At 66.2% G+C, this 56684-nt stretch carries 50 protein-coding genes and 4 pseudogenes (1 of these 54 cut by a window edge); 23 read left to right on the top strand and 31 right to left on the bottom strand.

Features of this window, described 5'->3' with window-relative positions; genetic code table 11:
• Nucleotides 1-462: the 3' portion of an amino acid ABC transporter permease gene (locus ACK41U_RS03280; protein WP_409675872.1), read on the top strand. 213 nt of this gene lie to the left of the window's left edge; the window shows 462 of its 675 coding nt (coding positions 214-675); its start codon lies off the left edge, out of view; its stop codon occupies nucleotides 460-462.
• The gene (locus ACK41U_RS03275) at nucleotides 459-1193 is read left to right on the top strand and encodes an amino acid ABC transporter ATP-binding protein (RefSeq protein ID WP_409675869.1); all 735 of its coding nucleotides are present in this window, start codon (nucleotides 459-461) and stop codon (nucleotides 1191-1193) included. Before ACK41U_RS03280 ends, ACK41U_RS03275 begins: the two co-directional genes overlap by 4 nt.
• 91 nt (nucleotides 1194-1284) lie before the next feature.
• Here ACK41U_RS03275 and ACK41U_RS03270 read toward each other — a convergent pair whose 3' ends face one another.
• Entirely contained in the window at nucleotides 1285-2451 is a 1167-nt protein-coding gene (locus tag ACK41U_RS03270) for an ATP-binding protein (protein WP_409675866.1), read from the bottom strand.
• Nucleotides 2448-3140, bottom strand: a complete 693-nt coding sequence (locus ACK41U_RS03265; protein WP_409675863.1) for a response regulator — start codon at nucleotides 3138-3140, stop codon at nucleotides 2448-2450. The genes ACK41U_RS03270 and ACK41U_RS03265 overlap by 4 nt, the downstream gene beginning before the upstream one ends.
• A gap of 316 nt (nucleotides 3141-3456) precedes the next feature.
• Here ACK41U_RS03265 and ACK41U_RS03260 point away from each other — a divergent pair, with 316 nt between their 5' ends.
• On the top strand, nucleotides 3457-4086 hold the full coding sequence (locus ACK41U_RS03260; protein WP_409675860.1) for a phosphatase PAP2 family protein: 630 nt from the start codon (nucleotides 3457-3459) through the stop codon (nucleotides 4084-4086).
• A 198-nt stretch (nucleotides 4087-4284) separates the two neighbouring features.
• On the opposite strand, the gene ACK41U_RS03255 is transcribed toward ACK41U_RS03260, so the two are convergent.
• From ACK41U_RS03255 to ACK41U_RS03230, 6 genes are all read right to left on the bottom strand, one after another.
• The gene (locus tag ACK41U_RS03255; RefSeq protein WP_409675857.1) at nucleotides 4285-4599 is read right to left on the bottom strand and encodes a transposase; all 315 of its coding nucleotides are present in this window, start codon (nucleotides 4597-4599) and stop codon (nucleotides 4285-4287) included.
• Nucleotides 4600-4866: 267 nt separating this feature from the next.
• A complete protein-coding gene (locus ACK41U_RS03250; protein WP_409675854.1) occupies nucleotides 4867-5226 on the bottom strand; it encodes a type II toxin-antitoxin system death-on-curing family toxin in 360 nt (119 codons plus the stop codon).
• A gap of 37 nt (nucleotides 5227-5263) precedes the next feature.
• Entirely contained in the window at nucleotides 5264-5905 is a 642-nt protein-coding gene (locus tag ACK41U_RS03245; protein WP_409675851.1) for an NrsF family protein, read from the bottom strand.
• The gene (locus tag ACK41U_RS03240; RefSeq protein WP_409675848.1) at nucleotides 5902-6537 is read right to left on the bottom strand and encodes a sigma factor; all 636 of its coding nucleotides are present in this window, start codon (nucleotides 6535-6537) and stop codon (nucleotides 5902-5904) included. Before ACK41U_RS03240 ends, ACK41U_RS03245 begins: the two co-directional genes overlap by 4 nt.
• Nucleotides 6534-7004: a thioredoxin family protein gene (locus ACK41U_RS03235; RefSeq protein ID WP_409675846.1), complete on the bottom strand. Its 471-nt coding sequence runs from the start codon at nucleotides 7002-7004 to the stop codon at nucleotides 6534-6536. Before ACK41U_RS03235 ends, ACK41U_RS03240 begins: the two co-directional genes overlap by 4 nt.
• Nucleotides 7005-7018: 14 nt before the next feature.
• Nucleotides 7019-7777, bottom strand: a complete 759-nt coding sequence (locus ACK41U_RS03230; RefSeq protein WP_409675843.1) for a cytochrome c biogenesis CcdA family protein — start codon at nucleotides 7775-7777, stop codon at nucleotides 7019-7021.
• A 524-nt stretch (nucleotides 7778-8301) separates the two neighbouring features.
• Here ACK41U_RS03230 and ACK41U_RS03225 point away from each other — a divergent pair.
• Nucleotides 8302-8733, top strand: coding sequence for a DUF6522 family protein (locus ACK41U_RS03225; RefSeq protein ID WP_409675841.1), 432 nt, complete (start codon nucleotides 8302-8304; stop codon nucleotides 8731-8733).
• A 33-nt stretch (nucleotides 8734-8766) separates the two neighbouring features.
• On the opposite strand, the gene ACK41U_RS03220 is transcribed toward ACK41U_RS03225, so the two are convergent.
• The 5 genes and pseudogenes from ACK41U_RS03220 to ACK41U_RS03200 form a co-directional block, all read right to left on the bottom strand.
• A complete protein-coding gene (locus tag ACK41U_RS03220; protein WP_409675838.1) occupies nucleotides 8767-10473 on the bottom strand; it encodes a hypothetical protein in 1707 nt (568 codons plus the stop codon).
• Between the two features lie 2 nt (nucleotides 10474-10475).
• The gene (locus ACK41U_RS03215; RefSeq protein WP_409675835.1) at nucleotides 10476-15068 is read right to left on the bottom strand and encodes a hypothetical protein; all 4593 of its coding nucleotides are present in this window, start codon (nucleotides 15066-15068) and stop codon (nucleotides 10476-10478) included.
• 15 nt (nucleotides 15069-15083) lie between these two features.
• Nucleotides 15084-18428, bottom strand: coding sequence for a hypothetical protein (locus ACK41U_RS03210; protein ID WP_409675832.1), 3345 nt, complete (start codon nucleotides 18426-18428; stop codon nucleotides 15084-15086).
• Entirely contained in the window at nucleotides 18428-21355 is a 2928-nt protein-coding gene (locus tag ACK41U_RS03205) for a DUF6603 domain-containing protein (RefSeq protein ID WP_409675829.1), read from the bottom strand. The genes ACK41U_RS03210 and ACK41U_RS03205 overlap by 1 nt, the downstream gene beginning before the upstream one ends.
• A gap of 250 nt (nucleotides 21356-21605) precedes the next feature.
• Nucleotides 21606-21926: pseudogene (locus ACK41U_RS03200) on the bottom strand (transposase); the annotation flags it as partial.
• Here ACK41U_RS03200 and ACK41U_RS03195 point away from each other — a divergent pair.
• The 8 genes and pseudogenes from ACK41U_RS03195 to ACK41U_RS03160 form a co-directional block, all read left to right on the top strand.
• Nucleotides 21915-22113 (top strand): annotated as a pseudogene (locus ACK41U_RS03195) (transposase); the annotation flags it as partial. The pseudogenes ACK41U_RS03200 and ACK41U_RS03195 overlap by 12 nt on opposite strands.
• 122 nt (nucleotides 22114-22235) lie before the next feature.
• Complete coding sequence (locus ACK41U_RS03190; protein WP_409675892.1) at nucleotides 22236-23507, top strand: NAD(P)H-dependent oxidoreductase; 1272 nt, start codon at nucleotides 22236-22238, stop codon at nucleotides 23505-23507.
• A 97-nt stretch (nucleotides 23508-23604) separates the two neighbouring features.
• Nucleotides 23605-24480, top strand: a complete 876-nt coding sequence (locus ACK41U_RS03185; protein WP_409675826.1) for an NAD(P)-dependent oxidoreductase — start codon at nucleotides 23605-23607, stop codon at nucleotides 24478-24480.
• Nucleotides 24481-24523: 43 nt separating this feature from the next.
• Complete coding sequence (locus ACK41U_RS03180; protein WP_409675824.1) at nucleotides 24524-25546, top strand: DctP family TRAP transporter solute-binding subunit; 1023 nt, start codon at nucleotides 24524-24526, stop codon at nucleotides 25544-25546.
• A gap of 53 nt (nucleotides 25547-25599) precedes the next feature.
• Nucleotides 25600-26127: a TRAP transporter small permease gene (locus ACK41U_RS03175; protein WP_409675821.1), complete on the top strand. Its 528-nt coding sequence runs from the start codon at nucleotides 25600-25602 to the stop codon at nucleotides 26125-26127.
• Nucleotides 26127-26789 carry a TRAP transporter large permease subunit gene (locus tag ACK41U_RS03170; RefSeq protein ID WP_409675818.1) on the top strand — a complete coding sequence of 221 codons (663 nt, stop codon included), beginning with the start codon at nucleotides 26127-26129 and terminating at the stop codon, nucleotides 26787-26789. Before ACK41U_RS03175 ends, ACK41U_RS03170 begins: the two co-directional genes overlap by 1 nt.
• A gap of 306 nt (nucleotides 26790-27095) precedes the next feature.
• Nucleotides 27096-27209, top strand: a pseudogene (locus ACK41U_RS03165) (LLM class flavin-dependent oxidoreductase); the annotation flags it as partial.
• Nucleotides 27208-27414, top strand: a pseudogene (locus ACK41U_RS03160) (hypothetical protein); the annotation flags it as partial. The pseudogenes ACK41U_RS03165 and ACK41U_RS03160, both read left to right, overlap by 2 nt.
• Here the strand turns inward: ACK41U_RS03160 and ACK41U_RS03155 are convergent.
• The 8 genes from ACK41U_RS03155 to ACK41U_RS03120 all read right to left on the bottom strand — a co-directional run bounded on the left by ACK41U_RS03155 (nucleotide 27385) and on the right by ACK41U_RS03120 (nucleotide 37436).
• A complete protein-coding gene (locus ACK41U_RS03155; protein WP_409675815.1) occupies nucleotides 27385-28356 on the bottom strand; it encodes a branched-chain amino acid ABC transporter permease in 972 nt (323 codons plus the stop codon). The pseudogene ACK41U_RS03160 and the gene ACK41U_RS03155 sit on opposite strands and share 30 nt — an antisense overlap.
• On the bottom strand, nucleotides 28353-29231 hold the full coding sequence (locus tag ACK41U_RS03150) for a branched-chain amino acid ABC transporter permease (RefSeq protein ID WP_409675812.1): 879 nt from the start codon (nucleotides 29229-29231) through the stop codon (nucleotides 28353-28355). The genes ACK41U_RS03155 and ACK41U_RS03150 overlap by 4 nt, the downstream gene beginning before the upstream one ends.
• 2 nt (nucleotides 29232-29233) lie before the next feature.
• Entirely contained in the window at nucleotides 29234-29944 is a 711-nt protein-coding gene (locus ACK41U_RS03145) for an ABC transporter ATP-binding protein (protein ID WP_409675809.1), read from the bottom strand.
• Nucleotides 29931-30728, bottom strand: a complete 798-nt coding sequence (locus tag ACK41U_RS03140) for an ABC transporter ATP-binding protein (protein WP_409675807.1) — start codon at nucleotides 30726-30728, stop codon at nucleotides 29931-29933. Before ACK41U_RS03140 ends, ACK41U_RS03145 begins: the two co-directional genes overlap by 14 nt.
• A gap of 6 nt (nucleotides 30729-30734) precedes the next feature.
• Nucleotides 30735-32060, bottom strand: coding sequence for an ABC transporter substrate-binding protein (locus ACK41U_RS03135; protein WP_409675804.1), 1326 nt, complete (start codon nucleotides 32058-32060; stop codon nucleotides 30735-30737).
• A gap of 27 nt (nucleotides 32061-32087) precedes the next feature.
• Complete coding sequence (locus ACK41U_RS03130; protein ID WP_409675801.1) at nucleotides 32088-33188, bottom strand: class II histone deacetylase; 1101 nt, start codon at nucleotides 33186-33188, stop codon at nucleotides 32088-32090.
• A 214-nt stretch (nucleotides 33189-33402) separates the two neighbouring features.
• A complete protein-coding gene (locus ACK41U_RS03125; RefSeq protein WP_409675798.1) occupies nucleotides 33403-36168 on the bottom strand; it encodes a LuxR C-terminal-related transcriptional regulator in 2766 nt (921 codons plus the stop codon).
• Nucleotides 36169-36488: 320 nt separating this feature from the next.
• Nucleotides 36489-37436 (bottom strand): hypothetical protein, encoded by a 948-nt coding sequence (locus tag ACK41U_RS03120; RefSeq protein ID WP_409675795.1) that lies wholly within the window; start codon nucleotides 37434-37436, stop codon nucleotides 36489-36491.
• 182 nt (nucleotides 37437-37618) lie between these two features.
• Here ACK41U_RS03120 and ACK41U_RS03115 point away from each other — a divergent pair, with 182 nt between their 5' ends.
• Nucleotides 37619-38566 (top strand): LysR family transcriptional regulator, encoded by a 948-nt coding sequence (locus tag ACK41U_RS03115; RefSeq protein ID WP_409675792.1) that lies wholly within the window; start codon nucleotides 37619-37621, stop codon nucleotides 38564-38566.
• 134 nt (nucleotides 38567-38700) lie between these two features.
• Nucleotides 38701-39408 carry a gamma-glutamylcyclotransferase gene (locus ACK41U_RS03110; protein WP_409675789.1) on the top strand — a complete coding sequence of 236 codons (708 nt, stop codon included), beginning with the start codon at nucleotides 38701-38703 and terminating at the stop codon, nucleotides 39406-39408.
• A 43-nt stretch (nucleotides 39409-39451) separates the two neighbouring features.
• Here the strand turns inward: ACK41U_RS03110 and ACK41U_RS03105 are convergent, their stop codons facing one another.
• From ACK41U_RS03105 to ACK41U_RS03085, 5 genes are all read right to left on the bottom strand, one after another.
• On the bottom strand, nucleotides 39452-40312 hold the full coding sequence (locus ACK41U_RS03105; RefSeq protein ID WP_409675786.1) for a VOC family protein: 861 nt from the start codon (nucleotides 40310-40312) through the stop codon (nucleotides 39452-39454).
• Nucleotides 40309-41823 (bottom strand): tripartite tricarboxylate transporter permease, encoded by a 1515-nt coding sequence (locus ACK41U_RS03100; protein ID WP_409675783.1) that lies wholly within the window; start codon nucleotides 41821-41823, stop codon nucleotides 40309-40311. Before ACK41U_RS03100 ends, ACK41U_RS03105 begins: the two co-directional genes overlap by 4 nt.
• A gap of 4 nt (nucleotides 41824-41827) precedes the next feature.
• Nucleotides 41828-42328 (bottom strand): tripartite tricarboxylate transporter TctB family protein, encoded by a 501-nt coding sequence (locus tag ACK41U_RS03095; protein WP_409675780.1) that lies wholly within the window; start codon nucleotides 42326-42328, stop codon nucleotides 41828-41830.
• A gap of 101 nt (nucleotides 42329-42429) precedes the next feature.
• Nucleotides 42430-43410 carry a tripartite tricarboxylate transporter substrate binding protein gene (locus tag ACK41U_RS03090; protein WP_409675777.1) on the bottom strand — a complete coding sequence of 327 codons (981 nt, stop codon included), beginning with the start codon at nucleotides 43408-43410 and terminating at the stop codon, nucleotides 42430-42432.
• A gap of 49 nt (nucleotides 43411-43459) precedes the next feature.
• Nucleotides 43460-45163, bottom strand: coding sequence for a thiamine pyrophosphate-binding protein (locus tag ACK41U_RS03085; RefSeq protein ID WP_409675774.1), 1704 nt, complete (start codon nucleotides 45161-45163; stop codon nucleotides 43460-43462).
• A 189-nt stretch (nucleotides 45164-45352) separates the two neighbouring features.
• Here ACK41U_RS03085 and ACK41U_RS03080 point away from each other — a divergent pair, with 189 nt between their 5' ends.
• The 3 genes from ACK41U_RS03080 (at nucleotide 45353) to dctP (ending at nucleotide 49735) form a co-directional block, all read left to right on the top strand.
• Nucleotides 45353-46045 (top strand): GntR family transcriptional regulator, encoded by a 693-nt coding sequence (locus ACK41U_RS03080; RefSeq protein ID WP_409675771.1) that lies wholly within the window; start codon nucleotides 45353-45355, stop codon nucleotides 46043-46045.
• Nucleotides 46046-46516: 471 nt separating this feature from the next.
• The gene (locus ACK41U_RS03075; RefSeq protein WP_409675768.1) at nucleotides 46517-49189 is read left to right on the top strand and encodes an HAD-IC family P-type ATPase; all 2673 of its coding nucleotides are present in this window, start codon (nucleotides 46517-46519) and stop codon (nucleotides 49187-49189) included.
• Nucleotides 49190-49261: 72 nt separating this feature from the next.
• The gene (gene dctP, locus ACK41U_RS03070; protein WP_409675765.1) at nucleotides 49262-49735 is read left to right on the top strand and encodes a TRAP transporter substrate-binding protein DctP; all 474 of its coding nucleotides are present in this window, start codon (nucleotides 49262-49264) and stop codon (nucleotides 49733-49735) included.
• A 36-nt stretch (nucleotides 49736-49771) separates the two neighbouring features.
• Here the strand turns inward: dctP and ACK41U_RS03065 are convergent, their stop codons facing one another.
• From ACK41U_RS03065 to ACK41U_RS03050, 4 genes are all read right to left on the bottom strand, one after another.
• Nucleotides 49772-50767 (bottom strand): LacI family DNA-binding transcriptional regulator, encoded by a 996-nt coding sequence (locus ACK41U_RS03065; RefSeq protein ID WP_409675762.1) that lies wholly within the window; start codon nucleotides 50765-50767, stop codon nucleotides 49772-49774.
• Between the two features lie 166 nt (nucleotides 50768-50933).
• Complete coding sequence (locus tag ACK41U_RS03060) at nucleotides 50934-51149, bottom strand: hypothetical protein (RefSeq protein WP_409675759.1); 216 nt, start codon at nucleotides 51147-51149, stop codon at nucleotides 50934-50936.
• Nucleotides 51146-51640 (bottom strand): gluconokinase, encoded by a 495-nt coding sequence (locus ACK41U_RS03055; protein ID WP_409675756.1) that lies wholly within the window; start codon nucleotides 51638-51640, stop codon nucleotides 51146-51148. The genes ACK41U_RS03060 and ACK41U_RS03055 overlap by 4 nt, the downstream gene beginning before the upstream one ends.
• Nucleotides 51640-52395 carry an SDR family oxidoreductase gene (locus ACK41U_RS03050; protein ID WP_409675889.1) on the bottom strand — a complete coding sequence of 252 codons (756 nt, stop codon included), beginning with the start codon at nucleotides 52393-52395 and terminating at the stop codon, nucleotides 51640-51642. The genes ACK41U_RS03055 and ACK41U_RS03050 overlap by 1 nt, the downstream gene beginning before the upstream one ends.
• Before the next feature lie 106 nt (nucleotides 52396-52501).
• Here ACK41U_RS03050 and ACK41U_RS03045 point away from each other — a divergent pair, with 106 nt between their 5' ends.
• The 5 genes from ACK41U_RS03045 to ACK41U_RS03025 all read left to right on the top strand — a co-directional run bounded on the left by ACK41U_RS03045 (nucleotide 52502) and on the right by ACK41U_RS03025 (nucleotide 55619).
• A complete protein-coding gene (locus ACK41U_RS03045) occupies nucleotides 52502-53452 on the top strand; it encodes a 2-hydroxyacid dehydrogenase (protein WP_409675753.1) in 951 nt (316 codons plus the stop codon).
• Entirely contained in the window at nucleotides 53452-54480 is a 1029-nt protein-coding gene (locus tag ACK41U_RS03040; RefSeq protein WP_409675750.1) for an L-idonate 5-dehydrogenase, read from the top strand. The genes ACK41U_RS03045 and ACK41U_RS03040 overlap by 1 nt, the downstream gene beginning before the upstream one ends.
• A gap of 76 nt (nucleotides 54481-54556) precedes the next feature.
• Nucleotides 54557-54895, top strand: a complete 339-nt coding sequence (locus ACK41U_RS03035; protein WP_409675747.1) for an SDR family oxidoreductase — start codon at nucleotides 54557-54559, stop codon at nucleotides 54893-54895.
• Between the two features lie 182 nt (nucleotides 54896-55077).
• Nucleotides 55078-55296 (top strand): antitoxin MazE family protein, encoded by a 219-nt coding sequence (locus ACK41U_RS03030; protein WP_409675744.1) that lies wholly within the window; start codon nucleotides 55078-55080, stop codon nucleotides 55294-55296.
• A complete protein-coding gene (locus ACK41U_RS03025; protein ID WP_409675742.1) occupies nucleotides 55287-55619 on the top strand; it encodes a type II toxin-antitoxin system PemK/MazF family toxin in 333 nt (110 codons plus the stop codon). The genes ACK41U_RS03030 and ACK41U_RS03025 overlap by 10 nt, the downstream gene beginning before the upstream one ends.
• Before the next feature lie 36 nt (nucleotides 55620-55655).
• Here ACK41U_RS03025 and ACK41U_RS03020 read toward each other — a convergent pair whose 3' ends face one another.
• Nucleotides 55656-55802 carry a transposase domain-containing protein gene (locus ACK41U_RS03020; RefSeq protein WP_409675739.1) on the bottom strand — a complete coding sequence of 49 codons (147 nt, stop codon included), beginning with the start codon at nucleotides 55800-55802 and terminating at the stop codon, nucleotides 55656-55658.
• Nucleotides 55803-55889: 87 nt separating this feature from the next.
• Here ACK41U_RS03020 and ACK41U_RS03015 point away from each other — a divergent pair.
• On the top strand, nucleotides 55890-56684 hold a 795-nt coding region (locus ACK41U_RS03015; protein WP_409675736.1), incomplete at its 3' end, for a LysR substrate-binding domain-containing protein.

Below are 56684 nucleotides of genomic sequence, written 5' to 3'. Positions count from 1 at the left end.
CTTTTCCTGTTCTATTACGGGCTGCCGCAGGTCATGTCCTCGCTGACCCAGATCAACGGCGTGACGGCCGCGATCATGGGGCTGACGCTGCATTTCTCGGCCTATATGGCCGAAAGCATCCGTGCCGCAATCGCCGGTGTGGACCGCAGCCAGTGGGAGGCCGCGCAATCCATCGGCATGACCCAGACGCAGATGATGGGCCGGATCGTGTTGCCGCAGGCCGCGCGCATCGCGGCGCCGACGCTGGTCAATTACTTCATCGACATGATCAAAAGCACCTCGCTGGCCTTCACCCTTGGCGTCACCGAAATGATGGGCGCGGCGCAGAAAGAGGCGGCGGGCAGCTTTCGCTATTTCGAGGCATTCCTTGTCGTCGCCGTGATCTACTGGGTGCTGGTGGAGGCTCTGAGCCAAGGGCAAAAGCGTCTCGAAACCTATCTGAACAAGGCCTATGCACGATGATCAGGGTCAAGGGGCTGACCAAGCATTTCGGCGCGGCGCCGGTGATCGACAATATCGACCTGACGATTTCCGAGGGCGAACGCGTGGTCGTCATCGGGCCTTCGGGAACAGGAAAATCGACATTGCTGCGGTGTCTGAACTTTCTGGACCGGCCCCAGACCGGAACGATCGCCATCGGCGATCTGACCGTGGATGCGGCGTCCGTGTCCCGGCGGCAGATCCTGGCGCTGCGGCGCCGCGTGGCCTTCGTTTTTCAGAACTACGCGCTCTTTGCCAACAAGACGGCGAAGGAAAACATCATGGAAGCCCTTGTCACCGTTCAGAAGCGCCCGCGCGCCGAGGCCGAAGCGCGCGCGCTGGCGGTGCTGGCAGAGACGGGCCTGAGCGACAAGGCCGACAGCTATCCTGCCGCACTGTCGGGCGGTCAACAGCAGCGTGTGGGCATTGGCCGCGCCGTGGCGCAGGGCGCGGATCTCATGCTGTTCGACGAGCCAACGTCGGCCCTTGACCCCGAATGGGTGGGCGAGGTGCTGGACCTGATGCGGCGGGTGGCAGAGCGCAGGCAGACCATGCTGATCGTCACCCATGAGATGCAGTTCGCCCGCGAGATTGCCGACCGCATCCTGTTCATGCACAGCGGAAAGATCATCGAGAGCGGCCCCCCCGATCAGATCTTCGGAGCCCCAAAGGACGAGCGGCTGCAACGCTTTCTCAAACGGGTCGGAGCCTGACGGCCCCCGGCGGGGACAGCGCCGTCGAAAGCACAGTCGCGGCCAGCGGCTTCTGCTGTCGGGGGCGGACCAGCCCATGCCAGTTCGCAGGCTATTGGGGACGCAGGTGGATGGCGACCGTCGCCCCTCCGCCTTGACGATTGCTCAGCTCCAGTTGCCCGCCATGGGCGACGGCAATGGCCTGAACGACCGACAGGCCCAGCCCTGTCCCCCCCGTCGCACGCGACCGGGAGGCATCGCCCCGCCAGAACGGGTTGATCGCAACCGCGTCCATGTCCTCGGGGAAGCCGGGGCCGCGATCCAGCACGCGGATGAACGCGCTGCCGTCCGCCAGCAGCCCGGTCTCGACGCGCAACCAGCCGCCGCTTGCCGCATAACGGCCCGCATTTTCCAGAAGCGCCAGCATGGCTTGCCGGATCCGCGACGGGTCTGCGGATATCCAGGCGGGCCGCAGGTCAGTCTCGACCACCAGCTTGCTGGCCTCAAGCATGGGTCTGGACGCCGACAGACCACCTTCCACGACCTCGGCCACGTCCAGCCACTGGCGCTGCATCACCAGCTTCTGGCCGATCGCCAGCGACAGGGTGCGCAGATCCTCGACGATCCTGCCCAGACCTTCGACCTGCAGCAGAAGTTCGGGCACGATCTGCGCATCCATCGGGAACACGCCGTCACGGATCCCCTGCAACGCACCGCGCAGAACCGTCAGCGGGGTGCGCAGCTCATGCGCGATCGCCATATTGTTGAAGCGCAACCGCTCCTCCATCCGGTCGAGGCTGGTCGCAAGCGCGTTGAAGGTCTCGACAAGGCTTGCGACCTCGCGCGTGCTGCTGGAGGGGGCGGTGACGCGGGCGGAAAAATCGCCCGATTTCAGGGTTTCGGCGGCAATGGTCAGATCTTCGAGCGGTCGGGCGATCCGCTGCGCCAGACAGATGCCGATCAGGGCGCAGATCAGCGCCGAAACCAGACCACAGACCAGTGCGGCAACCTGAATCTTGAGATCCACCGACGCCGTCTGCGCGTCCATAAGCTCAACGAGCGTCCGGAGAGAGTCTTCGTCCGGAACCCGCCCCTCGTTCACCAGCCGGTAGGCGGCTGCGGCGTTTGGCGGCAGGCTGCGGTGGATGTTCTCGTCAAGATAGGCGGAATACCAGGTGACACCGACATAGGCCATGCCGACGCTGAGAACCAGCATGGTCGCGATGGCCATGGCGGTCAGCGTGGCAAGCGGCAGGGCGCGGAATTTGCGGAGGCTCATTGCGGGTCGGACAAACGATAGCCGACGCCGCGCACGGCCGGGAAAAAGCCGGTCTCGCCCATCTCTTCCAGCTTGCGTCGCAGGTTGGAGATATGCGTGTCGACCGTGCGCACCAGCGCGTCGCTTTCCGGCAGGCAGGCGTCGAGGATGTCGGCGCGCCCGAAGGCCTGCGTGGGATGGCGGATCATATGCGCCAGAATCCGGAATTCGCTGAGCGTCAGGGACAAGGCTGTCCGCTGCCCGTCCCTGTTGACAAAGGCCGCATAGCTGCCGAAATCCACCTCGATCGCCCCAAAGCGACGGATCGACCCTGTCCGCTGGTCCTGGGTCCGGCGCAGGACGGCCCTGACCCGTGCGACGACCTCCTGCGGGTTGAACGGCTTGACGATATAATCATCGGCGCCCAGATGCAGCCCGCTCAGCCGGTCGATGTCATCGGCAAGGGCCGAGACCATGATGACCGGCGTGAAACCCGTCTGCCGGAGGCGGGCCAGCACGGCGAAACCGTCCATTTTCGGAATGCGGATGTCCAGCAGCACGATATCGGGCTTCAGAAGCGCGTGATGCTGCAATGCGGTTTCGCCATCCGAGGCCTGCACGGTGCGGAAGCCGTCACGCCGCAGATACCCTTCAAGGATCCGGGCAATCGCCGGCTCATCCTCGACGACAAGAACAAGGTTGTTCTCCATATCAATGCCGTGCCGCCATCATCTGTTCCCCGTCGCGCGTCAACACGCCGGACGATACGGGCTCGGACAGGTCCGGACAATCCTTCGCCGGGCAGAGAACCGTTTCCGGACAGCGCCTTGATCCGGTCTTCACCGTTTCTTGACAGTTGCGGTCCAGTCAGCGCCTCCGCCATCAGGAGAGACCGGCATGCAACGAACTGTTCCGGGCGACATGCCCAAAACCGCCGCCAATGGCGCGCGCCATGACACCCGGACCGGCACCGGGCGCGCGCCCGGCATCATCACAAGATCCATCGTCGGGCTCAGCTTTCTCTTCATGGCCTTCCCGGCAATTGATCTGGCGGTATCGCGCCGGGTCGCGCAGGGGCCGGTCTTCGTTCTGGCCGAGCACCCGTTTCTGAAGGGGCTGCGGGAATTCGGCCTCCACGGCCCGGTCTGTCTTGTCGCAGCAATGCTGCTGCTGTTGGGCCTGCACGTCCTGCTGCCGAAGCGATACGCCTTCTGCCCACCCCACAAGCCGCTGTTCGTTCTGCTAAGCTATGCCGCCGGTCCGGGCCTTGTCGTCGAAACCCTGAAACCCCTGATCGGCCGTGCCCGTCCGCGCCAGCTGCTTGAATTCGGCGGCACTGCGGATTTCACGCCGGTCTGGCAGTTTTCCGCGGCCTGCGCCCGGAACTGTTCCTTTCCCTCCGGAGAGGCATCGGGGGCTGCGGCTGCGCTGTCCCTTCTGGTTTTCGTTCCGGCAAAGCAGCGGTGGATCGCGGCGGCTGTTCTGACGCCCGTGTTGATGATGATCGCCTTCAATCGCGTGCTCTTTGGTGCACATTTCCTGTCGGACGTCGTCCTCGGCTGGCTTCTGACCATGCTGGCAATGGCCTGGATCTGGAAATGGACAGAAGTGCGATCGAAGCGCATCGACACGTTCTTCTCGAGGACCCGGCCCTAAGTGGTCAGTCACGGCATCTGGTGGATCGGGTTTAAGATGAATCTGTCCGGCGCGGATGACGATGGCCGTTCCGGCACTGCTGCTGACGGTTTTCGGAGGTGCTTTGGCGCGAGATGCTGCGATGACCGCGACATGGGGTCTGATCTTTGCCGGCGGGCCGGTGTCGTGGTCGATCTGGATCACCCGTGCTATGCCCGATCAGGCCGAAGCGGGCGGCAGCCTGATCGTCGCCGCCATCAACTTTGCCATCGCGGCGGGGGCTGCACACGGCGGTGGTCTGCCGGAGATCTGCACCGGCAGGACAACACCGCCACCTTCCGGCGCATCAGGCGTTTCATCCGCTGCAGGGGAAAAGCGAGGGACCTTCAGCCATTTGAAAATCAGGTTGGCGTTCATCGCATGGCGACGTGCAACCTGCGCGACAGACACGCCCGGTGCCAAAGCCTGCACACAGATCAACCGCTTCTCTCCGTCAGCCCGGAACCGCGTCTTCGGCCCCTTCTTGCCCGCCATGGAGTGCCTCAAGATGTCCGCTATCCACGGTGAACACTATCAGCCGCGGACCCCGCCCGTCAGAGCGGGGACAACGGACGGATACGCTGCACCTGTCTGGACTGGAGCCAGAGGCGGCATCATCTTGCCGGGCAGGTTGGCAAAGCGGTGTTGGATCGCCTGTTTGCACTGTCATGGGCACGGAGGTTGCCGTCATCACGCGTCGTCAGTTTCAGCCCGCAGGGTGAGCGACGCTTTCGAACGTGGCTGCGACAGCTGAATTTGGCCTTATTCCGGATCGGACAGGCGGTCGCGAAACCAGCTGGCAAGCTCGGTCTCTTTCAAGACGCCACCCGCAACGTCTTCCATGGGACGGATTGCGTCGAGAGGGTCGAAATCAAGGCGGTAGCCGTTATCGGTCAGAAACAGGCGTGCCGCGATCCAGGCGGTGCGCTTGTTGCCATCCACAAAGCCATGAGTCTTCGCAAGGCCGTAAGCATAGGCAGCGGCCAGATCGGCCGCATCAGGCGCACCGTCATGCGCGAGATTGACCGGCCGGGCGAGCGCATTGTCGATGCCGCCGGAATCGCGAACACCCTCGGGGCCACCATGTTCAGCCAGTTGCCGGTCGTGGACGGCGTTGATCACGGCCGGGTCGATCCGGCGCAAGGCCGACGTGCAGACACTACCAGCGCAGGAACCGCCGCCCCGCCCACGCCCCGGCCACAGCGCATGTCACAATGGCCAGCCCGTACCAGAGGGTGAAGAACAGCGGCGAATCCTCGTTGCAATGCAGCGCGTAACCCGCCGCCGCGCCCGCCGAGACGGCGATGCCGATCAGCCCGCCGGTCAGCCCCGGACGCGTCGCCGCGCCGCGCCGGAACAACGCAATCCCCGCGATGATCGCCGGGGCCGACAGTCCGGTGATCGACAGCAGGCAGGCGCCCGCAGTCTGGCCCATCATGGCGGGCAGAACCGCCTCGGGCGGGGTCTGGACCAGCCGCCCGGCGAACAGCGCGCAGGCCAGCGCCACCGGCACCAGCAGCGGCCACAGCACCAGCCCCGCACCGGGCCGGGCCGAGCGCAGCGCCAGCCACAGCGCCAGACCGGCCAGCGCCAGCGGCAGCAGCGTTTTGGCCAGAACCAACGGCGCCGCCAGCGCCGCGACCAGATCGGGCCGGGGCCCGATGATGGCCACGAACAGCGCCACCGCCAGGGCCACCGCACCGCTCAGCGCCACGGCCATGACACCGGCAGAAAAACGTGGCGGCGGCGCGCTGGCGGCCAGCGCACGGATCAGGTCTTCGGTTGTGCGAGACGTGCTCATTTCATCTTCTCCGCAAGGTCGGACAATCGCCTGAGGGCGCGGTGCAGCGCCACGCGGGCCGCACCCCCCGACAGGCCCAGCCTGGCCCCCGCATCATCGGCGCTCTGCCCCTCCAGCCGCACCGCCCGGACCAGCGCGGCCGAGCGGCTGTCGATCAGGCCCAGCATCCTCTCGGCATCGCGGGCGGCAAGGGGCGCGGGCGCGGGCGCGGCGATCAGCACATTGTCGAAATCCTCGATCGGCAGATGGATCGCCGCGCCCCGCCTGCGGAAGGCATCGACCACTTTGTGACGCGCCACCGCATAAAGCCATGGCCGCACCGGCGCATCCCGCTGCCAGCTCTGCCGCCTGAGATGGATGGCCAGCAGCACCTCTTGCAGAATATCCTCGTGCTGATCGGGCGGCAGGCCCCGCCCCCGCGCCCGGATCAGACCGCGCAGCACCGGCGTCACCTCGGTCAGAAAGCGCAGGAATGCCGCCGCGTCGCCATCATTGGCGCGCGCCAGCAGCCCCTCCCAACTGGTGTCGCGGTCCAGAGCGGCCTCCCTTTCCGGCTGCGTGCGCCTCAGCTTAACCCGTCCCGCCGGGGTCGGACAATGCCGGTGCCACAGCAGGTCGGGCGCTAGGGTCACGACCGCGCCGCCGCCAGTGCCGTGTCAAACAGCGCCTTGATCTGCGCGCGCCCGGTCCCGGCGACGATGCGCCCGATCTCGGTCTCGCCCCGCAGCGCCACCAGGGTCGAGCGTCGCGGGATCGCCAGCGCGCGGACCAGATCGCCCCGGCGGTGCTGGTCCCAGTCCACGATGATGACGCGGATCGCCTGGCCATAGGCCGGGTTTTCCGCCATCAGCGCGGCCATCACCCGTTCCTGCGCGGCGCAGGTGCTGCACCAGCTGGCCCAGAAATCGAGGATGATCACCTCACCCGCCGCCATCGCTTCCTCGGCCATGCCGGGGGTGTAAAAGACCCGCTCATCCGCCCCTGCCGCAGGCGCCCGGCCAGCAGGCAACAGGGCAAAGCCCGTGGCTGTGACAATTGTGGCAGCGGCCGAGATCAGCAAGGCTCTGCGGCTGGGTTTGTGGTTGGGCTTGTGGTCCATAGGATCCTCTGCGTTCAGAATGTTACGGAAAGGTCGATCAGCCAGGCGGGCAGCCAGCGGATCAGCGCGGCCTCGGCCCGGTGGTGCAGGCCAAGGGCCAAGGCCAGCCCGACCGCGACAAAGGCCAGCCCCATGCCGGGGCGGGCGCGGGCCGCCAGCCCCGCCAGCACGCCCGAATTGCGGCGCATCCAGCCGCGCAGCCCATAGCCCGCCGCCAGGATCAGCGACGAGACACCAAGCGCAAAGGCCAGCATGACCGCCCCCGCCTGTGCCAGCGCCAGACCCTGTCCCTGTCCCTGACTCGCGCTGGCCAGCGCAATCGCGGCGCCAAGCGTGGGCCCGATACAGGGGCTCCAGACCGCGCCCAGCAGCACGCCGCCGGTGAATTCGCGCCGCAACCCGGCGGGCGGGCGCGCGGCCCCTTGCTGCGGTATCCCGCCCTGCTGCATCCGCGCATCCGCCGCCATGGCCATCCCTGCCGTGGCGCGGGCAAAGCGCCGGTTCAGCGCGGGCAGCAGCATGACCGCCCCGAAAGCCACCATCGCCAGCGCCGCGATCCGGGTCACGTCCTCGGGCATGACTCCAAGGGCGGGACCGAGGGCCGCGACCCCAAGGCCAAGGGTCACGAAAGACAGGCTCATCCCGGCGGCCAACGCGACCGGCCCGCGCCGGTCGGCGCCAAGGCTGGCGGTCAGCACAATGGGCAGGACCGGCAGAACGCAGGGATTGATCAGCGTCAGCAACCCGGCGAGATAGGCAAGGATCAGCTCCATTTCAGCGCCTTTTCCCCTGCCCCGCCGGTCACTGCCCCGTCCGAACCTGCGCCGTCCGAACCTGCGCCGTCCGAACCTGCGCCGTCCGAACCTGCGCCGTCCGAATCTGCCCGGTCCAGCCCCCGCACGCTGCCAATGGGCAGCCCGGCACCATGGAGCCGGATTGCATTCGCCGCCCGCAGCGTCGTCAGCCGGGGTCTGAAAGCAATGCGGGGCGTCATCGCGGTCACGTCATTTTCCCTGTCAGCTCAGATAGGCGCCACCGCCTTCCGACAGGGCATGTCGCTGACCACGGCCCTGCCGTTACTCCGCTCGCGGTTTCGTGAAATTGCGGACCGGGCCGCGGACCGGGCCGCGTCACGTTGCGGAAGGACCGCGGCGCGCGCTGCCACTCAGGCTGCGCGCGCGGGCGGCCTGCGACAGATGCCGGACGAGCGGCGCTGTCCGGACAATCCCGGTGAGCGGCAGCAAAGCGCCAGTCAGCCGGGGAGAGTTATCCACATTTTCTGTGGACAGTTCCGGGGATGGACGCGAAGGTGCTGTTGCACATCAATCTGGCAGCCGCTCTTGTCCGCAGGCTTCGGCCCGCCCCGCGCCCCCCGATGAGCTGTGGGCCGCATGAGGGGAAGATTGATATGATCAGCACGGGTGACGCCATCAGAATTTCGTTCGAGGCAGGGCAGCCCGTCATTGACGCAGCCGCAATCGCTCCGTTGCTCGAGCTTGATGTTGTCAGCTTTCAGGTTCTCATGCAGGCCGGCGATATCGGGACCGGGGTCGAGCGGGGAACAGGCGCGGATCACGGCAGGCTGCGCCTGACGTTTCAGTCGCCAGAGTGGCGGGTCCGGCTGACCTGCGCCCAGGACGGTCAGGTGATTTCGGTGGCGCGGGTGAAGCTGACGCAGCCGGACGCCGCCCAAGATGCCGGGGAGCAGATGCCGGGGAAACGCGGCTGATAAAGCGGCATCCGTGGCTGCGCGCGGGGTGCCTCAGCCGCCCGGCCCCTCGGTGACGTCATAGGCCAGACGCGACCGGCTTTCGCCCCATGCGGCCGACACCCGCCGCGCGGTCCAGCGCTGAAGCGTACCCTGATCGTCGCGCAACAGCGAGGGGACACGGCGGACGCGGACACCTTCGCGGGGAACCTCTTCGTCGTGCAGATCATAGGGGCGCAGCGCCAGAATGCGGCCGCGCGACTGATCGTTGCCGTCAAAGCTGCCCTTGCGCAGGACAAAGCCGCCCCTGCCGCCATCGGGAACCGGCACCATCGGAATCCAGTGTTCGGGCGGCCGCGCCTCCAGCGTCCAGGCAAAATCGGCATCGGGATGGGGGCGGGCGTTGGCGATCACGGGCGGGCTTTCAGCCGCGCGGTCACGGGCCAGCCCGTCGGCGCCCTCGACGCTGCGCTCCACCGCCCAGACCACATTCGCGGTCTCGTCACGGGCAAAGACGACCTCTTCACGGGCCGCCGCGCTGAGGGCAGAGCGCCCGTTCGGCGTGATCAGAAAGCGGCGCTCAGCCCCTCTGGGCCCGTCCGTCTGGTAGAGGCGGAAGCGGCCCTTGCGCCGCTGATCGGTGGCGGCGTCCACCGTGACCGTCTCGCCGAAGGTGGTCAGATAGGTGACCGCAGTTACCTCGGCCAGCGTGCCGCGCGGCAGGTCGATCGGGGCGACCAGCCAGTCATTGCCAAAGATCGTCGCGTATTCCAGAAAGACCAGCCGGGCCAGATCGTTTGGCTGCACATCGGTTACACCGAAATTCACCATGCCATCCTCGAACTGCCACAGCCTGTTCGACGGCATCCCGCCATAGCGCAGCGGGGTCGCATGGACATGAGCGCTGTGAACGCTGACCGGGGCATCGGCTGTGACGCCCAGTCCTTTGCCCTCGGCCAGATCGACGCTGTACCATTCCACCGGACCGCCCAGATGGCACGGCGCCTCCAGCCGCCGGGCCCTGTCGCCGGAACCGGCCTGCAGGGCAAAGCGGTATTCCAGACGGTCGGCATGCCAGCTGTCCTCGATCCGCCCCAGCCGCGAGACGTTGCGCCGATACCAGCCCAGCCATTCCGTGGCGGCCTGACGGACGGCCACCGGTTCGCCCACCAGCCAGTCGGGCAGGTCCGGCCCTTCCAGCGACAGCGCTGCGCGTTCGGCGTCGGGCAGGGCCTGCGCGATGCGGGTCCAGACCGGATCAGGCCGCTGTGCCACGATGTCATCGGCCTGCAGATCAAAGGGGCACAGCACGCGCAGCTGATCCTCGCCCGCCCATCCCAGACCAGACAGCGCCGCGATCAGCGCCGAGGCCGCCTCGGCCCGGTCGCGCAGCGACGGCGGTGCCCATGGCTCGGCCTCGATTTCGGGCTCGAACACGGCACCGCCCGACAGCGGGCGGGGGGCGGCGTTCCGGTCCTGACCGCCCGCGCGCAAAGCGCACAGCGCCTGTGTCTGCGCGGTGATGCGGACCGAGACCGGCGTGCCGCAGTCTTCGCCCCTGAACTCTCCCATCTGCCACTGACGGCCCAGCAGCCACATCGGATCGTGGACCCCGGCTGAAATGCCCGGCTGGGGATCGCCTGACAGCGATTGCGGTTCCAGCCGCGTCCATGCGGGCGGGCGCAGCAGGATGCCCACCAGACCGCTGGTGTCGATAGCCGCGACCCGGACGGCGTCGAACTCGGTGTGTTTCCTGACCATCGCTAGACCTCGCGCAGGGTGGTGAAGTTCCGCAGCCCAGGGACCATGGCCAGGTGCGGCGCATCGGCGAAAATCCGCGACCAGTCCATGACCGGTTCGCCCTGCAGCGACCAGCTTTGGGTATAGATGGCCGGCAGGACGCGCGCGGCCAGAGGCAGCGTTTCCAGCGTGACCAGCCGCGCCTTGGCCAGATCCAGCACATCGGACAGAAAATCGCACAGCCCGTCTTCGGTCCAGCGCTTGCCATCGGGGGACAGGGCCAGCAGCAGGGTCTGCGGTGGTTCGGCACCCGGCGCGTCGGCATGGATCGCAACCCCGGCGGTGGTCTGGCTGACAACGGGGCCGTTGGGACCAAGCGGTGCGCGGCGGGCCATCGTCTCGGTCCAGTCGTCCAGCAGCAGGCCGGTGATCCCGGCGCCCGGATCCAGACCGTCGGGGGCATCCGCCAACAGCGACAGGATCGCGCCCGAGGGCGAGGGGCGGTCGGCGGGCAGGCCCGCACCGATCCAGTGATCGGGGGGATCGTCCCCGCCGCTGACCATCTGCCGGACCGCAAGCGAGGGGCGCTGCCCGCTGATCCCTGCCAGCAGGTTCAGCAACTGATAGCGTCCGATCACCGGCCGCACGGTTCCGGCATCCGTCAGAAACCGCTCGACCGCGCCGGGGGACAGATCGGCAAAGTCGCGGATCCCGATGGCGTCTTCGGGATCGGCGGGGGCCAGCACAAGTGGCAGCGGCATGTGAAACCCGGATCCGAAGAGGACAGTGGCCGCCGCCTCGATCCGGTCGGCGTCCGGCGCGGCCAGCATCCCGGACAGCCGCTCCAGCCGCGACACGCCCTCGGTCAGCGCCAGATTGGCGATGTCGGCCACCTCGGCCGAGGCCAGATCGGGCATCACGATCCCGAAATCGGTCAGCGACAGCAGGGCGGTCATCAGATCCGCGCGCAACACGTCCGGCGCATCCATCAGACCCTGCAGGACCACCAGCCGCGATTGCAGGATATTGGCCGCCGAGGTCAGCCGGGCGACCGCCTGCGGCACGGCGTGATCGGCGGTCTGCCAGTCGCTCAGGCCACCAGGCCCCAGCCCGGGCGCCGACAGCGGTCGGGCCGAGTCCAGCACATCCTGCAGGGCTGCGGCGGTCATCTCTGCCTCGGCCAGCGCCATATGCCCGGCGGGGATGCGGGCAGAGCCGGGCTGGATCAGCCCGGCCTCGGGGTTGGCCAGGGGCGCGCGGGCCCGCAGCACGCGCGAGACAAGGCCCGGATGCCGCGACAGGGCAGCAAAGTCCAGCGCTGACAGCCCGGTGTCGGCCATGCTGACAAGGCCGCCGTCGCGCCCTTCGCCCAGAACGATCCGCTGCGGCGATGGCAGCCGGCTGGCCGCCCACGCCTCCAGCCCGGGGCAGGCCAGAGCGCGGGGCACGGCGTCGTTCCACCCCCCCGAACGGGGCAGGACCGCGATCAGCCGGTGCGTGACCACCGTGCCCGGCCCGCCCGTCTGGATCACGTCCGGCTCGGCCGGCGGCGGAGCGTCGCCCTTGCCGCTGGCATCCATGACCGCCGAGGCCCGCGCCATGTTGCCATGCGCCATCTGATGCACCGATTCAGCCAGCAGCAGGTCCGCGACCGCGTCTGTGTCGTCATCGGCGGCCGCCACCGCCGCGGCAATGGCAGCGCTTTCGGCGTCAGTGGGGCCTTTCCAATGGGCCGGGTCGAGATAGTCGTTGCCCTCGGGCAGGATCGCGATTCTGGCAAGGATGGCCGCCGCGCCCTGCTGGCCCCGGATGTCCAGCAGCCGCAGCATGTCGGTGACATTGACCGCCGCAAGCGCCTGGCTGTCGGGGTCCGGGGTCGGTGCGCCCCCATCCGTCAGCCGCCCCGCGCGCAGCGGCGCAATGCCACGGAACGACAGGATGAAGCGGTCGCAGCCCGCCTCTGACAGACGGCGTTCGAAGTCGTAACCCAGCAGGGCGCCCAGCTCCTGCCCGTTGGCCACCCCTTCGATCAATGACAGGGCGCGGCGCACCCGCGCGCTGGTCAGGTCGATGGCAAAGGCACCGCCGGTCCCGTCAGACGGGTTGTGGGCCAGATAGGCCGACCGCAAAAGCCCTGCGGTGGTGGCAAGGTCCAGCCCGGGCGCGGCGATATATCCGCCATGGCCCGGCGAGCGGTCCTGCGGGGTCAGACCGAAGACCCAGCCGAAGGCGCCCACCGTGATCCCCTGCGGCTGCGCCTTGCGCATCCGTTCCAGCCGTGCCGAGGCCAGCGCCGCGATCCATGCGTCCAGCCGGTGGCTGGCGGTGTCCAGCGTCTCGGCCACCAGCAGCGTCAGATCCTGCCCGTCGGGCCCCTGCGCCAGCCCGGCCAGATCCCGCAGCCCGGCAATCATGTCGGCCAGCTGACGCCGGGCGCGCAGCAGGCGCAAGCCATGCCCGTATCCCAGCCAGTCGCGTTCCACGGTCGAGCTGGCGGACAGCGCCATCTCCGTCTCGGACCGGCGGAACATCAGCGGCGTCAGATCCCGCGCGATCCCGCCGGTCCCTGGCAGCGCAACAGAGGTAAATTCGCCGATCAGCGCGTCGTATTCGGACAGATCGGCGGGCTTGTCCGACATCACCGCGCCGATCACCCGTTCGGTCAGGCGGGTGTCGATCAGGGTCGTTGCCCGCAGCACGCCCGGCGTGTCAGCCGAGGGGCTGGCCTCGGCTTTCAGCCGCCTGTAGCCAAGGCTGATCAGCGCCTGAAATACGCTGGACACCGCACCTGTCGCCCGATCCTCGATCAGCGCCGTCGCAAAGGCGGCGTCACGGGCCGGGTCGGCATAGGGCAGAGCCACCGGACGCGATTCGGGATCAAGAGATCCGGCGCCATAGGTATAGGACAGCCCGCCAAGCGATTCCGCCAGCAGCCGGGTCAGCAGCGCCTCGACCGAGGCGGCATCCTTGCCCTGCGCGGTGGCCTTGTCGATATTGGCCAGAAAATCATGTCCCGCACATTTGCGCGCCCGCACCCCCCAGGAGACCGGCGACTGGCCGAATATTTTCAGGACATGCTCGGCAGTCGATCCGGGGCCCACGCGGGTCAGGTTGCCTTCCGCATTGAGCCAGTTGGGCCACAGCTTGCGCAGCAGGGCCGCGATCCCCGTCTCGGTCCTGCCGGCGCCAACAGGCTCGAAACGGCGTCCGAAGCCCGCGAACGCCATCACGCCGTAAGGCTGGTCGCCCACCGCGATCGCGGGAAGCGTGCCGCGCCCCCGGACATGAGCCTGATGAAAGCGGCGCACATCCTCGATGACTGCGGGGTCCAGCCTGCTGTCGCCCTGATCCAGCGTGTTCAGGAAATACCCCCAGGTCGCGGGCCAGAGTGCGGCATTCATGGCGCCTGCCGCCCCGGCCTCGCGCGCGTCCGCATGCCCCATCCCACCGGTCAGAGCATGCGCCAGTCCAAGAGCCGCCGCCAGCCGCGTGCCATTGCTGTCGGCGGCGGCGGGCGCGGGGGTCAGCGGGACGGGCGCGGGATCACGACGGCTTTTCCAGCCGCTGTCTTCGGATTCGGTGTTGTTCGTGGCCGTGCCCTGCGGCACGAAATGCAGGCCCGGCCCGGCGTCATGGGCTGCCATCAGCGCGGCCAGCTCAGAGGCGGTCTCGGCGGGCCTGCGGCTTTGGCAGACGCCATAGACCAGCAGGCTGTCCACGGTCACACCCGCCCCCGGCATCGGCACGTCGACGGCCATCCCCACCTTCAGCGCGGAGGCGTAATCGGCCAGCCACTCGGTCCCTTCCAGCATCGTCAGCCCGTCCCGATCGACCAGTTCCGAGCCGTCATCAGCCATAAGCCCGACGCGCAGTTCCGGATCGACGGCGCCCCCCCGCGCCCGGATGCGGCGGCCGTTCACCATCGCCGTGACGCGGAAATGATCGGGCAGCAGGCGCGGCTGCGAGGCCGTCTTGCGCAAAGCGTTCACGGCGGGGAATTCGGGCGCAACGCCGGTGCCGCGGGCGCCCGGATTCACCGGGCGCAACGCCCGCGCCACCAGACGCGCACGGGCGCGACCCACGGCAGCGACAAGCGTTCCCCAGGCCTGCGCGATCGGGCTGTCGTCGGGGGCTGCGAACAGGACCGACCAATAGGCCCGTGCGGCGGCCTCTTCTTCGGGGGTGACGCCGGGGTCGGTCAGGTCCATGTGGATGTCGTCGGGATAGATGCGCACGCGCAGCACGGGCTGCTGCCGCGCACCCTGGCCGGTAAACCGCGTCTCCAGCCGGACCGGGAACAGCAGCAGCGGCACCTCGGCCGGGGCGTCCAGTTCCATGCGGGCCAGCTGATCCAGCCGGTCGCGCAGCTGGCCGGTCAGTCCGGCACGGTCGCGGCCGGTCGCGGCCACCAGCCCGGCGGTGCGCTCGACCTCTTTGGCCGCGCGCAGGATTGCGGCATCGTCGCCCTTGCGCCGGGCCGCCGCCAGTGCGCGTTCGGCGGCGGCGGCCAGGACGCGCCCGGCATCCAGCTTGCGGTCGACCCCCGCAAGCGCCAGCCGCGCGCGCGCCAGTTCCGTCTGCGAGGCCTTCAGGGCATCAAGATCAATTGGCGGCATGGGTCACCCGTGGGTTCACAACGGCGTTGGGATCGACTCGATCAGCGTCTTTGCGCGCCAGGCCGCGCGGATGGGATTGGTCAGAAGCACGCGCGCGACGATGCCGGCATGTCCCGGCCACTGGACGGTTTCCGGCCTGCTGGAAGGGTCTGCGACGGACATCCTTTTCTGCGTGGTCAGGAAGCCGCCCGGCGGGATGGTGCCGAAATCGGCCCAGTCCAGATCGTTGCGCGCCGTCGAGACGCTGGCATTGCTCGCCAGACCAAAGCGGGGGGCAGTGGGATGCTGGGCCAGCACAAACCACCAGTTCTGTTGCGGATCGGCGATCTGTCCGGCCGTCAGGCCAAAGCCCACGACGACGTAATCGGGGTCCAGATGGGCGTGAAACAGGATCGGCGCCTCGGTCTGGTCCAGAAACTGGGGCGGTCCGTCGACCGGTCTGGCGCGCATCGCCGCCACGAAGGTGTCGGGAAAGCGGCGCAACAACTCTGCGCGCATGACAAGCGCCAGCGCGCCCGCCGCCCTGTCACCGCCGACCCTGAAATGCTGGCCGATCGAGCTGCGCGCAAAGCGGTGGATGGGCGATGTCAGCTCGTCCGCATCTGCGTCCCAGAACCGCCGGAAATAGGTGCCGCGCTGATCGGTGGGATAGTTGCGCCACAACAGCTCTCGTCCCATCTCATCCGAGGCGCCGATCAGGAAGCTTTCCGCAAACCTGGCATTGATCGACAGAAGGGTCACGAAATCACGCTCGGCGATGGTGCCAAGGCCCGGCACCAGCCAGTCGCGGTCCATGTCCGCCAGGGCCGAATACATGGGCCGGTTGAAGACGGGCGCCGCCATGATCGGCGCAAGGCCGAGGCGTTCGAACCAGTCCCCCTGCACAAAGCCCGGCCTGGTGACAAAGCGGCCGCGCAGCGCCGTGCGGGCGGTCAGCACCGGGTCGATCTGCGCCAGAAGGCCGGGGCGGGTCTGCATCAGCGGCCCCAGATCGACCGGGATCCGGGGCGGCTGTGTCAGATGGCCCACGATCTGCTGCACCTCGGACACGAAGCGGACCTTGTCGATCCGGTTCAGCCCGACCAGCGTTCCCGCAATGCCGCGCGACAGATCGCTTTCGAACCGGATATCGGCCGCCATTTCCTTGACGGCGGGCGCGACCTCGACCGGTCTGTCGAAAATGACGGGCCCCCGACGGGTGCCAGGCGGCCCCCCGCGGGTCGGCACGCCGCGCGTCGTGCCCAGGTTCCGTGCTCCGACACTGACCGCCACGGGGGCGGTGCGCAGCGCGATGTCCTGCCTGGCCACCAGCTTTTCCAGCCCGGTCATCCGGGTTTTCGCCCCCACAGCCAGCACCCCCCCGGCCATCTGGACCCCGACGGCGATCTGCGCCAGCTGTTCTGCCCCCGACACCCTCTGGCCCGCCCGCACCGGGGGCAGGCCCGCCCCGATCTGATCCAGCACATGAGCGCCGATGGCATCCCCGATCCGGGTCACCACGGGCGCGGACCACTGAGGTTCCTGCAGCCGGGTGATCGCTGTGCCGGTCCGGGCCAGAGTTGCGATCCTTTGCGCCAGCGCGGTGCCGGCGCGCGCCACGGGGACATTCATCACCCGTGCGATCAGCTCGGCCGGGAAAAAGCCGCGCCCGGCCTCGGACAACGAGGCGATCCCGTCGGGCAGGGTCACGGCGATGCGGTGATCACGAAATCCTGCGGCCCCCGCCACCACGCGGCCAAGTGCGGAGGCGGGCAGCCCCGCCCGGTGCGACAGCGGACCGTCCGGGCGCAGCATCCGCCGGAAGGCCGCCGCCAGCGTCGCGTCGGCGGTGCGGCTGAAGGTGACAGCCGCCGCCACGCTGCGCTGCGCGGACACGTCGCGGATGCGCCCATGCACATTGCGCGTGACCTGCATCAGGCGCCCCTGATCCAGCGGCTCAAGATGGCGGCGGGTGATCGAGACGTTGACCCGCTGCGCCAGAGAGGCCCAGGCGATGATCTGATTGGCCCGGCGGATCCCCTCGACCTGCGCCCAGGCCGCCTGCATCAGCTGTTCCTGATCCTTCTGCACGACGCGCGCGCCCAGGCCTGCAACGATGCGGTGCATCGGATCAGTGTTGAGCTGCGCGAACCAGTCGGCATCCGCCGCGCCGGGCGTGGCGAAGACATCCGCGATCCGGTTCGCGGCCCTCTGATAGCGTGCATAGAGCCGCGCGCCCACGCGGGGCAGGTCCGGCTGGTCCATGTTGGCCGCGTTCACGCGCTGGCGCAGCGCCTCGCGGCTGGCCTGCGGCCAGGGCTGCGGCGGCACCGGGCCATTGCTGGCGGGCGAATACAACGCGCATTCCAGAACCTGCACGCTGCCGTCGGCCCCCTCGGGCATGGGGGTCAGATCGCCGCCCGGACGCGACAGGTCGATCCGCAGGCGGCCGACATTCCACGGCGCGGCCACCCCCTTGATCCGTTCGGCCAGCGCGCGGAAATCGCCACCGGGCGCGGTGCGAAAGGACCAGTGGTCATAGACCGGCAGCCGGATGTCATCCAGATCGTCGCCCGGCGCACGGGTCCATGCGGGGTCCAGCGCGGCGGCGTCGGCGAGCGACAGACCCAGCCCGGCGGCGACACCCGCCGCAAAAGCCGGGACGAGGGCGGCGATATAGTCGACCCCGTCATCCAGACGGCGCGGACACAGAATGCGCGACAGGTTGGCGGGGCCATGATCGTCGGACAAACGTGTCTCCACCGTGTCCTGCCCCGGCCCACGCAACATGGGCCGGTTGCCGTCCATGGCGGCGCCCACGACCTGAGCGTGGCAGAACTGATGCGTGTCGGTCAGCGACTGCAGCTGGCCCTTGCGGGTCCACAGGCTGGCGGGGCGTTCCCCGTCGGACGGGGCGACATGGGACACCGCCGCCTCGCAGACCACCAGCGCAAGCCAGGGCGGGCAAGTGTCTCCCTCGGCGGGTCTGGGCGACACGAGCCACGGTAAATCGGGCCGTGCGAATTCGACATGCGCCAGATAGCCCTGTTCGGCATCGCCTGTTCCGGGGGCGGGTTCGCGCCGGATGATCTGGGCGGGATCAATCCCCGTCACATCGGCAGGACCGTGCAGCGTCAGGGAGCGGCTGACCTGATGGCGGGCGGCGGGGTCTGAGGAATCCAGCACGTCGACGGCGGCCGTGACCGTCGCCCGGCCCCGGATCGGTGCGCCCGCAATCGCTGCCGAAAGGCCGGTGCGCACAAAGGGCAGAAAGACGTAGTCGCCAAGGCTGATATCCTCGGGCCGGAAGGCCACCGCCCTCAGCGCCGCCGGGTTGGCAACAAAGGCGTTCCCGCTGCTGAACCTGAGACTGTCGACCATCACATGAACCCCGCTGCCATGCTTGCCAATCCGATGCCGTCGCGCAGCCCTGCCCTGACCACGGCGGCGGCGTCCGAGGCGGGGTGGCGGTCCATCACCCGCCCCATCGTCGCCGTCGACACCACGCCCACCTCGCCCCGGGGCGTGATCACCAGCTCTTCCGGGCGCGGGCCGGTGACGTAGGGATTGGCCCGCATCCCGCGCATCTTGGCCTGATCGGCCAGCACCTGCGACGACAGCTTGCCCAGCTTCCACTGCATCGGGGGCGGCGCGAAATCCTCGTTCGGGCAGACCGTGTTCCACCTGTAGGCGCAATGAACCCCGGTCGAGAAACTGGCCCCGCGCGTCGCCCCCATGCCAAGCCCCGAGGCGCGTTCTTCGAATTCGGGGCGCGCCAGCACCTCGGCAGTGGTCAGTTCCAGAAAATGGCCGGGCGCAAAGCGGTCGGTCAGGGGCCAGACCGCGCCCGCAGCCCCGGCCCCAAGCCGGGCATTGCCCAGATTGAGCCGCCGCCGGGTGCTTTTACCGGACCCGATGCGGTCGATGTCCATCTCCAGCGGCACGGCGATCTGGCGCAGCTGGATCTGCCCCACCGGATGATGCAGGTCGGCCGCGATGGTGGGCGCCAGCCGCAGCAGGGATAGCGCATCGGGTGGCAGCAGCGGGGTCCAGGCCTCGTCTGCGGTCAGGGCACTGGCGACCAGCGCCATCGGGTCCAGTTCGGGGGCGGGGGCCGGAGCCTTCTGGCCCCATTCGATGGGGCCGATATCGACCGGCACGTCCCAGAACAGGATCGTCACCTCGGCATAGCCCTGCAGCCGCCACGGCTTGTCGCCCGACAGCTCGCCCCTGAAGCGGACCCCGGCCAGCGTCTTGCCAAAGGCGGACACCTTGATGCCGGCATCAATCTGGATGATGAAATAGAAATGCGGCGACCACTGGAACAGCGCGTCCAGCTGCAGCCATGCCTCGGCCTTCGCAGGGGGCAGCCTTGCCACCAGATCCAGCCTTCCGCCGAACTGCACCGTGTTCGAGGTGATCGCGACATAGGCCTGGACACCGATCGTCAGCCATTTGACGGGCGGCGCGAACTTGATGGCCAGCCGGTCCATCGTGCCGATTTCGCGCGGCGCCTCGTATCCCGGGAAAAAGCCGCCGACGGACAGCACGAACGCCCCCTCGCCCGCCCATTTGATGAAGATGCAGATATCGCCCGTCACCTCCAGCGTGAAGATCCTGGACTTTGCCAGAGACACCCGGATCAGGAAGTAGTCTGCGGTGACCTCTCCGTAGAGCTCGGCGCGCAGGTCGACCACGCGCAGCTTTTCGTCCACATCCGCCGAGGGCACGCCGATCTGGACTGCGCCCAGCAGCACCACCCTGGGGTCGGGCAACGACAGAATGATCCCGACCCGTGCCTTGACGAACCCCGCCTGAGAGCCCCAGCCAAGTTCCGCGATGGGACCGATGACAAAGCCGCCCGCGCGGGGCGGAAACATCCGGCTCAGCTGGTTGAGCAGCTGCGGCGCCGCAGCCACGGGGTCCGAGGGGAACAGCAGCTGCCCGACGATGCCGTCCTTTAGCCCGGCGCGCAGTGCATCGCTGTCCAGACTGCGTTCGATGGCAAGGATGCCGCCCAGCCCCGACAGGGTAAAGCCATAGCCCAGCTCCAGCTTGGTGGGAAAACGCATACCGATGACAATGACCAGACTGAACGGATCGGTCCCGATCAGGCCAAAGGCCGTCACGCCGAACTTCATCACCTCCAGCTGAAGCAGGGCGCCGAATTCCTTGCGGACCTCGTCATAGCGCAGATAGCCGCCGCCCGTTACCAACGGCGTCTGCAGCCGCAGCCCCGCGCCGGACGGGGGCTTGGGGGTGATTTCGGGGGGGCCGCCGTCCACCCACCGCACCGACAGCCCGCCACCCTCGACCACCACCGCAAAGACATCGCCCAGCTTGCCCGCAACGGTGAAGACAAGATTGACCCGGTTGCGGTTCGCGGCATTGTCCTGAGGGGGCAGTTCGATGGCGAATTCCCGCAGTTCCACGCCGGGATAGGAAAAACGGACGGGCAGCGTCAGGCGCTTGTTCTTGCCCGACCCGAAGGTCAGCCCGTCTTTCGTGTCCAGCGTGATCGCCACCTTGTCGGCATCCGCTGCCGGCGGCTGGCCGGGCATGATCTTTTCCAGAAACGTGTCGTTGCGCAGTCCCGCCTTCAGCCTGGTCATGACCTCGATGCCCGCCTTGACGTCGGTCTTGTAGGTGAAGAAAGCCACGAGCGACGCGCCGTCGAATTCCAGCGGCGCCAGACTGCCGGGCCCGGCCGAAGCAAAGGCGATCTGCAGCCGCTTTTCGGCATAGTCCCAGTCCAGCTTGTCGCCGAACTTGCCGGCGGCGTTGTCGACGTTCAGGACCAGCTTGCAAAACGCGTCGATATTGGCCGTCGCCCCGCCCGAGGCATCACCCAGCAGTTTCCTGATGGGCGCGTGCATGCCGTTGATATCGGCCTTGATCTGTTCTGCCGACATGCTGCCAGCCGCCTTCTTCGACACCTCGTCGGCAATCTTTCCGATGGCGGTGTCATAGGCCGTCAGAACCTTGCCAAGCGCGGTCAGCGCCCGCAGCACCTCGCCCGCGCCGAAGGAATCGCGCGCCAGCTCTGCCGCCATTTCGGCAACCCCGGCCTTTGCGTCGGTGATTTCCCTGTCGATGGCGTTCCTGATTGCTTCGCCGACCGCGCCAAGCTGCTGCATGTCCGCCTTGACCGCCTCGAACGCGGTTTTGGTGGTGCCCGTCTTGCCATCAGCCAGCGACGTGATCAGCTTGCCGCTGTCAGAAAAACTGTCGCCCACCAGATCGGCGGCACGGGTATGGGCGAATGCAACAAACCCCCTGCCAAAAGCAGAGAATACATCAGCGGTCATTCGAAAACCCCCTTATGCGAGGATAAACATAATTCAACGGCGCCGGATGATCTGGATTGACGCTGCACCCGCATCACAATCCTGTCAACGATTCTTGGATGGGTTTTATTTCGGGATAAAACCCGCGCGGATTATTGCCGGGCGGCAGCTGAATAATCACAATCAACTGGAATTAATAAATACTTCAAATGATTTGGTGTTTATGTCTTATCTTCAGGAAAGACAGCCTATGGTCCGGACTCGTTCTTGATTACGGCCAGAACATGACGGTTGCGGCCAGAGAGATAGCGGAGAGACCGGTCTCCGGGCACCTGTCGTAACGCGTGGCGACCCGTCTCCGGTCTTTCAGCCGACCGAACATGATCTCGATGCGATTTCGCCTTTTATAGCGGCGCTAATCGTATTTCACTGTCTTCTTGCGGGACTTCCGACCGGGGATGCACGCTTTTATCCCACTGTCTTGCAACGCTTTTCTCAGCCAGTCAGCGTCATAGCCCCGATCCGCCAGAAACCAATCGGCCTGCGGGATGGTGTCTGGAAGCGCCGCCGCGCCGGGGTAGTCGCTGATCCGGATGCGGTCGTGGCGATAGATGAAACCGGTTTTCTGAAGCAGGGTCATGCGTCCTGTGGTGTGGCGCGCCAATACACCGGCTCGGCGGGCAAGATCACCAATTGCCAGATCGGGGTATTTGCTTCCTATGTCTCGCGCCACGGGCACACCTTCATCGACCGGGCACTTTATCTGCCGGAGGTCTGGGTATTAACCCGAAGACGGTTGCGAAGTGGCGAAAGCGCCAGACAGATCGGGGATCTCAAGACTGCGCCGAAAGAGCCACGTTCAACGATCCTGGGCCTGATCGGCGCCGGAAAGTTCGGCTCGATGGTGCTGGCGCAGGCGCGCAAGATCCCCGGCTATCATGTCGTGGCCGTGGCCGATCTGGATGTCGGCAAGGTCCGCGCCTCGCTGGCCCGCACCGGGTGGGATGATGCCGAATATGGCGCCACCTCGTTCGGCGATGCGATGGACACGGGCCGCACCTTCGTGACCGACGATGCGGCGGCCCTTTGTGCCTTTGACGGCATCGAATGCATCATCGAGGCGACCGGCCACCCGCTGGCGGGCGTGCGTCATGCGGTGATGGCGATCGAGGCGGCCAAGCATATCGTGATGGTCAATGTCGAGGCCGATGTCATGTGCGGCCCGCTGCTGGCCCGGCGGGCACGCGAAAAGGGCGTTGTCTATTCCATGGCCTATGGCGATCAGCCGGCCTTTTGCTGCGAGCTGGTCGATTGGGTCCGGTCCTCGGGGTTCGAGCTGATCTCGGCGGGAAAAGGCATGAATTTCCGCCCCCCCTATCGCTATTCCACGCCCGACACGGTCTGGAGCTTTTTCGGATGGTCGGATGAATTCGTCGCCAAGGGGGATTTCAACCCCAAGATGTACAACTCGTTCACCGACGGCACCAAGGCCGCGATCGAGATGGCGGCGGTGGCCAAGGGCACCGGGCTGGACTGCCCCGATGACGGGCTGGCCTTTTATCCGGCGGGGCTGCAGGATCTGGCGCAGGTCTTCAAACCCGAGGCCGATGGCGGGCGCCTGCCACGTGCGGGCCTGACCGATATCGCCGCCAGCCGCGAACCCGATGGGCGGGTGGTGATGAACAATATCCAATACGGCATGTTCGTGACCTTCCGCGCGCCCGACGAATATACCCGCCAGTGCTTTGCGCAATACGGGCTGCTGACGGATGACAGCGGCTGGTATGCCTCGATGTGGCGCCCGTTCCACCTGATCGGGCTGGAAACCTCGGTCTCGGTGCTGTCGGCCTGCCTGCGTGGCGAACCCACCGGCACGGCGGTCGAGTTCCGGGGCGATGCGGTCGCCACCGCGAAAAGCGACCTGAAGGCGGGCGAGTGGCTGGACGGCGAGGGCGGCTTTGCCACCTGGGCCAAGGCCGTGCCCGCCACCCTGTCCACGCGCATCAACGCCCTGCCGATCGGGCTGGCGCATAGGGTGCGGCTGACGCGGGACGTGCCGCGCGACCAGATCGTGACCTTCGATGACGTCGATCTGGTCGACGATCTGGACGTGGTCGCGATCCGGCAGGAACAGCAGCAGACCATGGCCCCCAGACAGGACCGCGCCGCATGAGCCATGTCACCCTGCCCGCAGCCGAGGTCGAGGCGCCTCACCCCGGCCTGTCCCTGCGTCGCGAAAGCCCCGCGCGGATCGATGAAGGACATGCCCCATGACCGGTCACATCGCCTTTCTGGGCACTGGCCTGATGGGCGCGCCCATGTGCCGCAATCTGGCCGCCTCGGGCATGCAGGTCCGCGCCTGGAACCGCAGCCGTGCCAAGGCCGAGGCCATCGGTCACGGCGTCACCGTCACCGGCAGCGCGACCGGGGCCGCTGACGGCGCGCGGGCCTGCATCGTGATGCTGTCGGACGGTCCCGCCTGCCGGCAGGTGCTGTTGGCCGATGGGGTGGCGGCGCGTCTGGCGCCCGGCGCGACCCTGATCGTGATGTCCTCGATCAGCCATCCCGAGGCGCTGGAGCTGGCCGAAACCGCGACGGCGATGGGGCTGCGCTGGCTGGATGCGCCGGTCTCGGGCGGGACGCCTGCGGCTCATGCGGGCACGCTGTCGATCATGGCGGGCGGCACGGACGCCGATATCGAGGCCGCGCGGCCCATGCTGGCCCCGATGGGGCGCGTCGTGCATATCGGACCGGCGGGCACCGGCGCGCTGACCAAGCTGATCAACCAGATCACCGTCGCCTCGACCATCGCCACCGTCGCCGAGGCGGTCCTGCTGGCCGAGGCGGGCGGCGCCGATCCGGCCCGCGTGCGCGAGGCGCTGATGGGCGGTTTCGCGGCCTCGCGCATTCTGGAGCTGCATGGCCAGCGGATGATCGACCGCGACTTTCAACCCGGCGGGCCCGCCCGCTATCAGCTCAAGGACACGACCGCCGCCCGCGAGGTGGCGCAGAAGCTGGGGCTGGATCTGCCGGTGCTGAACCTGGCGGACCGGCTGTTTGCCGACCTGATCGCCCATGGAGGGGGCGATCTGGACCATGCGGCGCTGCTGATCGAGCTGCGGCGCCGCAACGGACTTGCGACCTGAACGACCGGCGCATCGCGCCAGGACATCCATGGGAGGAACTGACATGACATTCACCATCACCCGCCGCGCCGTGGCCCGCAGCCTTGCCGCGCTGGCCCTGATCGGCACCGCGATGACCGGCCTGCCCGGCGCGGCACTGGCCCAGACCACTCTGCGCGTTGCGGTCCCTGACCCCATCGGCAGCTCGGTCGGGCGCGCCGCCACCCGCTTTGCCGAGCTGGTCGCTGAGAAGACCGCAGGCGAGGTGACCGTCGAGGTCTTTCCCGACGGCGTGCTGTTTGGCGGCGATCAGAACGCGGCGGTCAACCAGCTGGGCTCGGGGGCGCTGGACGGGCTGATCCTGGCCAGCTCGGTCTATGCCTCGTTCGAGCCGCGCATGAATGCCATCTCGCTGCCCTATCTGTTTTCCGATTACGACCAGCTGCAGGCCTATCTGGCGGGCGAGCCGGGGGACGAGCTGCTGGCCTCGCTGGACCGGCTTGGGGTCCACGGCCTGGGCTTTTTCCTGCGCACCTTCCGCAATGTGACCACCCGCGACACGCCGATCACCGCCGCCGGGGATTTCGCAGGCCTGACGCTGCGCACCCCCAACAATGCCCAGTTCGTGGCGCTGTTCGAGGCGCTTGGCGCCAATCCCACGCCGATGGCCTTTTCCGAGGTCTATTCGGCCCTGCAGCTGGGCGCCATCGACGGGCAGGAAAACCCGGTCGAGGTGCCGCTGAACAACCGCTTTGCCGAGGTGCAGGGCCATCTGAACATGACCCGGCATGTCGCCGACAGCTTTCTGCTGGCCCTGTCCGCCAGCGCCTGGGACCGCATCCCCGAGGACAGCCGCGAGGCCGTCCGGCAAGCGGCAGACGAGATGATCGCGGCCCATAACGCCGAAGAGATCGCCGCCGAACAGGACATCATCACCCAGCTGAGGGAACAGGGCATGCAGGTCAATGAATTTGCCGGGGGCGAGCTGGCCCGCGTGCAGGACATCGCGCGCGCCACCTATCCCCGGTTCGAAGAGCAGATCGGCGCCGGGTTCATGCAGAAAAGCCTGAGCTTCGTGCAAGAGTGACGGCAATCAGGTCCGCTGCCCGGGGCAGCGGACCATCCGGAAAGGGGGGGCGGATGCCACGCATCGACAGGCTGATATGGCGCATCATCGACGCGGCGATCCTGCTGGCGGTGCTGGGCATGGTCGCGCTGATCACCTTGCAGGTCGGGTCGCGTCTGGCCGGTCTGTCGGTTCCCTGGACCGAAGAGATGTCGCGCTTTCTGTTCATCTGGACGATCTGGATGGGGCTGGCCGCCTCGTTCCGCACCGGCGGCCATCCGGCGCTGCAACTGGTGCCCGACACAGCCCCCCGGACGGTGCTGCGCCTGATCCGCCTTGTCCGGGTCGGCGCGACCGTGGTGCTGTTCGGCGCGGTCGGCTGGCACGGGCTGGCATTGCTGCGCCAGCAGATAAGATTTGGCGAGCAGTCGCCCATTCTGCAGATCGGCATGTGGTGGGCGACCTTGCCATTGGTCATCGGCTCGGTTCTGGCGATTCTGGGGGCGATGATCGAGGCCGGTCGGGGCCCTGACACGGATGCGCCAGCCCCCCAGCCGCCAGCCACCCCGCCGCAAGCCCCCCAGCTCAAGGAACCATCGTGATGAGCCTGACCCTTCTGGCCGTGTTTCTGATCCTTGCGGTGCTGGGCGTGCCCCTGTCCGTCAGTCTGGGCCTTGGCACCCTGTCGGTGCTGTGGTGGTTCGACCTGCCGGTCAGCATGATCACGCAGCGCATGGCGACCTCGATCAATTCCTTCCTGCTGATCGCCGTGCCGCTGTTCATCATGGCCGGCATGATCATGGAGCGGGGCGGCCTGTCCGAACGCATCTTTGATGCCGCGCAGGCGGCGATCGGGCGGTTCCGGGGCGGGTTGGGGCAGGTCAATATCGCCTCGTCCTTCGTCTTTGGCGGCATCTCGGGGTCGTCGGTGGCCGATATCGCCAGCCTGATCTTTCTGATCGTGGGCATGCTGATGGATATCGTGGCCGCCGCACTGATGCTGATCCCGGTGCTGATGCCGGCCGCCGTGCAGGCCGGGGTCGATCCGATGCACTTCCTGATCTTCATGGTGGCATCGCTGGCGGTGGGGCTTGCCTCGCCCCCGGTCGGGACATGCCTCTTTGCGACGGCCTATGTGTCCCGCTTGCCCATGCAGGTGCTGGTCCGGGCGGCGCTGCCCTTTTACGCCATCAACATTCTGGTGCTGGTCATCGTCGCGGCCTTTCCGCAGATCGTGCTGTGGCCAGTGCGGCTGCTGACATGATCCCGGCGCCCGGATCGCGCAGAGGCAGATGCGGCTGTTCAACCGCATCATGGCCCTGACCCTGGCGCTGTCGGTCGTCCGGATGCTGATAAAGAGCGTACCTTGAATATCGGGAAGGTCCGCATCACCGACATTCTCCATCCAGGTTCGCTGCTGCAAGCATGCGGGCCAGCCCGGAAAAGCCGGGCGAACACGTCCCACCGGCGCCGTGGGCAGAACGCGCCAAACCCTTCTGATTGATGGTCCGGCAGCGCTGGCCCGCGTGTGGGACGATCCGAGCGCGGTCACGAAAAAGCGCAGGCTGCTGCGGCTGTGATCGACATGCGCTCTGAGAATCCTCTCTACATGGCCGAGGATGCCGGGGCCGCCGACCTGATCTCGGGCGGACGCTTGCAGCTCGGCATCAGCCGCGGCTCGCCGCTTCACCAAGCGTATCACCGGCCCGATGATGGGCTTCAAAGCGGTCAGATCTGCGGCGGCGACCGTCGCCGGGATTGAGACCGCTCACATCATCCGGACGGGACAATTCGGGTGGGCGCAGATCCCGGCAAGGGTCGCCGCCGAAAGCAACCCCCGCCGTGAACATGAACCGACCTCAACGATCTGCCCGTCGCACAAGCCCTGAAAGACCTTTGGGCAGCAGGACGACAAAACCTGCCATCAATGCCGCAAGGCCAATCGCACGGTAATCGCCGAATTCCTGCATCGCCTCATCCGCCAGCATGACCAGCGCGACGCCCATCAGCGGCCCCCAGACCGTGCCCACACCGCCGATGATCATCATCGCCAACAGAAACAGCAAGGTGGTCAGAGACAGCACGGTGGGGCCGACCACCCCGAACTGGGTGGCGTGGAACGCCCCCGCCATGCCGGTGAAAAACGCCGACAGTCCGAACACCCACAGCTGATAGCGCAGCTTGCTGATGCCCCGTGCGGCGGCCAGGCCCGGCTGGTCGCGCAGCGCCACAAAGGCCAGCCCAAGCGGACCGCGACAGATCACCACGGTAAAGACCAGCGCGGCGATGAACAGCGCCAGCCCGACATAGTACTGCCCCAGATACCAGCCCGGCCCCAGCAACTCGCGGAATCCCAGATCGCCGAAGCGCGAGAACCCCCGGACGCCGCCGAACAGCGGCAGACAACCCGAGGGCGGGTTGGTGAAGCAGGCCGTGTCATTGACGATGGCCAGTGACATGATCTGCACGAAGGCCAGCGTCAGCAGCGCCACGTAAGGCCCCTGCAGGCGCAGGCAGGCCAGCCCCATCAGCAGGCTGAGCAGAACCGCCGCCCCCGCCGCCCACAGCATCGCGGCCCAGATCGGCATCTCCAGATAATAGCCCAGCATCGCCGTGCCGTAAGCGCCCACAGCAAAGATCGCCATCTGGCCAAGCGAAAAGATGCCCGCCACGCCCAGCACCAGATTCCACTGGCCCACCACGATGGCCCAGATGAAGAACAGCGTCAGCGTGGTGATGTAATAGCGGTTGTCCAGCACCTGCGGGACCAGCGCAAAGACCGCCGCCAGTCCCAGGATGATCGCCAGATCGCGTTTGAGGGTTCCGTTCACAGCCGCACCACCTGTCTTGTTCCGAACAGCCCGTCGGGGCGCCAGATCAGGATGGCCACGACCAGCAGCAGAAGGATTGCAAAGGAATATTGCGGGCCCAGCTGATACTGGATCACCGCCTCGAACAGGCCCAGGGCCAGCGCGGCCAGAGCCGTGCCGCGCACCTGCCCCAGCCCCGCCACGACGCAGATGACAAAGGCCTTCAGCATCGGATCGCCCCCCATCGTCGGCGACAGCCCCGACAGTGAAGACAGCAATATCCCCGACAGCCCCGCCAGCGCCGCCGAGATCGCCAGCACCTGCGCATAAACCCGCCCGATGCGCACGCCCATCAGCTGCGCCGCCGTGCGGTTCTGCGCCGTGGCCCGGATCGCCCGCCCCATGCGCGTGCGCCCCAGCATCAGCGCCACCCCGGTCATGATGACCACCGCGACCGCCAGGATCAGGATGTTCTGCCACGGCACCGCCACCGGCCCGACCATCAGGCTGCCGGTCAGCCCCATCGGCTGCTGACGCGCGCCGGGACCAAAGCCGCGCTGGATCAGGTCCTGCATCACCGCGCCGATGCTGATCGTGGCGATGAAGATCTGCGTCTCGAACCCCTTGCGGTTCATCATCGGGCGCGCGGCCAGCACATAGATGACCAGCCCCATCGCCCCGCAGACGACCATCGCCGCCGCGATCCCGGCCAACGCGGGCAGGCCCAGCACGGTCATCACGTGAAAACAGACATAGCCGCCCAACGAGATCAGCGCCCCATGCGCCATGTTCAGCATGTTCAGCGCCCCATAGACCAGCGCCAGCCCCACGGTCGAGATGGCATACATCGCCCCGATGGTCAGCCCCGAGGCCAGGATCTGGATCACGACATCCATACTCACGCTCCCAGATAGGTGGACAGGATTTCGGGGCTGGACAGGAATTCGGCCCCGCCCCCCGACCACACGAAGCGGCCATGATCCAGCAGATGCAGGCGGTGGGCGTGATCGGCGATGCGGCTGGCGTTTTCCTCGACCACGATCACGGTGCGGCCCGACCGGCCCAGCTGCACCACCACCTGATAGATCTGGTCGATCAGCAAGGGCGCCAGCCCCAGTGACGGCTCGTCCAGGATCAGGACCTGCCCCCCGGCCATCAACCCGCGCCCGATGCCGACCATGCGCCGCTCGCCCCCCGACAGGGTGCTGGCGGGCTGGTGGCGGCGGTCGCGCAGCCTGGGAAACAGGGCATTCACCTCGTCCAGCAGCCGGGCGTGATCGGCGGGGGTGCCGCGCACAAAGCCGCCCATGCGCAGGTTTTCCTGCACGGTCATGTCGGGAAACAGCAGATCGCCCTGCGGGACATGGACGATGCCGCGCGCGGCGATCTGATCGGCGCGCAAGCCCGTCAGCGCCTCGCCCGCCAGCAGGATCTGCCCCGACAGGGGCCGCACAAGCCCCGAGATGGCGCGCATCAGCGTCGTCTTGCCATGCCCGTTCGGGCCGACCACGGCGATGAATTCACCCTGATCCACCTCCAGCGACACGTCGCGCAGCACGGTCTGGCCGCCATATCCGGCCGACAGCGATCGGATCTCAAGCAGGGGCATGGGGCCGACCTTTCGCCAGTTCCGCGACATGGCGCGAGGCGCCCTCGCCCAGATAGACATCGACCACGGTGCGGTCATGGACCAGATCGGCGGCCTGCCCCTGAAAGATCGCCTCGCCGTGATGCAAAATCAGGATGCGGTCGGACAGGGTGACCAGAAAGGACATCACATGTTCGATCATCACCACGGTAACGCCTGTCTCTGCGATGCGGCGCACGACCTGTATCATGCGCTCGATCTCATCCTGAGTCAGGCCTCCGACAGGCTCATCCATCAACAGCAGCTGCGGCGCGCAGGCCAGCGCGCCCGCCATCATCAACAGCTTGCGCTGAAAGACCGACAGATGTTCGGCAAGCTGATCCTCCGCACCCGTCAGCCCGACCAGCGCCAGCGCCTGATCGGTCAGCGCGTCGACATCACGGTCAAAGCGCAGTCCCGGCAGCCAGCGGGCACGGCGTCCGAACTGCGCCGCCGCCCGCACATTGTCGCGCAGGGACAGGCTGTCAAAGGCGGCGTTCAGCTGGAATGTGCGCGCGATGCCCGCGTGACAGACCGCACTGGGCGACAGACGGGTGATGTCGCGCCCCTGAAACAGGATCTGACCGGACGAGGGTGGCGTCAGCCCCGACAGCATGTCGAACAGCGTCGTCTTGCCCGCCCCGTTCGGCCCGCCGATGCCCAGAATCTGACCCTTTGCCACCTGAAAGGACAGATCGTTCACCGCCGTCAGCGCGCCAAAGCGCCGCGTCAGATTTCGGCACTCCAGCAGGGTGTCACCGCGCATGGCGCGTCAGCCCTTCAGCCAGGCGGGCGAGACGAAGGGCGCCTTGGCATAGAGCGGCGGCGCGATCAGCCGCCCGCCCTCGGCCCGGTCCTGGATCTGCAGGAACTGATGCGGCATCCCAAGCGAGGGGTCGGCCACTTGCGTGGGATAGCTGTAGGCGGTCTGCTCGTCGGCGCTGAAGCGGGTGGTGCCGCAGACGCCGCGATGGATCAGGCCGCGCATCCGGTCGGCAACCTTGCGGTTCTGGTCGATATCCCCCGGCTCTCCGGTGCCGCCGGCAAGGGCTGCTGCGGTGGCCCAGATATGGCAGCCGTCATAGGGCTGCGCGCCGGAATTATGGCCCGCATTCTCGCCGAATTTCGCCTTGTAGCGGCGCTCGAAGTCCAGCCCGATCTCGTCCTGCAAGGCACCCACGACGGTGGCATAGACCACGCCCACCGACGCATCGCCCGCGATGTCGCGAAACGCCGGGATCGAGGGGCCGTATTGCATATAGATCAGGCTTTGCGTCGGATCGTTGCTGAACTGCAGCATGAACTGCGCCAGATCGGCGGGCAGGAAATGCGTGATCGCGATGACGGCGGGTGGATCCTGACGCAGCTTGGCCAGCGTCGGTCCCCATTCCGAGGTGGGCACGTTCACCGTCTCGGCCAGACTGATTTCCCATCCGTATTCGGCGGCGCGATCCTGCAGGGCGCTGGCGATATTGGCGGAATAGACCCCGGTGGAGAGGATCACCGCCATCTTGCGGTTGGCGGGGGTGAAATCGCCGCTGGCCTCCAGCGTTTTCAGGAATTCCAGAAAGCCCGGGCCGTACCAGTATTCCGCCGGATCGCCCATGAAGGACCCGAAATAGCGGTCGGGATCGGATTTGATCAGCAGGTTGTGCCCGATCGTGGTGTCGTAATGGACATAGATGATGCCGCTGTCGGCCACCGTTTCCTGAATGGCGGTGCCCGAGCCGATATTGTTGCCATTGATGATCGCATGCACGCCGTACCGGTCGATCAGGCGTTGGGCAGCCTGCACGTTGTTGGCGTCGCCCATCTCGACCGTGTCGACGAAGACCGGCTCCAACGGGCGGCCCAGGATGCCGCCAAGCGCGTTGATTTCCTCGCAGGCCAGTGTCAGGCCATTGCGGAACTCGACCCCGTCGGCGGCGCCATAACCCGTCAGCGGGGCGGCCTGCCCCACGGGGATGGCGGCGCCCTGGGCGCGCGCCTCGCCGTTCATGGCCAGCAGGGCGGCGGCGGATCCGCCCATGGCCACGGCCCCGCCCATGAAGCGGCGGCGGCTGGTAAGAACATTGGGTGCGCGGGGTGTCTTGGTCATGGTCGTCATTCCCTGTCGTTGTTTTTGTTATGCGATATGGGTCAGCAGCGCCTCGGCCCGGGCGATGGCGGCGTCCTGATGGGGCTGCAGGTCATGCTGTCCGTATTCGGTCATGATCGGCAGGAACGGATCGGCGATACCGGACCGCACCCCCGACAGGCATTCCAGCACCGCCAGCCCGCAATAGGGCACGAAGGACGCGGAATAGCCCCCCTCATGCGTCATCACCACGCGGCCCCCGCACAGCCGGTCGGCGGCGGCCATGATCTGCGCGGTCATCTGCCGGAAGCTGTCGGAATGCAGCATCATCCGCCCCAACGGATCGCAGGCCGAGGCATCATAGCCGCAGGCCACCACGATCAGATCGGGGCGAAAGCGGTCCAGCGCGGGGATGACCACCCGCTCCATCGCGGCCAGATAGGCACCGTGCCCCGATCCGGGCGGCAGCGGGATGTTGATGTTGGCCCCCAGCCCCGCGCCCGCGCCATTGGCGTCGATGCCGCCGGAGCCTGCGGGATACAGGTTGTCCTGATGGAGCGAGATGGTCAGCGTCTCGCCATCTTCATAGAAGGCCGCTTCGGTGCCGTTGCCGTGATGGACATCCCAATCCACCACCGCGACCCGGCCCAGCCCGTGCAGGGCGCGGGCGTGATGGATGGCGATGACGGCATTGCCAAAGATGCAATATCCCATGCCCATATCGGCCAACGCGTGATGGCCGGGCGGCCGGATCAGCGCATAGGCGTTGCGCGCACCCCCGCTGAGCACCGCATCCATCGCCACGATCGCCCCGCCGGCGGCCAGTTGCGCGATCTCGAAACTGCCGGGGCCGAAGAACACGTCGTCGCCGGCATTCCCGCCATTGGCGTCGCTGAGCGCCCTGACCCGGTCCACGTAACCGGCGGTGTGGAAACGGCGGATCTCGTCCACCGTGGCCGGGCGGGGGCGGACCATGTCAAGGTGATCGGACAAGCCCGAGACATCCAGCAGATTTTTGAAGCGGCGCTTGGTTTCCGGATTCTCGGCATGCGTCCCGGGCTGGACCTGCAGACCGGGACGCAGCAGCAGGGCCGAATTGCCGGTGTCATGCCACAGATACAGTTCGTGAAATACAAACGCGGTGCCCAACAGGTCGTCCTCCGATGTTCTTCCGGCCCGCTTTGCCAATCCCGGCAGGGGACAGGCGGCAAGGGCCGAATCGAACTCTAGAAGGGCGCGACAGACCTGTCCCGACCCCTTGGGGTAAGGCCCCGCCACCCACCCCCACCCGTTCGGGTGGCGAGGGGCGGCAGGCGGGGTGGGCAGGACAACCGCGGGGGCATCGGCCGACAGGAAATGGTGGTCAGTGCAGGCCCGGTCCGGTCTCTCCGATCTGCTGCAGGCGCAGGGCGGCCTGGGTCCGGTTGGGAACGCTCAGCTTGCCGAAGATGTTCTTCAGATGCCATTTCACGGTATCGGGCGCCAGCGACAGGGTCGCGCCGATCTCCTTGTTGCTGGCGCCGCACAAAAGCAGCCGCGCGACCTCGCGTTCGCGCGGGCTGAAGGCCGGATCCCCTGACAGGGCCGGGGCCTGCGAGGCGGCCCGGGCCGGTGGGGCCAGCTGATCCAGCAGCCGGTCGACCAGCACGCGGGCCGGGCTCTGGGGCGGTTGCCAGGCCGGAATACGCGTCAGGCCAAAGCGCAACACCTGCCCGAAGGCCGCGCCCTCATCCGCCAGCGAGCGTACCGCGCCGGTCTGGGCGGCCAGCCCCACCGCTTCGGCCACCGCCGCCAGGGTCGAGATCGCGTCATTGGCGGCGAAGGCCGCGACCGAGGCCAGCGCGCGCAGCTGAATCAGGCGGCGCATCCGCCCGTCACGGCGGATCGCGGCGCTTTGTCGTTCCAGCAGGCGATAGGCGACCTGCGGGCGCGCTTCGGCGATCAGGACACGGGCCAGCGCCATCTGCTCCAGCTCGGAGGCAACGCTTTGCGGGCGCATCGGGTGCAGATCGGGCTCAGGCAGGCCGCGCGCGTCCAGGATCAGCCGCGGCAGCGTCACCTCGCCCCGGTCGATGAGGATCTTGATGCGTTCGTGCAGCGACATGGCGAAAAGGCGGCGATAGCGGGTGGCCAGCCCGCCGCGTTCCGCATCCTCCAGCAGGCGCAGAGCCTGTTCAGCCTGACCGCGCGCCGCCGCCAGACGGGCTGCCAGCAGGCTGGCGGTCATGGCATGCACGATCAGCCCGCATTCGCGGATGACCGGGCCGATCTGGGCCACAAGCTGTTCGGCCCGCGCCAGATCACCGCGTTCGTAATGCAACTCGGCCTCGAACAGCGCGACCATCGCATCGCTATAGGCCCCCTGCCCCTCGGCGTCCTGGGCGATGCTCCGGGCGCGGGCGAAATGCAGGCTCGCCTGATCCAGCGCGCCTGCCGACTTGTCCGCCAGCCCCAGGTTCAGCTGCGCATAGGCCAGCCCGAAGGCCGAGCCCGCCGTGCCGTGATGTTCCAGCGCCTGCAGCGCCATCTGCCGCGCCAGAACCAGATCACCGACAGAGCAATGGCAGAAGCTGAGCGTATTCGTCAGCGTGCCCAGCAGGAAATAGGCGCGTGGGGGAAGCTGCGCCAACACCCGCCGTCCCAGAACGATGGCCATGCGCGAATGTTCGGCGGCGCTCAGAATGCCCACATACAGCACTCCGATCTCGGCCTGCAGAAGCGTCGCCTCATCCTCGGGAATGGCGCCGGTTGCGCGGCGGGTCGCAATCAGGTGGCGGGCGCGGCGCAGCGTGGCAAAGCCGGTCATGGGGCGGCTGGTGTGGAAGGCGATCCAGACGCGGGCCAGCATCAGGCGGGGGCGGTCCTCGACCACTGCGTCGGGCAGCGCCGACAGCCAGCCCCGGACATCCGCGATGCTGCGGCTGGCGATGACGGTCATGCAGCAGTCCTCGATCATGTCGGCGGCAAGACGGGGCTGCCCGGCAGCCAGTGCGTGGGGGATTGCGTCGACCACGTGACCGGCCGCATGCAGCCAGTGCGCGGCGCGCAGATGAAGGCCCTTCAGCGCATCGCCCTGCAGCCCTGCCAGTTGACGCCGCAGCAGATCACGCAGCTGCGCGTGAAAGCAAAACCAGCCGGGTACGCCCTCGGCCGGTGTCAGGAAAATGTTGACCGCGCAGGCCTGCTCCAGCAGGCCCGCCGCCTTTGGCTGATCCGTCAGCGCAACCACCAGCGGAACCGAGATACGCTTGGGCAGCGCCGCGACCCTGAGGACCGCCAGAAGATCGTCGGGCAGTCGCGCCAGAACCTCTTGCGAAAGGAATTCGGCGATGGCCCCCTCTGCTCCGGCCATCCGGTCGGCAAAGCCGGTCGGGAGGCCCGGATCGGTCAGCGCCTGCCGGGCCAGCACGATGCCTGCGGGCCAGCCTTCGCAGCGTTGATGCAGCCAGCCAATCCGGTCGTCGGTCAGACCGGCGTCCGGCGCGGCAAGGATAAGCGCCCGCGTCTCGGCCAGCGTCAGGCGCAGCGCGGCCTGAGGGACAACCGCCAGCTGACCCCTCGCGCGCAGCCCCGCCAGCGGCAGGGTGCATGGCCGCCGCATCGCCAGCACCATATGCAGGTTGGGCGGACTATAGATCAGCAGGTTCAGAAGCGTCCGCTGGAGTCCCGGATCATCCAGCAGACAGGCATTGTCGATGAACACGAAGACAGGATCAGGGCAGCGCGACAGCCGGTTGATCAGCCCCGACAGCTTTCTGTCCAGGGGGGGCACGGCCGAGCCGACGCGCGTCGATGCCGGGCCGACCGGACTGTCCTCAGGATCCTGCGGGTCATCTTCGATGCCTCCGATCCCGGCCCGGTCGAGACTGGCCGTCAGATAGGTCATGAACCTGTCTTCCCGGTTGTCGCCGGGATCCGCAGTGAGCCAGGCAATCCGCGCAGCCGGAAGGGGCAGATTGTGCGCCCATTCAGCCAGTAGCGTCGTTTTCCCATAGCCTGCAGGCGCCTCGACCAGCACCAGCGTGCGGGGTGCGCCATGGGCGTCCAGCAATCGCAGGTGCGGGCGCGCCATCAGGGGCTGTGGCGTGTTGGGTACGACCAGCTTGGTGGTGATCATCATACGCGACATGGCTTTCCCGCAGCAGGCCAGATGTTCGCCGGAACAGTCAGCAATCCGGACGCCTGCGGCAAGTTCTCTTGCTTCACAGATCGTTTTTAGATTTATCATTTTCAGAAGAGTGCTGCCAGAAGCGTGAATATCCTCCCTCCTGTGCCCCCGGATCAGGCTCCTGTTCCTTTGATCTGCGGCCCCTGGTGATTGGGTTGGGTGACTTCGGTTGGCAGCGAGCAGAGAACTGCGAGGGGGGACGCCAGTTGACGGGCGCCGCAACTGGAAATCCCATTCACACAATCGCCATTCAGCGCAACGGTCCCACAAGAGCGCCGGCGTCAGCCCGCCATCTTGATGTGCCAGGTGATTGCGTTTCGGTATCCCAGTTGTTCCAGCAACTGGATCTTGGACGTCCAGCTGGCCGGACAGACAACCAGAACCGAATGATCGCCGCGTCTTGCGCGCGCAGCCTCTGCCGCCGAAACGAGCGCCGCCGCAGGGGGCCAGGGTTCACCGGGTTTCCGAGGGTCTGTCAGGGCTTCATGAAAAAAATCATCAATGACGCCAACAGCCGAGATGTCATGCGGTGCCGGGAAATGGAGAGGAGTCGCCGGGTGCGAGATCGCATAGCCCCGGATGCCGCCATCATCCTCTGACACGAACATGTTGCGATCCTCCAGGGTGAGGCTGCGTGTCATCCATGCTCCGAAACGCGTGTCGGCGTCAGCATGCGGCTTCCAGAACAGGGGGTGCAGATCGTTCAGAATGCGCCTGTGAGCCGCGCTTGCAGCGACAATGCCGGGCACGTCATCCTGGGTCGCCTGCCGCACATGGGGGAAGGTGGTTTGCCGGGTCAGGCCGGTCTTCGCAAAATACATGGTCAGCGGGGCATATCCCTGCCCGGCATATTCAGCCTCCCATGCACCGCCCGGCACGCTGGACGCCAGAAGGATCAACGCGCCCGCTTCGATCAGGTCGGCTTCTGCCGCCTTGAGCAGATCGTGCCGCGTCCCGGTCGGGGCGTCAGGCGAGACAAGGCAATCCTCCATGATCAGGCCGGGCGGGCCAAATTCCCCGGCATAAATCGGCGGGACCGGCAGCAGAATGGAATGCGTCACCCCAACCGGCCTGCCCCCCGCTTCCGCGACCAACCATTGCTGCCGGAAGGGTGGCTTTGCCGCCTCCATGGCCCTGATGATGGTTGAACAGATCTTCTCCCGCGCGTCCCGGTCCAGCTTCCACAGGCCGGGGTTGGTCGCGCAACGTTCTTCTGCATCGGCCAGCAACAGGGTCGCAATCCGGTCGATATCGGCGGGACCGGCAGGTCGGATCGTCAGGGTCATGGCAAACCTTTCGTCGGGATCAAAGCGCGGTGTGTTTCGCTCTACCGATCGCAGAACCGGCGGGCATTGACAAAGCAGCAATATTGGTGCCGGTGTTAGAAAAACTAACGCCTTAGGCCGGTGCGATGGAGAATCTGAACCTGAATGCCTTGCGCGTGTTTGCCGTGGCTGCACGCCTTGGCAACTTTCAGCGTGCGGCAGAGGTGCTGCACATCTCTCATGGGGCGGTCTCGCAGCGGATCAAGCAGCTTGAAGCCGATCTTGGCGTCGTCCTGTTCGACAGAAAGCCGCGCGGCGTCGCGCTGACCGCCAAAGGAAAATCGTATCACGGCGCAGTCGAAGAAGCGCTGCGCATCCTGACCGCCGCAACCTCTGAACTGAAGCCGTCAAGTCGCCAGATCAGGGTCCATATCGGCGCATCATCTGCCTCAAAATGGCTGATGCCGAGAATGCGTGCTTTCAATGCCCGGTTCCCGGACATTTCGCTGGAAACAGAGATCCATTACGCCATGCTGGAGCGAAATCTGGGCCGGAACGAGATTGCCCTCTGGCCGGGCAAGGCACCGGTGAACACTGCGGCGCATCATGTCCGATGCCTGTGTGAGCTGCGGCTTGTGGCGGTGTGCAGCCCGGATTTCCCGCGGCCCGACTGGCCGGTCGATACCGAGACGCTGTTGTCATTCCCGCTGCTTCAGGATGCCCATCGCAGGTGGGAAGATCTGATCGACAGCGCGCAGCGGGCGGGGCATGGCGGTCAGCACAGCATTCTGAACTTTGGCAGCTCTGCGCTGGCGCTGGATGCGGCCATTCAGGGCCACGGGGTCGCTGTCGCACCAACGTTCATGGTCGAGGCAGACGTCCGCGCAAGGCGTCTGGTGGAGATATGGCGCAGTCGGGATACGTCGGAAGAACACCTCTTTCTCTCATGGCCCAAACAACACGCGCACGAGAAACCGATGATGCACACCGTGGCATGGATTCTCTCCGAATTCGGTGTTGATGCAGCCACAGACCCGCATTCCGGGACCCCGCCCCCTGCGAAGGTCGGCAATGGGTCCGCTCGCTCATCGTGACCACCCGCCCGATAGCGCGCATCCGCATCAAACGGGGGCATTCGACGCGAAAATGAGATTTGCCCCGTTGGAGCCTGACCTGAAACCTGCGAACAAGGGGGCCTGCAACCTCGGCCACCCTCGCAGGAACCTTCATGTCCAAGCCATGCCCCCTCGTGCTGACCGACGACCATGTTGCCCGCGTCGCCCCTGTCGAGGGGCTGCTTTACAATCCGAACTGGCGGATGCTGGAGGATGGCGATCTGGATCTTCTGGCCGAGCGGCTGACTCAGGGCCGGCCCCGGCCCATCTCGATCTTTGCCTATGGCTCGCTGATCTGGAACCCCGGCTTCGAAGTTCAGGACCGCCGCCGGGCCACGGCTGTCGGATGGCATCGGGACTTCTCGCTGTCTCTGGACCATTTCCGCGGCACACCCGAACGTCCGGGGCTGATGCTGGCCCTTTCCTCGGGCGGTCACTGCGAGGGGCTGGTCCTGGATATCACCGAGGGGACCGAGGCGGCGTCGCTGCGCACGATCCTGCGGCGCGAACTTGTCGCCCATGAACTGGCTGCCAATGCCTGCTGGATAGACGTCGAGACCGATCGGGGACGAGAGAGCGCGCTGACCTTCTATGCCGATCCCGTGGACACGCCGGTTGCACGCCTGACAGTTCAGGAACAGGCCCGCAGACTGGCAACCGCCGCGGGCGCTGCCGGATCGGGCGCCGAATATCTGCTGCGCACCGCCCGGGGGCTGGACGAGCTTGGCATCCATGACGCGTATATCTGGACCCTGCAAAAGCTGGTGGCCGAAGAGATCGAAGCCGCACCGGAATTTGGCCCCACGAATGATGCCATCTGAAGAAAGCCGGAATGATCAGCGGCCGGTCTGCCGCCCTCAGAAATCATTCTGCAACGAATTCGATGATCACGCCGCCCGCCAGATCCGGGGGCACGATATGACCCGACGGGGTTGCCCGCGCAGGAATCCCGGCGCGGTCCAGACAGGTCCGCGCCTGATCCATATCGGCCACCCGGACCTGCAGAACCGCATGACCATTCAGCGGTGTCGCGTCCAGCCAGCCAGCCGGATAGATCCGTTGCAATGCGGAACGCTGCATCAGGTCGAGGCGGGCGGAATTCACGCCTGTGGCAACCGACGCCCCGCCATCCATCCGGGTCACGGAACCGCCCGTCAGGCATCGGGCAAAGCGACCGGCATCTGACAGAGGGTCGTCGGATATGGCGACAGTCGCGGCGAGACCCAAGGCGGAATTGGGATGTCGCATCAGATCCGGCAGCCAGACCGTTTCCGGGCTCCGGTGCTGGCACATGAAAAAAAGGCCGACGGGCACATCGGGCTTCAGAAAGTTCAGGGTCGTAAACGCCGCCCGCCCCCGGCTTCCGTCCGGCAATGGCACCGGACGATCAAAACTGTTCAGCCCCTCGGTTCCAATCCCAAGCCGGTCCAGCGCGGCCGCGGCCGCCGCAGCGTCCGCGATCCGGCAACAGATCGCATGCAGCCCCGGCCCGCCGTGCCTGACCGCCTCGAACCGTGGCCGGTTGAGGTCGGTCAGCTGCCGGATGCCCAGCAGTTCGATATAGTCGTGCTGCAGCATGATTGTATGATTGGCTGTGCCCTTGGCCGGGGGATGCTGTCCCAGTGGCGACAGCGTAAAGCCAAGTCGCGCATATTGCCCCGCGACCTCCTCAAGGTGCCCGCTCATCAGCAGGACATGGTCGATGCCGGTGACAGGATGGGTCATGCCCGGCCCTCGCGCAGGGCGCGGCGGGCGGGCCGGATGCGCAGCAGCCAGACGAACAGGGCGGTCATCAGCAGGAACATCAGGCTGAAGGGCTGGGTCACAAAAATCAGCGGGCTGCCCTCGGACACGATCAGCGAGCGGCGCAGGAACTCCTCGAAGAACGGCCCAAGGATCAGGCCCATCAGCAGCGGCAGCAGCGGATAGCCGAAACGCCGCAGCCCGAAGGCAAAGGCCCCGACGGCCAGCGCCATCCACATCTGAAACATCGAATAGGTCGAGGCATAGACACCCACCACGGACACCATCGCGATCACCCCATACAGAATGCCCCGGTTGATCCGCGCCAGCCTCATATACAGCGGCCCGAAGATCAGGACCGACACAAAGATCAGCAGCGAGGCCACCACCAGCGCCGCAAACATCGGCGCCACGACATCGAAACTGTCGGCCAGCAGACCCGGACCGGGCACAAGGCCATGGATCAGGAAGACGCCAAAAATGATCGCCGTCACCGCATCGCCCGGAATCCCGATGGTCAGCAGCGGCACGATGGCCCCGCCGCACATCGCGTTGTTCGCCGTCTCCGAGGCCGACAGACCCTGGATCGAGCCCTTGCCATATTCCCCGGGCTTGCGCGATCCGCGCTTGGCCTCGGCATAGGCAATGAAGGACGCCATCGAGGCGCCGCCACCGGGCAGCATCCCGATCAGCACGCCGATGACCGAGCTTTTGGCGAAGGTCCCCGCCCCCACCTCGCGCAGATCGGCGGCGCTCGGGATGAAATCGCGCGGGCCAAGGCGGCGGGCCACCTCGGGTGCGGTGCCAAAGGCGATCCTGCTGGGGGTGGCGGCCTGCACGAACAGCTCACAGATCGCGAAAAGGCCGATCACGGCGGGCAGCAGGGTGATGCCCTCGATCATGTAATAGCTGCCAAAGTCGAACCGCCCCACCGGCACCATCGGGTCGATCCCCACGGTCGAAATGGCCAGCCCGATGGCCATCGCCATCGCCGCCTTCCACAGCGATCCCGAACTGACGATGGTCACCGTGACAATCGCCAGCACCACCAGCGAGAATTTGTCCGGCGTCCGGAACAGCAGCGCGATCCGGCTGATCGGTTCAGCCAGAAACATCAGCAGCACGGCGCCGACCAGCCCACCGATCAGCGACGCAAAGGCAGACAGCCCAAGCGCGCGCGGCCCCTCGCCCCGCTGCATCAGGGCATATCCTTCCTGCGCCGTCATGACCCCCGAGGGGGCGCCGGGGATATTGACGGTGATCCCGGTGATCGAGCCGGCATAGATGCCCGCCATATAGATGCCCATCACCATGACCAGCGCCTGAGTGACCTCCATCCCAAAGGTGAAGGGCAGCAGGATGGCAATCGCCAGCGTCGCCGTCAGGCCGGGGATCGCGCCGAAGAACAGTCCCAGCAGAAAGCCCCCGATCAGAAACAGGAAGGTCATCGGCTGGAACAGCGTGACAAAACCGCCGCCAAGATCTGCAAGCATCGCCTCAGCCTCCCCAGACCGGCAGGAACAATCCGAACAGCCGCACGAAGAACAACCAGCCAAAGGCCGTGATCGCCACCGCCGTCAGAGCCGATTTCCATGCCGCGTCCCTCAGATCGCCGGTCGATTCATAGTTGAAAAACAATGCCATCAGCAGCGAATAGACCGCCGTGCTGGCGAAATATCCGATCCAGGGAAACGCCGCGAGGTACAGCACCGTCAGCACCAGCACCACCAGCGGGCCGGTCTGTGCCAGACGCGGCACATGCTCTGATCCGGGCGGCGCTTCGGTCCCGGCAGCCTGCGTGGTCACTTCGGTGAACAGGATCCGCAGGCCCGCCACATACATGAAGAGGCTCAGCGCCACGGGCAGAAAGGACGGCCCCGGTTCGCCGTCTCGTGCGAAGGGCATCCCCAGCTGCGGGATCTGGCTGGCATAAATCGTGGTCAGCACGATCAGAAAGGTCGCAAAGGCGGCTGGTCTGTTGAAACGGTATTGCGACATGCGCGAATTCCCTGTCCGGACCCGGAAGAGCACGGGTCACATCCCCTGTCAGATGACGCCATGCGGGCACCGGCCTGCGGCGGGTGCCCGCAGACCCTGCCTTAGTCCTCCAGCAGACCCTGCTCGACCAGGCTTTCGATCAGACCAAAGGCGCGCTCCTGAGCGCGGGCGACATAGGCGGCGGTCTCTTCCGGCCCCATCCACAGCGGGCCCATCGCGGTCTTTTCCGCAAGCGCCTGGAATTCGGGGTTCTCAAAAACCGTCTCGAAGGCGCGGGCCAGTGTGGCGATGTCCTCGTCCGGAGTGCCTGCGGGGGCGGCCAGCAGGCGGAAACTGCCCCAGATCACATCATACCCGGCCTCCTGAAAGGTCGGCACGTCGGGCACATCGGCGCTGCGTTCCTCGGCCATCACGCCCAGCACGCGCAGATCCCCCGACTGGATCGCCGGATAGGCCGCCGAGACCGACAGGCTGGCGGCATCCGTCTCGCCGCTCAGCAGGGCCTCGCGCTGGCTGCCGGACCCGTCGGGATAGGGCACATGGCGCACCTCGATGCCCGCCACATCGGCGAAATCCAGCGCGGGCAGATGCCATACGCCGCCGCTGCCGACATTCGAGATGGTCAGCTGTCCCGGCGCGGCGCGGGCGGCCTCGACAAATTCATCCAGCGTGGTCCAGTCCGAATCCGCCCGTACGACCAATGCCGTCGGATGAACCGTGACCGAACCGATATAGGCCAGATTTTCCGTGTGATAGCCGGGCACAAGGTCGAATTGCGGCACGGTGATGACGCTGTCCCAGGTCAGCGAGCCGATGGTATAGCCGTCGGGGCGCGCGCGCATCAGACGCATGGTGCCGACGCCGCTTTGCGCGCCGGGAATGTTCTGGGTGTTGATGCCGACACCCAGCGGCGCTTCGGCGAAATTCAGAAAGCTGCGCATGACGGTATCCGTGCCGCCCCCCGCAGCCCAGGGCATGATATGCATGATGTCGCGCTGCGGGTAATCCTGCGCCTGCGCCGCCAGCGGCAGCAGCAGCGCCGCGCCCAGCAGACCGGCCCTGAAGGTGGTGATCGGTGTCATCTGCGTGATCTCCTTGTTGGTTCGTTTCTTGTTCTGGTCTCGTCTTTGATCAGCCCATCCAGCGACGCACCGGGGCGCGGGCCTCTTCCAGAGGCTGACAGATGATGTCCACCAGCGTGGGTCCGTCATGCGCAACCGCCTCGCGCAGGACACCTTCCAGCTTGTCGGGGTCCTCGACCCGCCAGGATTTCACCCCATAGGCGGCGGCAATCGCCGCCTGATCGGTGCGGTTGAATTCCACATTGTAATAGCGCTGGCCGCAGTCATCATGCTGGCTGGCCTTGATCCAGCCATAGTTCGCATTGGAAAACACGATAAAGGTGATCGGCGCGCGGCAGCGCGTCACGGTCTCCAGCTCGCCCACGGTGAAGCCAAAGGACCCGTCGCCCATCAGCGCCACGACCTTGGAGGCGGGCCGCCCGAACCACGCCCCAAGCGAGGCCGACAGCGAATAGCCCAGGGCTCCGTGCGCGCGGTTGGTGATGAAGTGACGGCCCTTCTGCGGCAATGTGTAATAGGCCGAGAAATAGGGGCACGAGGTGCCGGGGTCGGACACGACCGTCGCATCCTCGGGCAGGACCTTTTGCAGGCTGGCGATGATGCGTTCGGGCCGGATCGGGGCCTCGTTGCTGTCTGCCAGCTGGGCGAAGCGGTCGAACTTGCGCTTGCGGATATCGGCCACCGCCGCCGCACCGCCGAAGGTCGCGGCCCCCTGCCCGCGCCGGTCCAGCTCCGCATTCAGCGCCGTCAGCGACAGCAACAGATCGCCCGGCACGCCCACCTCGATCTCATAGACCGCGCCCAGCACCATCGGGTCCACATCGAACTGCACGACGCGGGTGCCCGCCGTCGGGGCCTCCCACCGCGAGGTCGTGGTCGACCCCGCCCGGCAGCCCAGAAAGATCACCAGATCGGCCCCGGCCATCGCCTCCCATGTCTCATCCGTGCCGCCGTTCGAGCCGACGACGCCGACGCAATTGGGATGGGTTTCCGCCAGCGACCCCTGCCCCGAAATCGAGGTGGCCACCGGAATGTCCAGCCGCGTGGCCAGCCGGTCCAGTTCCTCCATCGCGCCCGCGATGACGACCCCGCCGCCGCAGACGATGACCGGCCTGTGGGCCGACAGGATCGCCTCGGCCGCGGCCCGGATCGCGCCGTCCTCGGGTCCCGTGCGATAGGCGGGATAGCGGGCCAGCGCCGGATCGGCCCAGATCTCGGCCTCGGGGACGGCGTCATACTGGATGTCATAGGGCAGACCCAGATGCGCCGCCCCCGACCGGCCTGTGGTCATGGCGCGGAACGCCTGACGCACCATGCGCGGAATGTGATCGGCGCGCCGGATGACGGTGTTCCACTTGGTCAGGGGCCGCATCAGCGCCTCCTGATCCACCTCGGTCAGGGGATAGCGGCCATATGAGGCCACCGAGACATCCGTGGTGATCCCCAGCACCGCATAAGAGCTTTCCGACGCCTCGATCAGCCCGGGCAGGATATAGGTCGCGCCGCCACCCGAGGGGCCCTCGGCCACGCCCACCCGCCCGGTCACGCGCGAATAGGCATCGGCCATATAGGTCGCGCTGCGTTCGTCGCGGGTCAGGACGTGGGTGATGCCGTGATCAAGGCCCCGCATCGCGTCATAAAAGGGCAGCGTCGTATCCCCGCACAGCCCGAAGATGTGTTTGACCCCATGCGCCTGCAGCATCCGCACCATCGCCTGCGCGCCGTTCTGCGTCTTGCCCGTCTGTGCCGTCATGGTCGCGTGCCCCTTGCCGTTCCTGCGTTCTGTCGGCGGTCAGCTACCGGAACGCATAATTGTGTTTGATGCTGTATACAGACCATTATCCAGGAAGGTCTGCAACATCTTTCCCACGATGCGGAAAAGGGTATAAGATCGGGCATTCCGGCGTCATCGCCCAAGCAAAGCTGCAAGGTACTGTCAGATATGACGAAAAGCGCCACCAGATCGGACGGCATCTACTGCAAGGTCAAGGAGATGGCCGCCCGGTTCGACTTCAAACCTGACGAGCGAATCAACGAAAGCGAGCTGTCAGTCCGCCTTGATGTGTCCCGCACGCCGCTGCGCGAGGCGCTGAACCGGCTGGCCTCCGAGGGGTTTCTGACCTATCAGAGCGGACAGGGATTTTTCTGCCGGTCGCTGAATCCTCTGGAAATCCGCAACCTGTACGAGGCCCGCGCCGCCATCGAATCCGAGGCGGTGCGCCTGGCGACAGACCGCGCCAGCGATGCGGCTCTGGCCGAGCTGGAACATTTTATCCGCGACGCCCGTGCCACCTATCGCCCCGGCACCTCACCGGTCGAACTGGTCCGGCAGGATCAGGAGTTCCACCTGCGGCTGGCGCAGCTTTCGGGCAATGCCGAGTTGTTGAAAATGCTGGAAAACATCAACGCCCGGATTCACTATATCCGCCTGATCGACCTGCAGGCCATGAGCGAGCAGCATGGCGGGAAGGATCTGGACAACCGGTCACATGAACGGATCGTCGCGGCGATGCGCGCCCGCGACCGGGCCGCGGCCTCGCAACAGGTGCGCGACCACATTGAAGAGCGGTTGAGCGAGGTGACGAACAACGTCAAGCGTGCCTTTTCGCTGATATATGTCCCCCAGGACATCTGACCCTGTTATCGGTGCGCCGGATCCCGTTCAGACAACTCCAATAGAGCGTGAGGGCGGGGCGTGCCGCGTCACAGATCCTCCTATGTGGTCAGCAGGGACAGAAAGAGCTGCCGCTTCGGCTGCGCGATCGCTGGATCTCGTTTCTTGCTGCCCGGTCCGGTTGCCGTCAATTGCCGGGTTCTTCCGTCGCACGTCCCAAACCGATGGCGCCGGATGTTCCCTCGGCCCGGAATCTGGCCGATTCCGTCGCGACTGCCGATGTCACAATCATGCCCGGCTATCTGCTGCGCCCGAAGGGGAACTGCGGCCTTTACCCGATTTGCGCAACAGCGCCCATTCAAGTGCTGCCTGAAACGGCGTGCAGGGGCAGATCAGACGCAGCGGCACAGGTCCGGACTGATGCACATCAGGCCGTCATGCGACATTCAGGAATAAGGAAACGTCACGGGCGCGCCTGAACAGGAGACGGACATGAACGACGTGACGGACAGGACCGGCAGTCTTGATTTGCACGCATCGCCGGTTGATACGGCGCTTGCCGCCTTGACCACCACGGCTGAGGGGCTGTCATCCTCAGAGGCAGCCGCCCGGCTGGCCCGGCACGGGCCGAACCGTCTGCCCGCCGCCCCGCGCCGCCCCGCCATCCTGCGGTTTCTGGCGCATTTCCACAACGTTCTGATCTATGTCCTGATCGCCGCCGCCGTGGTGACAGCGGCGTTGGCACACTGGGTCGATACGGGGGTGATCCTTGCGGTCGTCGTCGTCAATGCCGTCATCGGATTTGTCCAGGAAGGTCGCGCCGAGACGGCGATGGCGGCGATCCGGTCCATGCTGGCCCCCCATGCCTCAACTCTGCGCGATGGACGTCGGATCGATATCGACGCCGAGGCTTTGGTGCCAGGCGATATCGTGCTGCTGGAGCCCGGCGACAAGGTGCCCGCCGACCTGCGTCTGATCGAAGTCCGCGGCCTGCAGGTGCAGGAGGCGATCCTGACCGGCGAGTCGATGGCCGTGGACAAATCCACCGATGCCGTGGATGCCGACGCCCCCCTGGGCGACCGCATGGGTGTGGCCTTCAGCGGCACGCTGATTGCTGCCGGAACCGGACGCGGCGCGGTGATGGCGACCGGGGCCGCCTCCGAGATCGGTCGGATCAGCGGCATGCTGAGCGAGGTCACGGTCCTGACCACGCCGCTTGTGGCCCAGATGGATCGGTTCGCGCGCTGGCTGACACTGTTGATCCTGCTGGTCGCGGGGGTCTTGCTGCTGGCAGGTTATTTCATGGAACACATCGCCTTTGCCGATCAGTTCATGGCCGTGGTCGGCTTGTCGGTGGCGGCCATCCCAGAGGGGCTGCCGGCGGTGATGACCATCACCCTGTCGGTCGGGGTCCGGACCATGGCGCGCCGCAACGCCATCGTCCGCCGCCTGCCCGCGATCGAGACGATCGGCGCGGTCTCGGTCATCTGCACCGACAAGACCGGCACGCTGACCCGTAACGAAATGATGGTGGCCCAGATCGTCACCTCTGCAGGCCGGTTCGACATCGAGGGGCTGGGCTATGCCCCGGAAGGCGCCATCCGTCCCGCGCCTGATGCCAACACCCTGCAGGAGGCAGGCCTTGCCGCCGCGCTTTGCAACAATGCCGATCTGTCGCAGACCGCGGACGGCTGGCAGGTCGCGGGCGATCCGATGGAGGGGGCGTTGCTGGCCTTGGCCGCGAAGACGGGCACCGATATCACGGGCTGGACCCGTCAGGACGAGATCCCCTTCGACGCCGTCCACCGTTACATGGCCGTCTCGGTCACCGGGCCGCAGGGGCAGCGTCTGGTCCTGGTCAAGGGCGCGCCCGAGCGGGTGCTGTCGCTCTGCGCCGATCAGGCGGGTCCGGACGGCCCACAAGCGCTGGACCAGAGCCTCTGGCAGGACGAGGCGGAACGCATCGCTGCACAGGGCCAGCGGGTGCTGGCTTTGGCGCTGCGCCACGCACCCGACGCGGCACTGCGCCCTGCCGATCTGGACGGCCACCTGACACTGATCGGGCTGGTCGGCCTGATCGACCCGCCCCGCCCCGAGGCTATCCGGGCCGTCGCCGACAGTCACGCCGCCGGGATCGTGGTCAAGATGATCACCGGCGATCATGCCGGGACCGCCGCCGCCATCGGGCGGCAGATCGGGCTGGTCAACCCCGGCGCGGTGCTGACGGGGGCCGATCTCGACCGGCTGGACGATGACGCCCTGACCGCCGCGGTCACAGACACGAACATCTTCGCGCGCACCTCTCCTGCGCATAAGCTGCGGCTGGTGATGGCTTTGCAGGCGCAGGGGCTGACCGTCGCGATGACCGGGGACGGCGTGAACGACGCACCCGCGCTGAAACGCGCCGATGTCGGCATCGCCATGGGGGTCAAGGGATCCGAGGCCGCCAAGGAAGCTGCCGAGCTGGTGCTGGCCGACGACAACTTCGCCTCGATCGTGGCGGCGGTGCGCGAGGGGCGGACCGTCTATGACAATATCCGCAAGGTCATTTCCTGGACCCTGCCCACCAATGCAGGCGAGGCTGGCACGATCATTCTGGCGCTGCTGCTGGGCATGTCCCTGCCGATCTCGCCCGTGCAGATCCTGTGGATCAACCTGATCACCACCACGACCCTGGGGCTGGCGCTGGCCTTCGAGACGCCCGAGGGCGACACGATGCGCCGCCCGCCCCGTCCGCGCCATGCCGGCCTGCTGACGGGCGCGCTGGTCTGGCAGGTCTGCTTCGTGGCAATCCTGTTCGTCGCCGCGATTTTTGGCGTGTTCATTCACACCTTGGACCGGAGCCACGACATTGCCTTGGCGCAGAGCATGGCCATGAACACGGTGGTCATGCTGGAGATCGCCTATCTGTTCCTGATCAGGACAAGCTTTGGCAGCTCGCTGAATTGGGCCTCGATCCGCGCGACCCGGGCCGTTTGGATCGCCGTCGCAATCATCGTGCCAGCACAGATCATGGTGACCTACCTGCCGCTGGCCCAGACGGTTTTTGGAACAGCGTCGATGTCGGGCGCCGACTGGCTGCTGATCCTTGGCATCGCAGCGCTTCTCTGTGTTTTCGTCGAAATCGAAAAGCAGATCCGCCGCAGGCTGGAGTTGAGGACGTAGCAAGAATGGCCCCTAACGCGTGAAGCTCGATCCAGCATTATCCAGGGGGTCCTGAGATGGAACTGGTTGCAGATGCGGGTGAACAACTCGAAGGCGCTGTCGGACATGTTCCAGTTGCTGGGCGCGACGCCCCGGCAGATCCCGGTGGCCAAGCTGTACACAGCGTTGGAGACCGGCATGGTCGATGCGCAGGATCACCCGGTGGGCATCGTGCAAAGCTTCAAGTTCGAAGAGGTGCAGGACTATCTGTCCCTGACCGGGCGCGCCTATTCCGCACTGGCGTTGGCCATGAACCTGAACAAGCTCAACGGCCTGCCCGAGGATCAGCGGGCCTTGATCATGGAGCTCGCCACCGAGGCGGTCGAGATGCAGCGCGGCCCGGCCCAGGACCGCGAAGAGGAGATGCTGGCCGATCTGGAATCCAAAGGGATGCAGATCAATCGCGACGTGAACGCGGCAGCCTTCCAGGAGGCGGTGCGCCCGGTCTGGGACAGCGATGTTCAGGCCAATGGCGATGCGGACGTATCCGCAATAACAAGCGAATGAGACATGCGACCGGGACGGATTGCCGCCCCGGTCGTCTTACGCCCCCGCACTGCTGACGCGGATCAGCAGTTCCGGGGCAATGCGCAGAGTGGCGGGCTGCGCCAGTTTGCCGTCCAGCGCCTGCAGGATCACAGACGCGGCCTCGCTGCCGATACGGTAGGGAAATGGGTTCACGGTCGTCAAGGGTGGCACGCAAATCGCCGCGATCTCGTAATCGCCGAACCCCGCCACGGCCACCCGCCCCGGCACATCGACCCCCTGTCGCTGGCATTCGGTCAAGGCGCCAAAGGCCGACAGGTCCGACACGCAGACCACCGCATCCGTATCGGGCAGACGCGCCAGCAGATCGGCCATTGCCGCCGCCCCCTCGGCCATCGAAATCGGCGGCGGACCCGCATCGACCAGCCGCGAGGCGTCCAGCCCATGCCGCTGCATTGCGGCCACGAAGCCCCGCCGCCGGTCGGTGCCGCGCGTGTCGCGTGCCGCATCGCCGCCGATGAACGCGATGCGCCTGCGCCCCAGGGCCACCAGATGATCGACCAGCGTGGCCATGGCGGCGGCGTTTGAAAAGCCCACGACATGGCCGATGGGGCGAGCCGGGAGATCCCAGATCTCGATCACCGGAATGGCGGCCTTGTCCAGCAGGGCGCGGGTGCGGTCGGTATGGGTGCCGCCGGTGACGACCATCGCCTCGGGGCGGCGGCGCAGCAGTTGGGCGATCAGGGTTTCCTCGGCCTGCACGTCGTAATCGGTATAGCCCAGCAGGATCTGCAACCCCCGCGCGCGCAGACCGTCCGACAGGCCGCGCACCGTATCAGCAAAGTTGGCATTGTTGATCGAAGGGATCGTCACCGCCACGAAATCCGATCGCTGCGAGCGCAGCGCGGATGCGGTGCTGTCAAAAACATAGCCAAGCTCCTCGGCCGCGTTCATGACCGCGGTCTTGGAGGTTTCACTGACAGTGCCGTCATTCTTGAAGGCGCGGCTGACGGTCATCGGCGACACGCCAGCCAACCGGGCGATGTCTATCATGGTGGGGGCGCGACGGGACAAGGGCAAAGGCTTTCGGGGCGATGTTCGGGCTTTCGCCACTAGACCGCGATCGTCAGGCATTTCAAGCTGTCAGATCGTGACCATGGGCAGGGGTGATGTGGTGATGAATGCGCCGGTCGAAGAACCGTGCCCGAATGGCTTCGGTTTAGGCCTTCGCGCGCGTCCGTGCAGGGCTGGCCAGGGCGGTGTCGACCGCTGCCAGATCGGGATAGCTGATGGCCAGGATCACCGCGCGCACGATCCACGGCGCGTTCAGCGGCAGGATCACGGCCTGCGCGTCCTCTGCGGCCTCGGCCGCGCTGGCGGTGACGATGGCGCCGCCCATCGCGCCCGCACCGATCAAAGCGATGGTCTGGGTCATGTAGATTGTCTTTTCAGGGCAGCCGCTGCGGCATCGACAAGCCTGTCCAGCGGCTGCGTGATGTCCAGCGGCACGGCCTCGGCCGCAGACGGGGTTTCCAATGTAGCAATCTGGCTGTCCAGCAGCGCCGGCGGCATATAATGCCCCGCACGCCCGGCCATGCGGGCGGCGATGACCGCGCGCGGTCCGGTCAGATGCAGAAATCGCACCGCCCCCCCCGCCCCTGCCCGTAACCGGTCGCGATAGGCACGGCGCAGGGCTGAGCAGCCGATGATGACTGGCGCCCTCTCGGCCAGCGTCGCGGCCACCTTGACCAGCCAAGGCCAGCGATCATCATCGGTCAGCGGAATGCCCGCCGCCATTTTCGCAACATTCGCCGCCGGGTGCAGGTCGTCGCCGTCCAGATACGGAATGGCCAGACGCTCGGACAGCGCCAGGCCGACACTGGTCTTGCCGGTCCCGCAAACCCCCATGATGACGACGCGCAGCATCAAAGAGACGCCGTGATGCCGCCATCGACATACAGCACATGGCCGTTGACGAAGCTGGAGGCTTCCGAGGACAGGAACACGCAAGCCCCCACCAATTCCTCGACCCGGCCCCACCGTCCGGCCGGAGTGCGCTTTGCCAGCCAGGTGGTGAATTCAGGATCGGCGACCAGCGCGGCATTCAGGGGTGTGTCGAAATAGCCCGGCGCGATCGCGTTGCAGTTCAACCCGTGTCGTGCCCAGTCCGTCGCCATGCCCTTGGTCAGGTTGCCGACCGCTCCCTTGGTCGCCGTATAGGGCGCGATCGAGGGCCGGGCCAGCGCCGTTTGGACACTGGCGATGTTGATGATCCGCCCCGCTCCGCGCCCGATCATGTGGCGAGCCACCGCCTGGCCCACGTTGAAGACCGACGCCACATTTGTCTGCAGCAGCTGCTGGAACGCGTCGGCCGGAAAGTCCTCCAACGCGGTTCGGAATTGCATTCCAGCGTTGTTGACCAAAATGTCGATTGGTCCATGCTCGGCCTCGAAACCGTCGACAGCCGCGCGAACGGCAGCATGGTCGGTCACGTCGAACGGCAGGACTTGCGCGCCGGGGATCGTCTGCGCGGCCTTCGCCAGTTTGTCCGCATCGCGCCCGTTCAGCACGATCTGCGCACCCGCATCTGCCAGCCCGCGCGCCAGCGCAAGCCCGATGCCCTGCGAAGATCCGGTGACCAGCGCTCGGCGCCCGGTCAGATCGAAAAGTCCTTGGCTCATGGTGTCCTCCGTTCTGGTCCGCGTTCGTTTGTCACTCGACAGTCCCTTGTGGATCCGGTTATGGTATCGATACCAAATACTGTCAAGCCATACCGCCGGAGGAATGATGACCAAGCCTGAAATCCTGCAGACCGGCCCATATCCTGATTGGGATCAAGGCCCACTGGACGCACAATTCACCATGCACCGCCTGTTCGAGGCACCCGATCGCATGGCTTTCCTTGCCGAGCATGGACCGAATGTCCGCGGCATCGCCACCCGAGGCGAGCTGGGCGCCGACGCAGCGATGATCGCCGCCTGCCCCCAACTGGAAATCATCAGCGTCTATGGGGTGGGTTATGACGCGGTCGATCTGGGGGCCTGCAAGGCACGCAGCATCCGCGTGACCAACACCCCCGATGTGCTGACCGCCGATGTGGCCGATCTGGGCGTCGCGATGATGCTGGTTCAGTCGCGCGGCATGATCGGGGCCGAGGCTTGGGTCCGTGACGGATCCTGGGCGGAAAAGGGTCTTTATCCGCTACAGCGGCGGGTCTGGGGCAAGCGTGCTGGCATTCTGGGCCTCGGCCGCATCGGTTTCGAGGTCGCCAAGCGCCTGCAGGGCTTTGACATGCAGATCAGCTATGGCGAGTTGGCGCCGCGCGATCATGCTCATCCCGACTGGCAGTTCGTGTCCGACGCGGTGGCCCTGGCCGCGCAATCTGACGTGCTGTTCGTAACGCTGGCCGCGTCCGCCGCCACCCGCCATATCGTCAGCCAACAAGTGATCGAGGCGCTTGGCCCGGATGGTCTGCTGATCAACATTTCGCGCGCCTCCAATATAGACGAAGAGGCTCTGCTGAATGCGCTGGAAGCGGGCCGCCTTGGCGCGGCCGCGCTGGATGTGTTCGAGGGCGAGCCGGCGCTGAACCCCCGCTTTCTTACCCTGAAAAATGTGCTGCTGCAGCCGCACCATGCATCGGGCACCTATGAGACGCGGCACGCCATGGGCAAGCTGCTGCGCGACAACCTGGCCGCGCATTTTGCTGGCCACCCCTTGCTGACGGAGGTCGTGTGATGAAAGCACTCGTCATTCACGCTGCACAGGATCTGCGCATCGAGGATCGCCCTGATCCAACCCCGGGCCCAGGGCAAATCCTGCTGCGCTTGGCTATGGGCGGCATTTGCGGGTCCGATCTGCACTACGTCAACCACGGTGGTTTCGGCGCGGTGCGCCTGAAAGAACCGATGATCCTTGGCCATGAGGCGTCGGCACATGTCGAGGGTTTGGGCGAGGGTGTCACAGGGTTCGCACCGGGCCAGCTGGTCGCGGTGTCGCCCTCGCGTCCCTGCGGCGATTGTCGGTTCTGCCATCAAGGTCTTCCAAACCATTGCCTGAACATGCGCTTCTATGGCTCGGCCATGCCCTTCCCGCATGTCCAGGGCGCATTCCGGGAATTGCTGGTGGCGGATGCGGCCCAATGCGTCGATGCGACCGGCTTGACGCCGGGACAAGCCGCCATGGCCGAACCCTTGGCCGTCACGCTACACGCCACAAAGCGCGCCGGCGACATGCTGGGTGCGCGGGTTCTGGTGACCGGCTGTGGGCCCATCGGGCTGTTGTCCATTCTGGCGGCGCGGCGGGCAGGTGCCCAGCAGGTTGTCGCGGCGGATCTGTCGGATTTCACCCTTGGCCTTGCACGGCAGGTTGGCGCTGATGTGACGGTCAACCTGGCCAGTGACCAGGATGGCCTGGCGGTCTACGCGGCAGATAAGGGGCATTTCGACGTGCTTTACGAATGCTCGGGCGCGCAGCCCGCGCTGGCGGCGGGGATCGCGGCAATGCGTCCGCGCGGCATCGTGTTGCAGCTGGGCCTGGGCGGAGACATGACAGTGCCAATGATGGCCGTCACTGCAAAAGAGTTGGACCTCCGCGGTTCGTTCCGCTTCCATGACGAGTTCGCAACCGGTGTCTCTCTCATGCAGCAGGGGCTTGTCGACGTGTCGCTGCTCATCAGCCATACTTTGCCGCTGGATCGCGCAGCCGAGGGCTTTGCACTCGCATCCGACCGTAGTCAGGCAATGAAGGTACAGATCGTGTTTTGAACGACCGGGCAGCACTCTGTTCCTTCACAGTCATCCATAAGGAGGAACTATACCTGAAAATCGACAGATCGCTCTTGTGACGGGCGCCAGCCAGGGGATCGGAAAAGCAACGGCAAAAGCTTTGGTTCGTGCGGGCTACTTCGTTGTTCTGGTCGGCCGCGATCAGACGAAGCTGGACAAGGCGGCGGCGGAAGACCCCGACAGCACCTGGGCCCTGAGCTGTGATGTCGCCGATCCCCAAGCCGTCGATCAGATGTATACCGCGATCCACGACCGGTGGGGGCGCCTGGATCTTGTCTTCAACACTGCGGGGGTCAGCCTGCCCGCAACCGAGATCGGGGATCTGGCTTGGGGCGATTACGGCAGTTGCAACACTATCAGAAAGAACGAGGGTTTTTCTTGCAGCCACCTATGAGCAAAGATTTTCAGGAATCTGTGCTAAAATGCTGATATTCATAAGGATCTGCGAGGGAAGGCGAGGGGGCGGTAACGGTTGAGAAAAAGAGGGATCGGCCGCCTTTGTCCGCAAGCGACCGCTCCGCCCGGGCTTGAAATCGAGCAATTCTTACGTTACATGTAACAGAAAGGAGACCAACTATGTCAAGCTCCGTTTCGGAACGTGTCCAGAAGCGCCGGCAGGCCATGCGCGCTGCGGGCCTGCGCCCTGTTCAAATCTGGGTGCCGGATACTCGCCGCCCGGGCTTCGCTGCAGAGTGCCAGCGGCAGGCCGCGCTGATTGCCGCCTCGGATCGGACTGACGCCGACCTGACGGAGTTCATGGATGTGGCCCTGAAGGATCTGGATGAGTGGCGGTGAGGCGTGGCGATCTTGTGACGATTGCTCTTCAGGGTGATTATGGCAAGCCGCGCCCGGCTCTGATCATTCAGGCGGATCAATTCAATGGTCTAGGCTCAGTGGTGATCCTGCCTCTGACGTCGACTCTGATCGACGCGCCGCTACTCCGCCCGACGGTCAGGCCATCGCCCGACAACGGGCTTCGCACGCCATCGCAGATCATGCTGGACAAGCCGATGACAGTGAAGACGGAGAAGGTCGGACCTTCCTTCGGCCATCTCGATGATCTTGCCATGATCGGTGTCAGCCGCGCGCTGGCCTTGTTTCTCGGCGTGGCAGGGTGAAGCACAGCATAAGCGGTCGCTGGCCCCGCTGTCGGCTCAGCTTGACGGCTTGAAGTTCCACGGCAGCAGGCCATCGAGGCGGCTTTGTGGATGGCCGTTGGCGATCGCCGTGAGGGTGGCCTTCAGATAACCGTCGATCTGGAGGGTGCCATCGAAGCCGGTCAGGAAGGTCTCGGCATTCACGTCATCGCGTTTCCTTATGAACTGGTGCAAGGGATACCAGCTGAAGCTATCATCTGAAACGACACACCTGTGCAGAGGTCGCGCATAATGGACATCAGGCGGCTTAACGCTTTCGTAAAAATCGTTGATATCGGCAGTATCACCCGTGCCTCGGCGATCCTGCACATCGCGCAACCAGCACTCAGCCAGCAGATCGCGGCGCTGGAGGCGCATTTCGGCAAGCCCCTGCTGCTGCGGTCAAAACGCGGTGTCATCCCAACCGAGGCGGGCAAGGTTCTGTACAAGCATTGTCAGATGCTCTTGCGGCAGATGAGCCAGGCCGAGGCCGATATCGCCACCTCGTCCGAAGAGATCACCGGCTCCGTCCGTATCGGGCTGGCACCCCTTGGGCTGGGTTCGCTGGTGGCGGCCAAGCTGATCCAGAAAGTCCGAGAGACAAATCCGGGAATCTCGGTTTACATCAATGAGCCTGTCGGCGGTGGGGCGATCAGCGAACAGATCATGACAGGCAGGATGGACGCCGCTCTGATATTCGATCCCGGCGAGATCCCCAGTCTGATCTTTGAACCGATCTGCACTGAAGAATTGTTCTTTGTCGGCACCGGTCTGCAAGCGCCCGACAATGGCGAGATCTCGTTCGCCGAGGCGGTTTCGCACCCTCTGGTTCTGCCCAGCCAGATCCACACGATCCGTCAGCTCATCGACACGACACTGGCGCGGGTCGGAACAACGGCGAAGGTGGTGGCGGAAACGGAATCGATCTCGATCCTGTCCAACGCGCTGGTCGAGGGACTTGGCTGCACGATCCTGCCATCTTCAGCGGCCCTGGCGGTCATGCGGCGGGCGCCCGACGCACGGCGGGATAACAACCCCCCCCCCAAC

The sequence above is a fragment of the Paracoccus sp. (in: a-proteobacteria) genome, from assembly GCF_046289755.1.
In the GTDB taxonomy this organism is placed as follows: Bacteria; Pseudomonadota; Alphaproteobacteria; order Rhodobacterales; family Rhodobacteraceae; genus Paracoccus.
Note: the sequence above shows the minus strand (reverse complement) of the source record. Positions and strands in the feature narration are given on the sequence as shown.

Bases quoted from the DNA above. Each gene is read 5' to 3' on its own strand.
- ACK41U_RS03095 (WP_409675780.1), bottom strand. From the start codon at position 42,328: ATGTCGCAATACCGTTTCAACAGACCAGCCGCCTTTGCGACCTTTCTG.
- ACK41U_RS03075 (WP_409675768.1), top strand. From the start codon at position 46,517: ATGAACGACGTGACGGACAGGACCGGCAGTCTTGATTTGCACGCATCG.
- ACK41U_RS03245 (WP_409675851.1), bottom strand. From the start codon at position 5,905: ATGAGCACGTCTCGCACAACCGAAGACCTGATCCGTGCGCTGGCCGCC.
- ACK41U_RS03255 (WP_409675857.1), bottom strand. From the start codon at position 4,599: ATGGCGGGCAAGAAGGGGCCGAAGACGCGGTTCCGGGCTGACGGAGAG.
- ACK41U_RS03230 (WP_409675843.1), bottom strand. From the start codon at position 7,777: ATGGAGCTGATCCTTGCCTATCTCGCCGGGTTGCTGACGCTGATCAAT.
- ACK41U_RS03050 (WP_409675889.1), bottom strand. From the start codon at position 52,395: ATGAGCCAAGGACTTTTCGATCTGACCGGGCGCCGAGCGCTGGTCACC.
- ACK41U_RS03170 (WP_409675818.1), top strand. From the start codon at position 26,127: ATGAGCCTGACCCTTCTGGCCGTGTTTCTGATCCTTGCGGTGCTGGGC.
- ACK41U_RS03180 (WP_409675824.1), top strand. From the start codon at position 24,524: ATGACATTCACCATCACCCGCCGCGCCGTGGCCCGCAGCCTTGCCGCG.
- ACK41U_RS03100 (WP_409675783.1), bottom strand. From the start codon at position 41,823: ATGCTTGCAGATCTTGGCGGCGGTTTTGTCACGCTGTTCCAGCCGATG.
- ACK41U_RS03125 (WP_409675798.1), bottom strand. From the start codon at position 36,168: ATGTCGCGTATGATGATCACCACCAAGCTGGTCGTACCCAACACGCCA.
- ACK41U_RS03030 (WP_409675744.1), top strand. From the start codon at position 55,078: ATGTCAAGCTCCGTTTCGGAACGTGTCCAGAAGCGCCGGCAGGCCATG.
- ACK41U_RS03235 (WP_409675846.1), bottom strand. From the start codon at position 7,004: ATGGACCACAAGCCCAACCACAAACCCAGCCGCAGAGCCTTGCTGATC.
- ACK41U_RS03215 (WP_409675835.1), bottom strand. From the start codon at position 15,068: ATGCCGCCAATTGATCTTGATGCCCTGAAGGCCTCGCAGACGGAACTG.
- ACK41U_RS03090 (WP_409675777.1), bottom strand. From the start codon at position 43,410: ATGACACCGATCACCACCTTCAGGGCCGGTCTGCTGGGCGCGGCGCTG.
- dctP (WP_409675765.1), top strand. From the start codon at position 49,262: ATGCGGGTGAACAACTCGAAGGCGCTGTCGGACATGTTCCAGTTGCTG.
- ACK41U_RS03185 (WP_409675826.1), top strand. From the start codon at position 23,605: ATGACCGGTCACATCGCCTTTCTGGGCACTGGCCTGATGGGCGCGCCC.
- ACK41U_RS03060 (WP_409675759.1), bottom strand. From the start codon at position 51,149: ATGACCCAGACCATCGCTTTGATCGGTGCGGGCGCGATGGGCGGCGCC.
- ACK41U_RS03190 (WP_409675892.1), top strand. From the start codon at position 22,236: ATGGTGCTGGCGCAGGCGCGCAAGATCCCCGGCTATCATGTCGTGGCC.
- ACK41U_RS03265 (WP_409675863.1), bottom strand. From the start codon at position 3,140: ATGGAGAACAACCTTGTTCTTGTCGTCGAGGATGAGCCGGCGATTGCC.
- ACK41U_RS03145 (WP_409675809.1), bottom strand. From the start codon at position 29,944: ATGCCCCTGCTTGAGATCCGATCGCTGTCGGCCGGATATGGCGGCCAG.
- ACK41U_RS03115 (WP_409675792.1), top strand. From the start codon at position 37,619: ATGGAGAATCTGAACCTGAATGCCTTGCGCGTGTTTGCCGTGGCTGCA.
- ACK41U_RS03065 (WP_409675762.1), bottom strand. From the start codon at position 50,767: ATGATAGACATCGCCCGGTTGGCTGGCGTGTCGCCGATGACCGTCAGC.
- ACK41U_RS03260 (WP_409675860.1), top strand. From the start codon at position 3,457: ATGGCCTTCCCGGCAATTGATCTGGCGGTATCGCGCCGGGTCGCGCAG.
- ACK41U_RS03275 (WP_409675869.1), top strand. From the start codon at position 459: ATGATCAGGGTCAAGGGGCTGACCAAGCATTTCGGCGCGGCGCCGGTG.
- ACK41U_RS03045 (WP_409675753.1), top strand. From the start codon at position 52,502: ATGACCAAGCCTGAAATCCTGCAGACCGGCCCATATCCTGATTGGGAT.
- ACK41U_RS03110 (WP_409675789.1), top strand. From the start codon at position 38,701: ATGTCCAAGCCATGCCCCCTCGTGCTGACCGACGACCATGTTGCCCGC.
- ACK41U_RS03135 (WP_409675804.1), bottom strand. From the start codon at position 32,060: ATGACCAAGACACCCCGCGCACCCAATGTTCTTACCAGCCGCCGCCGC.
- ACK41U_RS03080 (WP_409675771.1), top strand. From the start codon at position 45,353: ATGACGAAAAGCGCCACCAGATCGGACGGCATCTACTGCAAGGTCAAG.
- ACK41U_RS03270 (WP_409675866.1), bottom strand. From the start codon at position 2,451: ATGAGCCTCCGCAAATTCCGCGCCCTGCCGCTTGCCACGCTGACCGCC.
- ACK41U_RS03175 (WP_409675821.1), top strand. From the start codon at position 25,600: ATGCCACGCATCGACAGGCTGATATGGCGCATCATCGACGCGGCGATC.
- ACK41U_RS03140 (WP_409675807.1), bottom strand. From the start codon at position 30,728: ATGCGCGGTGACACCCTGCTGGAGTGCCGAAATCTGACGCGGCGCTTT.
- ACK41U_RS03105 (WP_409675786.1), bottom strand. From the start codon at position 40,312: ATGACCCATCCTGTCACCGGCATCGACCATGTCCTGCTGATGAGCGGG.
- ACK41U_RS03205 (WP_409675829.1), bottom strand. From the start codon at position 21,355: ATGACCGCTGATGTATTCTCTGCTTTTGGCAGGGGGTTTGTTGCATTC.
- ACK41U_RS03220 (WP_409675838.1), bottom strand. From the start codon at position 10,473: ATGGTCAGGAAACACACCGAGTTCGACGCCGTCCGGGTCGCGGCTATC.
- ACK41U_RS03085 (WP_409675774.1), bottom strand. From the start codon at position 45,163: ATGACGGCACAGACGGGCAAGACGCAGAACGGCGCGCAGGCGATGGTG.
- ACK41U_RS03225 (WP_409675841.1), top strand. From the start codon at position 8,302: ATGGACGCGAAGGTGCTGTTGCACATCAATCTGGCAGCCGCTCTTGTC.
- ACK41U_RS03210 (WP_409675832.1), bottom strand. From the start codon at position 18,428: ATGGTCGACAGTCTCAGGTTCAGCAGCGGGAACGCCTTTGTTGCCAAC.
- ACK41U_RS03055 (WP_409675756.1), bottom strand. From the start codon at position 51,640: ATGCTGCGCGTCGTCATCATGGGGGTTTGCGGGACCGGCAAGACCAGT.
- ACK41U_RS03150 (WP_409675812.1), bottom strand. From the start codon at position 29,231: ATGGATGTCGTGATCCAGATCCTGGCCTCGGGGCTGACCATCGGGGCG.
- ACK41U_RS03040 (WP_409675750.1), top strand. From the start codon at position 53,452: ATGAAAGCACTCGTCATTCACGCTGCACAGGATCTGCGCATCGAGGAT.